The sequence below is a fragment of the Roseivirga seohaensis subsp. aquiponti genome, assembly GCF_001267955.1.
GTDB lineage: Bacteria > Bacteroidota > Bacteroidia > Cytophagales > Cyclobacteriaceae > Roseivirga > Roseivirga seohaensis.
In genome coordinates this window covers 1-57,671 of the sequence record NZ_JSVA01000002.1, presented here as the reverse complement: position 1 = coordinate 57,671, position 57,671 = coordinate 1, and the positions used below count along the sequence as shown (strand labels likewise).

General features: G+C 39.2%; 51 protein-coding genes (1 of these 51 running past the window's edge). 14 read left to right on the top strand and 37 right to left on the bottom strand.

What is annotated here, in order from left to right:
• On the bottom strand, window positions 1-707 hold the 5' portion of the coding sequence (locus OB69_RS01135) for a carbohydrate-binding family 9-like protein (protein ID WP_053221852.1). Its footprint begins 334 nt before the window's first position; only the first 707 of its 1,041 coding nucleotides appear in the window; the start codon lies at window positions 705-707; its stop codon lies off the left edge, out of view.
• Between the two features lie 111 nt (window positions 708-818).
• Window positions 819-2,210, bottom strand: coding sequence for a sodium-dependent transporter (locus tag OB69_RS01130; RefSeq protein ID WP_053221851.1), 1,392 nt, complete (start codon window positions 2,208-2,210; stop codon window positions 819-821).
• A 203-nt stretch (window positions 2,211-2,413) separates the two neighbouring features.
• On the opposite strand from OB69_RS01130, the gene OB69_RS01125 reads away from it, so the two are divergent.
• The gene (locus OB69_RS01125; RefSeq protein WP_053221850.1) at window positions 2,414-3,667 is read left to right on the top strand and encodes a DUF819 family protein; all 1,254 of its coding nucleotides are present in this window, start codon (window positions 2,414-2,416) and stop codon (window positions 3,665-3,667) included.
• A 6-nt stretch (window positions 3,668-3,673) separates the two neighbouring features.
• On the opposite strand, the gene OB69_RS01120 is transcribed toward OB69_RS01125, so the two are convergent.
• From OB69_RS01120 to OB69_RS01110, 3 genes are all read right to left on the bottom strand, one after another.
• Window positions 3,674-6,814, bottom strand: a complete 3,141-nt coding sequence (locus OB69_RS01120; RefSeq protein WP_053221849.1) for a DUF3427 domain-containing protein — start codon at window positions 6,812-6,814, stop codon at window positions 3,674-3,676.
• A gap of 120 nt (window positions 6,815-6,934) precedes the next feature.
• The gene (locus OB69_RS01115) at window positions 6,935-7,192 is read right to left on the bottom strand and encodes a hypothetical protein (protein ID WP_157608460.1); all 258 of its coding nucleotides are present in this window, start codon (window positions 7,190-7,192) and stop codon (window positions 6,935-6,937) included.
• 31 nt (window positions 7,193-7,223) lie between these two features.
• Window positions 7,224-8,174 carry an OmpA/MotB family protein gene (locus OB69_RS01110; protein ID WP_053221847.1) on the bottom strand — a complete coding sequence of 317 codons (951 nt, stop codon included), beginning with the start codon at window positions 8,172-8,174 and terminating at the stop codon, window positions 7,224-7,226.
• Window positions 8,175-8,305: 131 nt separating this feature from the next.
• Here OB69_RS01110 and OB69_RS01105 point away from each other — a divergent pair, with 131 nt between their 5' ends.
• Window positions 8,306-9,175: an SDR family oxidoreductase gene (locus tag OB69_RS01105; RefSeq protein WP_053221846.1), complete on the top strand. Its 870-nt coding sequence runs from the start codon at window positions 8,306-8,308 to the stop codon at window positions 9,173-9,175.
• A 132-nt stretch (window positions 9,176-9,307) separates the two neighbouring features.
• Here the strand turns inward: OB69_RS01105 and OB69_RS01100 are convergent, their stop codons facing one another.
• From OB69_RS01100 to OB69_RS01070, 7 genes are all read right to left on the bottom strand, one after another.
• The gene (locus OB69_RS01100) at window positions 9,308-9,640 is read right to left on the bottom strand and encodes a DMT family transporter (protein ID WP_053221845.1); all 333 of its coding nucleotides are present in this window, start codon (window positions 9,638-9,640) and stop codon (window positions 9,308-9,310) included.
• A 43-nt stretch (window positions 9,641-9,683) separates the two neighbouring features.
• Window positions 9,684-10,283 carry a Crp/Fnr family transcriptional regulator gene (locus tag OB69_RS01095; RefSeq protein ID WP_053221844.1) on the bottom strand — a complete coding sequence of 200 codons (600 nt, stop codon included), beginning with the start codon at window positions 10,281-10,283 and terminating at the stop codon, window positions 9,684-9,686.
• Between the two features lie 80 nt (window positions 10,284-10,363).
• The gene (locus OB69_RS01090; protein ID WP_053221843.1) at window positions 10,364-12,769 is read right to left on the bottom strand and encodes a TonB-dependent receptor; all 2,406 of its coding nucleotides are present in this window, start codon (window positions 12,767-12,769) and stop codon (window positions 10,364-10,366) included.
• A gap of 95 nt (window positions 12,770-12,864) precedes the next feature.
• Window positions 12,865-13,398, bottom strand: coding sequence for a hypothetical protein (locus OB69_RS01085; RefSeq protein WP_053221842.1), 534 nt, complete (start codon window positions 13,396-13,398; stop codon window positions 12,865-12,867).
• Window positions 13,399-13,525: 127 nt separating this feature from the next.
• Window positions 13,526-14,311, bottom strand: a complete 786-nt coding sequence (locus OB69_RS01080) for a tRNA pseudouridine synthase A (protein ID WP_053221841.1) — start codon at window positions 14,309-14,311, stop codon at window positions 13,526-13,528.
• A gap of 213 nt (window positions 14,312-14,524) precedes the next feature.
• The gene (gene tnpA / locus OB69_RS01075) at window positions 14,525-14,992 is read right to left on the bottom strand and encodes an IS200/IS605 family transposase (protein WP_053221840.1); all 468 of its coding nucleotides are present in this window, start codon (window positions 14,990-14,992) and stop codon (window positions 14,525-14,527) included.
• A gap of 49 nt (window positions 14,993-15,041) precedes the next feature.
• A complete protein-coding gene (locus tag OB69_RS01070) occupies window positions 15,042-15,776 on the bottom strand; it encodes a 3-keto-disaccharide hydrolase (RefSeq protein ID WP_053221839.1) in 735 nt (244 codons plus the stop codon).
• A gap of 138 nt (window positions 15,777-15,914) precedes the next feature.
• Here OB69_RS01070 and OB69_RS18185 point away from each other — a divergent pair, with 138 nt between their 5' ends.
• Entirely contained in the window at window positions 15,915-16,487 is a 573-nt protein-coding gene (locus OB69_RS18185) for an RNA recognition motif domain-containing protein (protein ID WP_071426675.1), read from the top strand.
• A gap of 37 nt (window positions 16,488-16,524) precedes the next feature.
• Here OB69_RS18185 and OB69_RS01060 read toward each other — a convergent pair whose 3' ends face one another.
• Window positions 16,525-17,901 (bottom strand): MATE family efflux transporter, encoded by a 1,377-nt coding sequence (locus OB69_RS01060; RefSeq protein ID WP_053221838.1) that lies wholly within the window; start codon window positions 17,899-17,901, stop codon window positions 16,525-16,527.
• Window positions 17,902-18,104: 203 nt separating this feature from the next.
• Here OB69_RS01060 and OB69_RS01055 point away from each other — a divergent pair, with 203 nt between their 5' ends.
• Window positions 18,105-18,635, top strand: a complete 531-nt coding sequence (locus tag OB69_RS01055) for a hypothetical protein (protein ID WP_053221837.1) — start codon at window positions 18,105-18,107, stop codon at window positions 18,633-18,635.
• Window positions 18,636-18,658: 23 nt separating this feature from the next.
• Here OB69_RS01055 and OB69_RS01050 read toward each other — a convergent pair whose 3' ends face one another.
• Complete coding sequence (locus tag OB69_RS01050) at window positions 18,659-19,162, bottom strand: paraquat-inducible protein A (RefSeq protein WP_053221836.1); 504 nt, start codon at window positions 19,160-19,162, stop codon at window positions 18,659-18,661.
• A 111-nt stretch (window positions 19,163-19,273) separates the two neighbouring features.
• Window positions 19,274-21,694: a zinc-dependent metalloprotease gene (locus OB69_RS01045; protein ID WP_053221835.1), complete on the bottom strand. Its 2,421-nt coding sequence runs from the start codon at window positions 21,692-21,694 to the stop codon at window positions 19,274-19,276.
• A gap of 110 nt (window positions 21,695-21,804) precedes the next feature.
• Here OB69_RS01045 and OB69_RS01040 point away from each other — a divergent pair, with 110 nt between their 5' ends.
• On the top strand, window positions 21,805-24,690 hold the full coding sequence (locus tag OB69_RS01040) for a S9 family peptidase (RefSeq protein WP_053221834.1): 2,886 nt from the start codon (window positions 21,805-21,807) through the stop codon (window positions 24,688-24,690).
• 828 nt (window positions 24,691-25,518) lie between these two features.
• Here the strand turns inward: OB69_RS01040 and OB69_RS01035 are convergent.
• From OB69_RS01035 to OB69_RS00985, 11 genes are all read right to left on the bottom strand, one after another.
• Window positions 25,519-25,911 carry an acyl-CoA thioesterase gene (locus OB69_RS01035; protein ID WP_053221833.1) on the bottom strand — a complete coding sequence of 131 codons (393 nt, stop codon included), beginning with the start codon at window positions 25,909-25,911 and terminating at the stop codon, window positions 25,519-25,521.
• A 6-nt stretch (window positions 25,912-25,917) separates the two neighbouring features.
• Window positions 25,918-26,274 carry an iron chaperone gene (locus OB69_RS01030; RefSeq protein WP_053221832.1) on the bottom strand — a complete coding sequence of 119 codons (357 nt, stop codon included), beginning with the start codon at window positions 26,272-26,274 and terminating at the stop codon, window positions 25,918-25,920.
• A gap of 10 nt (window positions 26,275-26,284) precedes the next feature.
• Window positions 26,285-26,659: a VOC family protein gene (locus tag OB69_RS01025; protein WP_053221831.1), complete on the bottom strand. Its 375-nt coding sequence runs from the start codon at window positions 26,657-26,659 to the stop codon at window positions 26,285-26,287.
• Entirely contained in the window at window positions 26,656-27,021 is a 366-nt protein-coding gene (locus tag OB69_RS01020; RefSeq protein WP_053221830.1) for a nuclear transport factor 2 family protein, read from the bottom strand. The genes OB69_RS01025 and OB69_RS01020 overlap by 4 nt, the downstream gene beginning before the upstream one ends.
• A gap of 15 nt (window positions 27,022-27,036) precedes the next feature.
• Window positions 27,037-27,477: a VOC family protein gene (locus tag OB69_RS01015; RefSeq protein ID WP_053221829.1), complete on the bottom strand. Its 441-nt coding sequence runs from the start codon at window positions 27,475-27,477 to the stop codon at window positions 27,037-27,039.
• Window positions 27,478-27,501: 24 nt separating this feature from the next.
• Window positions 27,502-27,798: an RNA polymerase alpha subunit C-terminal domain-containing protein gene (locus OB69_RS01010; protein WP_245620758.1), complete on the bottom strand. Its 297-nt coding sequence runs from the start codon at window positions 27,796-27,798 to the stop codon at window positions 27,502-27,504.
• Between the two features lie 9 nt (window positions 27,799-27,807).
• Complete coding sequence (locus OB69_RS01005) at window positions 27,808-28,020, bottom strand: hypothetical protein (protein ID WP_053221827.1); 213 nt, start codon at window positions 28,018-28,020, stop codon at window positions 27,808-27,810.
• A 21-nt stretch (window positions 28,021-28,041) separates the two neighbouring features.
• Entirely contained in the window at window positions 28,042-28,416 is a 375-nt protein-coding gene (locus tag OB69_RS01000) for a DoxX family protein (RefSeq protein WP_053221903.1), read from the bottom strand.
• Window positions 28,417-28,545: 129 nt separating this feature from the next.
• Complete coding sequence (locus OB69_RS00995; RefSeq protein WP_053221826.1) at window positions 28,546-28,953, bottom strand: VOC family protein; 408 nt, start codon at window positions 28,951-28,953, stop codon at window positions 28,546-28,548.
• A 9-nt stretch (window positions 28,954-28,962) separates the two neighbouring features.
• Window positions 28,963-29,385: a VOC family protein gene (locus OB69_RS00990; protein WP_053221902.1), complete on the bottom strand. Its 423-nt coding sequence runs from the start codon at window positions 29,383-29,385 to the stop codon at window positions 28,963-28,965.
• Between the two features lie 16 nt (window positions 29,386-29,401).
• Window positions 29,402-29,812 carry an SRPBCC family protein gene (locus OB69_RS00985; protein WP_053221825.1) on the bottom strand — a complete coding sequence of 137 codons (411 nt, stop codon included), beginning with the start codon at window positions 29,810-29,812 and terminating at the stop codon, window positions 29,402-29,404.
• A gap of 124 nt (window positions 29,813-29,936) precedes the next feature.
• Between OB69_RS00985 and OB69_RS00980 the strand changes: the two genes are divergently transcribed.
• The gene (locus OB69_RS00980) at window positions 29,937-30,917 is read left to right on the top strand and encodes a GlxA family transcriptional regulator (protein WP_053221824.1); all 981 of its coding nucleotides are present in this window, start codon (window positions 29,937-29,939) and stop codon (window positions 30,915-30,917) included.
• A 26-nt stretch (window positions 30,918-30,943) separates the two neighbouring features.
• Here OB69_RS00980 and OB69_RS00975 read toward each other — a convergent pair whose 3' ends face one another.
• From OB69_RS00975 to OB69_RS00940, 8 genes are all read right to left on the bottom strand, one after another.
• Window positions 30,944-31,918 (bottom strand): NAD(P)-dependent alcohol dehydrogenase, encoded by a 975-nt coding sequence (locus OB69_RS00975; RefSeq protein ID WP_053221823.1) that lies wholly within the window; start codon window positions 31,916-31,918, stop codon window positions 30,944-30,946.
• Between the two features lie 55 nt (window positions 31,919-31,973).
• Window positions 31,974-34,307: a tetratricopeptide repeat protein gene (locus OB69_RS00970; RefSeq protein WP_157608459.1), complete on the bottom strand. Its 2,334-nt coding sequence runs from the start codon at window positions 34,305-34,307 to the stop codon at window positions 31,974-31,976.
• Window positions 34,308-34,645: 338 nt separating this feature from the next.
• Entirely contained in the window at window positions 34,646-35,539 is an 894-nt protein-coding gene (locus OB69_RS00965; protein WP_053221822.1) for a tetratricopeptide repeat protein, read from the bottom strand.
• A 104-nt stretch (window positions 35,540-35,643) separates the two neighbouring features.
• Complete coding sequence (locus OB69_RS00960; protein WP_053221821.1) at window positions 35,644-37,125, bottom strand: S10 family peptidase; 1,482 nt, start codon at window positions 37,123-37,125, stop codon at window positions 35,644-35,646.
• Between the two features lie 108 nt (window positions 37,126-37,233).
• Window positions 37,234-38,271 carry a hypothetical protein gene (locus tag OB69_RS00955; RefSeq protein WP_185096839.1) on the bottom strand — a complete coding sequence of 346 codons (1,038 nt, stop codon included), beginning with the start codon at window positions 38,269-38,271 and terminating at the stop codon, window positions 37,234-37,236.
• A gap of 96 nt (window positions 38,272-38,367) precedes the next feature.
• On the bottom strand, window positions 38,368-39,708 hold the full coding sequence (locus OB69_RS00950; protein WP_053221819.1) for a serine hydrolase domain-containing protein: 1,341 nt from the start codon (window positions 39,706-39,708) through the stop codon (window positions 38,368-38,370).
• A 134-nt stretch (window positions 39,709-39,842) separates the two neighbouring features.
• The gene (gene ggt / locus OB69_RS00945) at window positions 39,843-41,549 is read right to left on the bottom strand and encodes a gamma-glutamyltransferase (RefSeq protein WP_053221818.1); all 1,707 of its coding nucleotides are present in this window, start codon (window positions 41,547-41,549) and stop codon (window positions 39,843-39,845) included.
• Window positions 41,550-41,555: 6 nt separating this feature from the next.
• A complete protein-coding gene (locus OB69_RS00940) occupies window positions 41,556-43,940 on the bottom strand; it encodes a S9 family peptidase (RefSeq protein ID WP_053221900.1) in 2,385 nt (794 codons plus the stop codon).
• 295 nt (window positions 43,941-44,235) lie between these two features.
• On the opposite strand from OB69_RS00940, the gene OB69_RS00935 reads away from it, so the two are divergent.
• Window positions 44,236-44,601 carry a response regulator gene (locus OB69_RS00935; RefSeq protein ID WP_053221817.1) on the top strand — a complete coding sequence of 122 codons (366 nt, stop codon included), beginning with the start codon at window positions 44,236-44,238 and terminating at the stop codon, window positions 44,599-44,601.
• Between the two features lie 7 nt (window positions 44,602-44,608).
• Here the strand turns inward: OB69_RS00935 and OB69_RS00930 are convergent, their stop codons facing one another.
• From OB69_RS00930 to OB69_RS00920, 3 genes are all read right to left on the bottom strand, one after another.
• Window positions 44,609-45,973, bottom strand: a complete 1,365-nt coding sequence (locus OB69_RS00930; protein WP_053221816.1) for a sigma-54-dependent transcriptional regulator — start codon at window positions 45,971-45,973, stop codon at window positions 44,609-44,611.
• A gap of 87 nt (window positions 45,974-46,060) precedes the next feature.
• Window positions 46,061-47,359, bottom strand: a complete 1,299-nt coding sequence (locus OB69_RS00925; protein WP_053221815.1) for a cryptochrome/photolyase family protein — start codon at window positions 47,357-47,359, stop codon at window positions 46,061-46,063.
• Window positions 47,360-47,400: 41 nt separating this feature from the next.
• Window positions 47,401-51,828, bottom strand: coding sequence for a translocation/assembly module TamB domain-containing protein (locus tag OB69_RS00920; RefSeq protein ID WP_053221814.1), 4,428 nt, complete (start codon window positions 51,826-51,828; stop codon window positions 47,401-47,403).
• 134 nt (window positions 51,829-51,962) lie between these two features.
• Here OB69_RS00920 and tsaD point away from each other — a divergent pair, with 134 nt between their 5' ends.
• The 7 genes from tsaD to rpsA all read left to right on the top strand — a co-directional run bounded on the left by tsaD (window position 51,963) and on the right by rpsA (window position 57,631).
• Complete coding sequence (gene tsaD / locus OB69_RS00915; RefSeq protein ID WP_053221813.1) at window positions 51,963-52,976, top strand: tRNA (adenosine(37)-N6)-threonylcarbamoyltransferase complex transferase subunit TsaD; 1,014 nt, start codon at window positions 51,963-51,965, stop codon at window positions 52,974-52,976.
• A gap of 7 nt (window positions 52,977-52,983) precedes the next feature.
• Window positions 52,984-53,304, top strand: a complete 321-nt coding sequence (locus tag OB69_RS00910) for a hypothetical protein (RefSeq protein ID WP_053221812.1) — start codon at window positions 52,984-52,986, stop codon at window positions 53,302-53,304.
• Window positions 53,294-53,689, top strand: a complete 396-nt coding sequence (locus OB69_RS00905) for a thioesterase family protein (protein ID WP_053221811.1) — start codon at window positions 53,294-53,296, stop codon at window positions 53,687-53,689. The genes OB69_RS00910 and OB69_RS00905 overlap by 11 nt, the downstream gene beginning before the upstream one ends.
• Window positions 53,690-54,157, top strand: coding sequence for an SsrA-binding protein SmpB (gene smpB / locus OB69_RS00900; RefSeq protein ID WP_053221810.1), 468 nt, complete (start codon window positions 53,690-53,692; stop codon window positions 54,155-54,157).
• Window positions 54,157-54,951 (top strand): C40 family peptidase, encoded by a 795-nt coding sequence (locus tag OB69_RS00895; RefSeq protein WP_053221809.1) that lies wholly within the window; start codon window positions 54,157-54,159, stop codon window positions 54,949-54,951. The genes smpB and OB69_RS00895 overlap by 1 nt, the downstream gene beginning before the upstream one ends.
• Window position 54,952: 1 nt before the next feature.
• Entirely contained in the window at window positions 54,953-55,450 is a 498-nt protein-coding gene (locus tag OB69_RS00890; RefSeq protein WP_053221808.1) for an HNH endonuclease, read from the top strand.
• 156 nt (window positions 55,451-55,606) lie between these two features.
• Entirely contained in the window at window positions 55,607-57,631 is a 2,025-nt protein-coding gene (gene rpsA, locus OB69_RS00885; protein WP_082338018.1) for a 30S ribosomal protein S1, read from the top strand.
• Window positions 57,632-57,671: the final 40 nt, after the last annotated feature.

Sequence of the window (57,671 nt, the reverse complement as noted above, 5' to 3'; positions counted from 1 at the left end):
GCAATGGCCCTTTGTGGCGACCATACCCAATTATGTTCTGGTAGGTTTTTGCCTGTTTTAGAATCTTTCTGTTTTACATATTTTCCATCCATAACTTCGGTCTTCCATTGCACGCGCGAGAAATTCAAACGCCATTGGTCACCATTGTTGGGCGGGGCTTTCATGCTGGTGGCTTCGCTGAGGGCATCCCACGGAATGGCCACTTCAACTGACCAGCCTTGGTCTTTATCACTAGGGTCGTTTAGGGTTCCGTTGACATGGACTGCGGACTTTAGTCCGTGAATGTCCCAATGGTCTATGGCGTGTCCGCCATTGCGGTAAGGGCGGGTGAGTAGTAAATCCCAAACAGTATTGAAGGCATTTACTTCAAATTCGTAATAGTTATGAGTATCGCCATCTGGGTCAATAAAAATCTCGAAATCATTGTCGTAGAATATCACGGCATCGCGTTGGGTGAGTTTAGCCCAAACCTGTGGTTCTTCCATTTCAGCATAAAAATAGAAGTAGTCGTTATCCCAGAGCATTTTCATTCGGGTATCGAAATAAGGCTTGGGTTTCTTGTTTCCCTCAATGTCTATAAAAGTATCCGTCCATGGCGCTGCCTGCCAAGCATCTTCGTTTGCCAAACCATCAATTTTGAGAGTAGTGCTTGTTTTATGACTTAGGTAAGATCGCCCTTCGATAAACTGAAATTGGGCTTTGACCATAATGCAATGACCAAAAAGAATTACGAAAAATAGGAGATGTTTCAACTTCATAAATAAAAAAACCTCTTCCCGAAACGGAAGAGGTTCAATATCATAAATTCTTAAGAGTAATTAAAAAATGTCTACCCCAAAGTATGTTTTCAAAACAGTAATAATGAAAATGAATCCAAGAACAGCTGGAGCTAAGTAGCCTACAGCAAAATTCAGGTACTTCTGAAGGAAAGAGCCTTTGTAGTTTGGAGCACCGTGAGAGAGTTCTTCATCCAAATTGTGCTTTTTCCAAATATGTGCTGCAAAGAAAACTATCAAACAGCCACCCAAAGGCAGAAGCGTATCATTGGCTACGTTGGCAATAAAACTCAAGAAATCTGTAGCGGTTTCAGAGCCTGGGTAAGTAATAAAGTTGGAGAAGAAATCAGAGTAACCATTTCCTAACAAAGAAGGAATTCCGATCAAGAAAATAGCACCTGCTACCAACCAAACTGCTCTGCTTCTTCTTACATTTTTCTCATCTACTACATAAGCTACTGGTACTTCAAGTAGAGATACAGTTGATGTAAGGGCAGCAAAACAAAGTAGTACGAAGAACAATGTTCCTGCTATTGCGCCAAAAGTTCCACCAATAGTTCCGAAAATTTGAGGAAGCGTAACGAAAATTAGACCAGGGCCACTACCTACACCGTCCATAGTTCCTCCACTCATAAAACCAATTAGAGGGAAGATCATCATACCCGCCAAAACAGCAATACCCACATCGGCTAGCGTAATAAAGGCCGCAGCAGAAACAATATTTTCTTTCTTGTTTACGTATGAACCGTAAGTAATCAAGGCACCCATTCCCAAAGAAAGAGAGAAGAAAGCTTGACCCAAGGCATTGATAATTACCTCTGAACTTAGTTTAGAAAAATCAGGAATTAAATAGAATTTAATACCGTCCATTGCATTTGGAAGGGTTAAAGAATAGCCTACAATCAGCAAAATCATGATTAACAGTGAAGGCATTAGGAACTTAGCCGCCTTTTCGATACCACCTGAAATACCTTTAGACACTACAAAAGCAGTAGTAGCCATAAATACCATTCCGTAGGCACCTACTTTAAATACATCTTGAACAAATTCGCTGAAATGATCTGCGATAGCAAAGTTTCCAATGGCCATTTCATACACATAGCCAAAAGCCCAGCCCGCAATTACGTTGTAGAAAGAAAGAATAAGGAAGCCACTGAAGATTCCCATTTTCCCTACAAAATTCCATTTTTTAAAGCCTAAGGCATTGAATGCGCCAACAGGGTTTTTTTCGGTTTTTCTACCAATAGCGATCTCGGTAACCATTACCGGATAACACAATACAAAGCAAAAAATAAGGTACATCATCACAAATGCTGCACCTCCTCCTTGTCCTACTTCATAAGGGAACCCCCAAATGTTACCTAATCCTACTGCCGATCCGGCTGCCGCCATAATGAAACCCAACCGACTTGAAAAACCTCCTCTTGTAGCCATATTTGAATAGTTTAAAACCCGAATATATGTGTTTAAATTAATCCGTGCCCCCCATTGGTCATAAAATCTTTCAGAAATTCCCTTACTGGTAGCCTTTACATAGATTTCGACCTTAATTTCGACTTATTGGCAGAAGAAGATAGAATAGAAGGTTAGAAATACGATTAAAATCCCTTTTTTTAGGGTTCAAAATTTAAACAAGCATGGAGCCTTTTTTTACTAACGATGCCATAGTTCTCGGTTTACTTCTGATTGTGATTGCCGCAGTATTTCACACTTCGCATTCTCCAAATCCTTTATGGAAGAAGTTTTACACTATTGTACCAAGTATTCTGCTTTGTTACTTTTTGCCTGCTTTACTCAATTGGCCTTTGGGTTTGATTTCGGGGGAAGAGTCGAACCTATACTTTGTAGCATCACGCTATTTATTACCTGCCAGTTTGGTTTTGCTTTGCTTAAGCATTGATTTAAAGGGCATTATTAATCTAGGGCCAAAAGCCCTGATTATGTTTTTTGCCGCCACCATCGGTATTGTGATCGGTGGACCGATTGCCATTTTATTTATTTCGGCCGTTGCCCCAAGTGTTTTAGATGTTGGGGGTGCCGAAGAAGTATGGAGAGGTTTAACCACTGTAGCGGGTAGCTGGATTGGTGGAGGAGCCAACCAAGCATCCATGAAAGAGATTTATGAAGTAAGCGATGAGCTCTTTTCTCAAATGATTGTGATCGATGTAATCTGCGCCAATATATGGACAGGCTTTTTGCTTTATGGAGCCAATCAGGCCAAAAGGGTAGACCGTTGGTTGAAATCGGATACAACGGCCATTGATGACTTAAAGAAAAGGGTAGAGGATTACCAAGCAAGTATTGCAAAAGTGCCTACTCTCACCGAGGTAATGACTATTCTGGCCGTAGCTTTTGGGGCTACTGCTTTGGCGCGTTGGGGAGCAGATTCTATTCAGCCCGTGATGGAAAGAAATATTGACTTTTTGAATAAGTACAATTTGACATCACTTAACTCAGACTTCTTTTGGTTGGTCGTTATTGCTACTACCATTGGGGTTGGTTTGTCATTTACTAAAGCTAGAAAACTAGAAGGTGCGGGCGCTAGCCGTTTAGGCTCAGTATTTATCTTTATTCTGGTGGCTACTATTGGCATGCAAATGAATATTCGCGAAGTGTTTGATAATCCAGGGCTGTTTGCCATTGGTATCAGCTGGATGCTCGTTCATGTGATCATTATGATTGTAGTAGCGAAGATTATTAAAGCGCCTTTCTTCTTTGTGGCGGTTGGTAGCCAAGCCAACGTGGGTGGAGCCGCTTCGGCTCCAGTGGTGGCTTCGGCATTTAGCCCAGCTTTAGCCCCAGTAGGAGTGTTACTTGCCGTTTTAGGCTATGCACTCGGTACTTATGGCGCAATTCTTTGCGCTCAATTAATGGAATGGGTTTCGCCTTGAGGGGGGTTATCCTATAGCAAGTTTAACAACATCTTTCCATAAGTAATTGGGGATAGGTTCTTCTAGTTGCCATCTTATGCTCATAGGCTTAGAACCATAATGATCTAGATAGTTTACTTTGCCTATAAAAATATAACCCATTGTCGTTTTATGTTCGTTTTTAGCTTTTTCACGAACAAACAATAGAATTGTTTTACCTATGGTTCTATGCTTAATGTACGTCACTCCTTTACCCGAGTCAGCCCGAGTTTGATTTTGTGATTGCCAATGAAATAAGGATTCACTGATTGCGTAGTCATCATACATGGTTGTTGGTGAAAAATCTTCTTCTGATTTTATGAGATCAACAAACAGTATTTCGGTATTAAGTTCTTTGTTTTCTGCTACACCTTCACGGTTGGATGACTGCTTATAGAAAGTGTTTAACTCAAAAGCAGTTAAAATTTGATCTCGAGTATATCTAGCGTGAATTTTTAAAGGTTGTTTGAAAGGTAGATCAATTGATGTTTCGTTAAAATCTATTTTATCTAATAATAATTCGAGTACCTCCATTATTTCATTTACTAAAACAGGGCTTTCACCAATCGAGTTAATGCTAGTTTCTAGGTCTGTGAATCCAGCTGCCTTTTGCCAGACGTCATAGTGAAGCATTAGGAGCATTTTCTGCTCAACCTCATTATAATCCGAGATTGAAATTTTGAATTCTGATTTCGCAATTCGGAGAAGAAACCTAAAGTAGGAATGAGAGTTGGTAGAAAGCCATTTGTTTCTAATTGCCGTCAGTATGTTTTTTTCTATTCCAGATGAAAAATCTGGCAGTTTACCTGCTAATTGGCAGAGTCTGCTCCAACAGTCCTTTTTATAAATAACCTCGATTGGTATATGCGTGAATTCTATGAAATTTTTAAGTGTTAAAGGTAGACTACTTTGATGTTCAAAATTAGCAATTCTAAGTATGATTTGATTTCTGTTTAGCGATGTGGCATTTTTGATATTATCAAGGATGTACTCTTTCGCCTTCTTTTCTAGAACTATTGAGCAGCCTAATGGAAGTTGTGGGAAGTTATTCTCAACTTCTTTTTTTACGGATGAATTTGTTTTACCTATTAGAGCTCTGAATTTTCCTTCAAAATCATACTCTGGTCTAGCGTTTGCAACAAAGTCGAGAACGGTTAAGCAGTCTTTGTTATCAGCTAACCTCAAGCCTCTCCCTAACTGTTGTAGGAAAATGGTAAGACTTTCTGTTGGTCTCAAAAATAAAACTGTGTCAATTTCAGGAATGTCGACACCCTCATTGAAAATATCAACTACGAACAAATAATTGATTTCTTTCTGTTGAAACTTATATCTGAGGGTTTCTCTTTCGTTATTATTTTCACTTGTTAAATAAGCAGCCTTGAATCCAGCTAGTGTAAATTTTGCGGCCATGTACCGTGCGTGTTCAATGGTTATACAAAAACCAATGGCTCGCACTTCATTTATGTCTTTAGTGTACTTCTCTAAATTGTGTATTATTTCTCTAACTCGTCTATCGTTGGTAGTATATAAATCACTGAGTTCGCTAATCACGTATTTCCCTTTCGCCCATTTGACGTTTCCTAGGTCAACGCTGTCTGTAATTCCGAAATATTGAAAAGGACACAGGAGTTTCCGATTCAATGCTTCAGGTAATCTTATTTCTGCCGCTATACGGCCGGAGAAATCTGAAAGAATATCTGAACCATCCATTCTTTCAGGTGTAGCGGTAAGCCCAAGTAAAACTTTTGGTTCGAAATGATTTATGATTGGGCGGTAACTGGATGCTGAAATATGATGAACCTCGTCAATAATAATGAAGTCATAATATGAAGAACTTAATGTTAGAGTATTAATCTGTTTATTCAGAGTTTGAACTGAGGCAAAAACATGCTCGTTGTTAATAGGTTCAAGGCCGTCAACCCATAACTCCCCCAAATTATTATTCTTTAAAATCCCTCTAAAAGTGCCTAGTGCCTGTGTCAGAATTTCTTTTCGATGGGCTACATATAAGAGTCTAGCTTTTGGGTTTTTTTCGATAAACTGTTTAAAATCAAAAGCTGAAATAACCGTTTTACCTGTTCCAGTCGCTGCAACTAATAAGTTTTTAAATCTTTTATGAACAAACCTCTCAACTTCTAATTTTTCAAGAATTTCCTTTTGGAAAGGGTAGGGTTTTAAATCGAAAAATGAAACAGAAGTGTTGGGTAGATCAATTGATTTTCCATGATTTAAAGCTTCACTTAATTTAACTCTATTTTTGTTGTTATCGAAAGTTTCGAACTCGGGATTCTCCCAATAGGACTCGAAAGTTTTTTGAAACTTGTCTATGATGTGACCTACTTCTTTAGACGTTACTTTTAGATTCCATTCTAAACCATCAGTTAATGCCGTTCTTGAGAAGTTTGAGGAACCTATATACCCAGTATGAAACCCAGTGTTTCTGAAAAATAGATACGCTTTAGCATGCAGTCGTTCATTTCTAGTATTATACGAGATTTTAACCTCAGTATTATCTAAGCTTGCGAGTAGCTGAATTGCTTTTAGATCTGAGGCTCCCATGTATGTGGTAGTAATGACACGTAACTGACCACCTCTTTTTATAAATTCATCAAATTCCCTTTTGAGAATGATAACACCTTTCCACTTTATAAAAGAAACCAAAAGGTCTACTCTATTGGCAGATAAAATCTCCTTTTTTAATTCGCTTTCTAAGGATAAACCAGTATTTCCTCCAGTGAATAGTTCACTATGAGTTAATCGGGTATAAGGAGTTATCTCTTTAAGGTGCAACTCTAAGTTTGAAAAGTGAGTATCAATTCTTGAAAAGACAGCTTTTAATATTTTTCCTTCTGTATCAATCAGGTTATCATTGAAGTCCTCATTTTTCAATTCATCTTTTAGAAAGAGAATAATTTTGTTTGCAATATTTATTTGTTGCTCTATAGCATGCTCGCCATTAATTAGATTGAGAGCGTGGTGTATTGTAGCGGCAATATGTTTTGACAGGAATGTAGCAGCCTCAGCCTTATCTAGTTTCGAAAGTTTATATATAAAAGTGTCCCTATCGAGCTCGTTTAATTTGGTTGAAATGAGCTGAGTGACTAATTCTTCGTATATGCCTTGGTTCATTACTCTATCTTTTAAGATAGGCTCAATCTACCAAATCCATTTAGTAAAACATGATGAAAAGAATGATAAGTATTGTGATTGGTGAAACGCCTTTGGTATAGGTAAACACTGAAATTAACCCTACCTACTCTCAATCTCCGCTTGTATCTTTTTACGGATAGGTAGAAAAACCAATAAGGGGAATACCACACCTGCAATTACGAGAAAGGGGATCAACTGATAGGCTTGTGGGTTATGTTTTACCAATGCAGTAACAACTAGTATAATCGCAGAGATGGCGGTTAAGACTAACATTAAGATTTGAAGCCTTTTAAAGTGCTTTTTCTTTTTCTCCAGCTCTTCTAATGTGTATTTCGAAAACTCATTTTGTGTAGACATAACAGTAAAATCAAATGCTGATGAAAATGGTTTAGTAATTATCAAGAATCTGAAAAAGCTCGTCCAGTTTTGGGGTTAGAATAATCTCTGTTCTACGGTTTTTTGCCTTGTTTTCAGGACTATCGTTTGCTACTACTGGAGTACTTTCTCCTCGGCCCGAAGCCGTGATTGCCGTAGGGCTTACGCCACCTTCTACCAATATTCTAACAATAGAAGTAGCGCGCAGCACGCTCAAGTCCCAGTTGTCGCTCATGTATTGTGTTTTTCTAGAGAATGGAACATTGTCGGTATGGCCTTCTACCATAATATTAATGTCGGGATTGGTTTTAATGGCATTGGCTAACTGTTGTAAAGCACTTACACCTTTTTGGTCAACGGCTATACTTCCAGTTCCGAATAATAATTGCTCGGCCAAAGAAACATACACCTTACCGTTTCTTACTTCTACTTTTAAATCGTCTTCATTAAAGTTGAGAAGCGCATTGGTTACTTTGTTTTTTAAAGCCTGCACAGCCGCTTCTTTGTCAGAAATTAGCTTTTCTAGTTCGGCTACTCGGGCTTCACGCTTGCTTAAATCTTCAGCCAGTTCTTCGTTTCTCTTTTTTTGAATGTTAAGGTCTTCTTCCATTGCCAACAATCGCTTTTGCTGACGCGCCAAATCTTGGTTCAACTGACCGCTGTTGGTCAATAGGTTTTCATACAATCCTTTAATTCTGCCGTGTTCAGAACGCAGGGCTTTTAGCTCCTTATCAATAATATCAAAGTCGTTTTGTAAAGCATTTTTTTCGGTGGTTAAATCATTGAGCTGAACTTCCAAACGATTGATTTTTTCATTGGCTACGGCAAGCTCCCTTTCCAATTGAGCTTTGTCTGAGGCTAATCCGTTTTTCTCGGCCATTAGGGCATCAAAATCTTTTTTTGCCACACAAGAAGATAAAGAAAGAACTATAACAATTGAGAAGTAAGAAAGAAGCTGTTTCATAGCATAAGGTTTAGGGGGCAAATATGTATAATCTGAATCAGAAAATCACGGACATTAACGATGGACGGCCTTAAAAAGATTGTGCTGCATGCATAATAATTTATATCTTGGTAATCGAAGCAAAAGAGACTATGAGAACAGACGGAATGCTCAAAGAAGGAGCACTAAAAGATCAGACTATAATTGTAACGGGTGGAGGAACTGGCCTTGGCCGTGCCATGGGTACTTATTTCTTAGAATTGGGTGCAAATTTGGTAATCACCAGTCGTAAGATTGACGTACTGGAACAAACAGCCAAAGAAATGGAAGCCCAAACAGGTGGAAAAGTTTTGGCCGTTCAGTGCGATGTTCGTGATTACGAACAAGTAGAGAATGTACTGAAAGTAACCGAAGAGCGTTTTGGTCAAATTCACGCACTTTTGAACAATGCTGCTGGTAACTTTATCAGTCCTACCGAGCGCCTTTCCAACCGCGCTTTCGACACCGTAATAGATATTGTATTAAAAGGTACTACCAATTTCACCTTGGCTTTGGGTAAAAAATGGATCGCCAATAAACAACCAGGAACCGTACTGAACATAGTAACTACTTATGCTTGGACAGGCTCTGGCTATGTTGTGCCATCGGCTTGTGCTAAAGCTGGTGTATTGGCCATGACTCGCTCATTGGCAGTAGAATGGGCCAAATATAAAATTAGAATGAACGCGATTGCACCAGGGCCATTCCCTACGGAAGGTGCATGGAGCCGTTTATTGCCAGGGGATTTGGTGAAGAAATTCGATCCAGCCAAGTTGGTGCCAGTTGGCAGGGTAGGAGAACATCAAGAATTGGCCAACCTAGCGGCTTATTTAATGTCGGATTATTCGGCTTATGTAAACGGAGAAGTGGTGACCATTGATGGCGGTGAGTGGCTACAAGGCGCTGGCGAATTCAGTCATTTAGAGAAAATTCCGCAAGAAATGTGGGACATGCTTGAAGCCCAGCGCGGAAAAAAGCAATAAGCCCCAAGCTACTTTGGGGCTACTGGAAAGCCAAGCGTAAAATTAAAGATATTGAGTTGTAGCGGATGTCTTTATGGCTCATTAAGATATTTCAAGAGTGACCAGCATGTTTTTGGTCACTCTTTATTTTTGCTATGCCGCTTGCGAAACAGCTTTTAAGCCTACTATTGATCCAATAAGTGTGATCATAAAGAAAACACGCCAAAAACTGGCAGGGTCTTTAAAGAATAGAATTCCTACCAAAGCCGTACCCACTGCTCCAATACCTGTCCACACGGCATAAGCAGTACCGATGGGGAGTGTTTGAGTTGCTTTGATCAGTAAGGTCATGCTTATGGTTAAAGCAATGAAAAAACCAGCATACCACCAATACACTTCATTTCCTGTTGCCTCTTTAGCTTTGCCCAAACAAGAAGCGAAGGCCACTTCGAACAAGCCCGCAATAATCAATAGAATCCAATTCATAATTCTGAAATTTTATGAAGGCAAATCTCAGTAAACTGAAACGCTAACGGTTATACAAATGATAAAAAAGAGAAGGGAGTTGCCGAATACTTGACCTGATTCTGCTGAGGCTCACTTGTGTAATACCTAGGTAAGATGCTATGTGTTTTAACTGTACTCGTTGAAGAAGGTCTGGGTTTTGGTTTAAGAGCTCCATATATCTTTCTGAAGCCGTTTTAAACTGCCTAGAGATTAACCTTTCTTCGGTTTTTATTAACTCTTGCTCTGCTAATTTTCTTCCCCAATTGGCAATATAAATATCTTGATCGAATAACTTTTGCAAGTGCTCTGATTGAATTTCATACAATTCAGAATCTTCCAGCAGTTCAATACTTTCATAGGCAGGTAATCCTTTCACATAGCTTTTCATGGAAAGCACAACGTCTCCTTCTTTTCCAAACCAAAAAGTAATCTCACCTTCGGGCTGCACAACAAAGGCCCTTACAATTCCTTTTTTGATAAATAGTAATTTCGGTTCAACCCGATTGGCTTTTAAAACTAGAGATTGCTTGGCTAATCTTACTTCGTTAATAATTGTAAGAAGTTTAGCCCTGGAAATAGGAGGGATTTGGTAAACGTTGTCGATGATTTGTTCAATGGTCATTTATTATTCAAAAGTAGGGAATAACATGAAAAAATAGGCACGCTCCGCTTACACAGAGCGCACCATGAACAAAACAACCACTATAAATCAACCTTTAAAGAAAGGATGATGTTTCTTCCGGCAGCGGTAATACCCGAACTGTACGGGCGGTAACGCTGATCGGTAATGTTTTCTACCCCACCGCTAATGGTCATGCCGTTGGATAGTTTGTAAAGTGCTTTGAAATTAAGTGTGTACCAGCTTGGCGAATAAGGGTTACCATTACTGTCGGCAGCATACATGTAATCTTTACCTTTTTCTTCAGCTGGCATATCATCGAAACTTACTTCGCCACTGTACATGGCATACAAATCCATTTTAAGGTTTTGATGATTGTAAGTGATTTTAGTTACACCAAACGAAGGAGCCGCATGTCTCGATGGGCTTAATGTACTATCGTCAAGTTCTTCTTCTCCATGCTGAAAGTTGTAGCGCGAAGAGAAGCCAAAACCAGAATCAAATTTAAATTCAATGCCAGCCTGAATGCCATATACTTTTGTATAAGCAGCATTCTGAACCGCCTGAACTTGGCTCAGTTCACCATCGTACATAATCTCATCCTGCCCATTTAGGGTGAAATCTCTTCTCACCAAGGCGTTTTCTAATCTGGTATAAAAACCTGTAACATCAACTCTGATAGATGAATTGAAAATCTTAGCAATTCCCAATTCAGCATTATAGGCATATTCAGGGCCTAATTCTGGGTTCGGAACAACTACAGCACCAGGCTCAGAGTCAAACACTTTTCCCGCGTCATCTACATTTGGCGACCTAAAACCAGTAGATAAATTGGTAGAAATTGTCATGTCTGTTTCTGGGTTGAACACCAAGCCTAAACTACCTGTAACAGCACCATTCGAAATTTCAGCGGTTTCAAAAGGAAAAGGATAAAAACGTGTATCGAACTTAGCGTCTAACTTAAAGTAGTTGTAGCGCGTTCCTGCCTGAACCAGTAGTTTCGGTGAAATCCGGTGTTGCAACGAAGCATACAGTGCATATGATGCCCAAGAAGACTGCGGATAGCGGGCAGGACCTTCAAATACATCGCCAGTCGTAATGTCCTCATCTGTTCCAGTTGAGTTAACGTCATCATAAACAGCTTCGAAACCATAAAACAGTTCTGTGCCTGTTTTTAGGGCTTTGTCAAGGTCAAGGTTGAAAGAGTAGGCGTTTACTTTTTCTACCCTCGAAGCTCTTGTCGGCTTGTTAAAATCTCTGTCGATTCTACTTTCTTCAAAGAACTGATGTGCTAAGCGAACAGTCATTTGGTCATATAAGTGACTGTCACCTTGATGGGTGGCTGTTATATTATTCATTAACCAAACCTGCGGTCCGTATTGCCATTCTGCACTTCTTGGTAAACCCCCTCGGGTTCTGATCAATCTGTCGTAACGAGAATAGTTTGACGTGGTAGAATAGTGTAAGCCATACACCAAATCCCAGTTTGCGTTTGGTTTGAACCGTACTTTCTGCATCAAATTGGTTTGTTCATACCCCGTTGGCTTCTGAACTAATGGATCCTCATTTGCCACCATTACGTCTACTCCATTTTGGCGCTCCACATAAAATGGTCTTAAATAATCATCTGGGCCATTGGTACCCATTCTCAAATCTCCAAAATTGGAATTCGAAAAACTGGTTACCGAAGCCCATTTGTTCCAACCAACATTGATGTCGAAGTGAGTTGTTTTCTCACCGTTTGCTGATGAGTATCTTGCTACAGCGGCACCTTTCACTAATGTTTCAGAGGTGTGAGATAATTGTGGGTTGAGTGTTCTAAAACTCATTACTCCACCAATCGCGTCACTACCATACATAACAGAACCTGGACCAAACAGAATTTCAGCGCTTTCTGTAGCAAAAGCATCGAGAGAAATTACGTTTTGTAAATTCCCGCTACGGAAAATGGCGGTGTTCATTCTAACGCCATCTACTGTAATCAATAAGCGATTAGTAGAAAAGCCTCGAATCATAGGACTACCGCCTCCTAGTTGACTTTTCTGAATAAAAACATCTCCAGTGCTACCGAGTAAATCGGCTGCCGTTTGAGAGTTTTGCAATTGTATATCTGAAGGTGTAATGGTTTTAATTTTGTTAGGAACATCTTGCCGGTCTTGATGCCAACGGTTGGCCGAAACCACCACATCGTCCATAGATAACTTAGATGCAACTAATTCTACAGTAAAGTTGGTTTGGGCAAGAATGGCATAACTCACTATTGCTTTTTCGTAGCCCAACATTCTTACTTCGATAATTTCAGCACCTTCAAAGGCTGTAATATCTGCTTGACCTTTAATGTTTGTAACCACAAAGGCCCTGGGTGAATTGCTCGCCAAAGTAGCTAACTCCAGCGGTTCACCAGTATTTTTGTCAATAATGGTAACTGTTTGCGCTATTCCTGAAAGGGTACATAGCACAAAGCACCACATGAATAAATATTTCTTCATTGGTAAAATAGAAAATGATGTATAAATTTTTACTCAGCCATACAGGCTTTTAACACATAGAATAGACTTCCATGATGCTTTAGTTAAAGCAATATTTATACATTATAGCGTGGGGGAGGGCCATCCACACCTTGCGACCTAGGGTCGTAGGTCATTTCTATCTCGAAAAATTGAGTGGAAACAATCGGTTTAATAAAAGTTGTGGATTGCACACTTGGCTGGATGTAGAGTGCTTTAACCAAAGAGACCACCAATTGACTATCGTCTTGCTGATCTGATTTTCCACCAAAGTGAAGTGCAATTAGTTCGTTGAGTTTGTGGTTAACTATTGACTCTAGTTTATCCCAATAGGCATAAAAGTAGGTGGTGTCACCTTTTACTTCTCGGGAAATAATATCGTACATCTGATCCTTATATTCGAACTCGCCATCGTGTTCCCAACGTAAATCAGACTTCATTTGAGCCTCTGTAAAGGCGAGGTGAACCATTTCTACAGGGTTTTCTTCGTTTGCTATTGCTAGGGCAGCATGTTGCTTTGCTTTTGCTCTTTCCATTTCAAGAAATAGGTAAGTGCCTCCGAATGGGAGGGTAAGCAAAGCGAGCAATATGGTGGCAATAGTAGCTTTCAACGGATTAACAGATTCATAAATGTAACCTTATCAAAATCAAATTTCGAATCTTTTGTATGAAATGCGTGCTTGTTATAGGCTTGGTTCAAAATATGGATAACTGGGAAAACTAGTAAAATAGAAGGTGCTATTTTTCTTCGAAGTCAATTTTATAAAGAATTAAACCTGAACCCGGAGCTACCTGAAATATTTCTTTGGTGTGCTTACCTTTTAGTGAAAGACTAATTTCCTCCAAACTGGTTTCCCCTTTGCCAAGAAGAAAAAGTTGGCCTACCATCATTCTTATTTGGTGTCTTAAAAAACCTGCTGCCTTTACTCTGTATATGTAGCTTTTGGTAGGGAAGAAGTTGGCCTTAAACTCTTGGTTCTCTTCAATTCTAGAAAAAAGTATTTCTCGTTGAGTAATGGTGTCTTCTTTAGGTCTTTTACAATAGGCTTTAAATTCATGTATACCTTCAAATAATTTGGCGCCTTCTTTCATCAACTCAAGGTTTAATTCCTCAGGTACGGTTGTTATAAAAGGGGCGCTAAAAGGATGTGGTTTTTCACCAAAAGCGAAAAGGTAAATGTACTCTTTGGTACGAGGTGATTTGATAATATTAAAACCCGAGTCTACTTTTTTGATGCCAATTGCTTTGATGTCTGGCGGCAGATTGAGGTTTGTTCTATGTAAAAAATCACTTTCGTCTTGAATTGGCTCATGAAGAAAAAGCTCAAAGGCATTGTCTAAGGCTGAAACTTTAGAGTCGGTACGGCTACTGCCCATGGTTTTGAAGTCGCGGTGTCCGAGCACAAAAGCCAAGGTGCGGTCGATCATGTAGTGAATGGTTTTTACCTCTGGTTGTTTTGCCCAGCCATGAAACCTAAAGCCTATATATTGAATATGAATGAGGTAAAAGTGTTGCGCCTTCATTCCGCGAAATTAAGATAATTTGGTAGATGGTATTGGTACGACCCCGCTGGGGTCGGGAGATGATCCTATTGCATTGTGGTTTTTCTATAAAGATATGACCCCGCTGGGGTCGGTTATGACGAATAAAGCCGGCTGAGCATCCCATCGGGATGCCACATTTATAGCAATGAGATGTTTGAACAAGCCAGCAACCCTGAAAGGGTTGAACCTATTCTATTCGTCCAGCCAGTCGAATAGGTATTCATCTTTGAATTCAATTTTATATTTATTTAAAAATTCAATGTATTCTTCCTTGAAGGTCTTTTTTCGATGATGGTCTTTTTGGTTCATGATATAAACGATTACCTTATCAAGGGCAGAGTGGCTATAAGAAAATGCGCCAAATCCGCTCTGCCATTCAAACTTCCCTTTTACATGTCCATGTTCGTTGATCCATTTGTTAGAGGCTTTTTTGACTTCTCTCACTAAATCTGACAAACAACAGGTTGGTCTCATTCCTATCAAAAAATGAATGTGGTCGGGCATTCCATTAATGGCAAGCATCTTTTGCTCCTTATTCTGAACAATCCCGGTGATGTATTTATATAAGTTATCCTCCCAGGCCCTCAGAATCAGGCTTTGGCGACCATTAACAGCGAAGACCACCTGAATATAAATTTGGCTGTATGTTCCTGTTGACATTTGAAACCAATTCTAGTTTTACTTCAGGGGCTATCTGAACAGCCCCTTTCTACAACTCCTTAATTCGGATATTTCTAAAATAGACTTCATCTCCGTGGTTTTGAAGACTAATGCGGCCTGTTTTTGACTTGGCGTAAAACTCATATTTCGCCCATTTACCTGCTTCTTTGCGTTCATACCAATCTTCGCTGCCTTCTTCAAATTCTAATATTTTTTCATCATTCAGCCAGTGTTCTACATGTCCATCCTTGTAAACAATTTTGATTTTATTCCATTCCATAAATGGATTTGGCTTTTTAGTTTCGGAAGGAGCATGCATTGCGTAGTTAGCGCCCACCATTTTATTGGCTTCACTTTCAGATCTAGAGAATTCATCGTCAAGTAATTGAAATTCTGGGCCTGTTAAGTAGTCGTGTCCATTACCTTCTAATTGCACCACATGGTAGAAAATACCACTGTTTCCGCCTTTCGAGATTTTGTATTCAAGCTCAAGTTCAAAGTTGCTGTAATCTTCAGTAGTCATGATCGATCTATTGAAACCAGCATTCTTTTCTCCTAAACCTACGTTACAAGCAATTGTACCGTCTACAATTTGCCATTGTTCCATAATGGGTTCTTCTCCATACATTTCCCAGCCACTAAAATCGTTACCGTTAAAAAGCGAAATCCATTCTTCGGTTTGGTTGGTGTTGTTTATAGATTTTTCTTCGTTGCTTTTAGAGTTTCCGCAACTCACAGCTAAAAAGGTGACAAATAGAAAAACTAAGCTGTATTGACGTTTCATAGGTTGATTTTTTTTCGAGCCTCAAGATAAATAAATTATGAAATAAATTTTGAAATGCTTTGTTCTTACCGATATTGAACACAAATCCCGAAATACTAATAACTTAGGGGCGAGAAACAAATAGAATTATTAAGTAACATGAACATTTTTGTAGGCCGGTTGAGCTACGAAACCCAAGAAAGTAACCTGCGCGCGTTGTTTGAACAGATTGGTCAGGTAAAAAGCTTAAAGATCATCACCGATCGTGAAACCGGTAAATCCAAAGGATTCGCTTTTGTAACCATGGCAAACAGAGAGGATGGCCAAAAAGCCATTACTCAGCTGGATGGTACATCTTTAGACGGAAGAAATATTTCTGTTTCTGAAGCTGAAGACAGAAAATCAAATGAACGTAAACCTGCTGGTGGCCAGGGTGGTCAGAGACCAGAGTTTAAGCCCAGACGAGAAGAAAACCGAGAGGAAGACGATTTTGATGGTGGAGGTAGACCAGAGAAAGGCGGGCAAAGTTTGGATTGGTCTGAAGCACCAACAAAAGGAACACCAAGAAAAAATGCGCCCAACAAAAAGAAAAAAGAATCTTTGAAGGGCAGAGGTGGAGATGATGATGGATTCAGAAAAAAGAAGATGCCACCAAAACCTTCTAAATCTAAAAAGAACCGTGGTTGGGGAGAAGATGATGATGACGATATCTTCGGAGACTTTAAGTTCTAAAGTGCTCTAATTTTAATATAACATAACTTGGTGTATTCTAGCTTTCTTGGCTTGCGTGCACCAAGTTTTTATTTTTCCACTTGCCCGTTTTATACCAACCTAAGGTGATTAAAGCAGGAATTACATTAGAAATCGGGAAAGACCACCATAGGCCATTGTAACCCAAAGCTGTGTGTGAGGATAAAAACCAAGCCACAGGGAATTGGATTGCCCAAATGCCTATTATGGTTAATATCATGGAAGAAATAGTGTTTCCCGATCCTCTCAGGGCACCTATGATCGACATTTGCAAACCCATAAAACCAAAGCTGAGAGATGTGATTTTGAGAAAATCAACACCCATTTCAACTACATGGTCATCACCTGTTAAAAATGCCCGCGTGAGTGGTTCAGCAAAAAGGAAAAATATTAACCCCACTATAGAAAGAGAAACGAAACCTATAACAGACGAGTAGTATGTAGTTTTCTCAGCCCTATCAATCCGTTTTGCGCCCATGTTTTGCCCTACTAAAGTAGTACACGCCTTTGAAAGACCTAAGCTGAGGATTACCACAAAGCTAATTAAACGAGAGCCCACTCCGTAAGCGGCCAACACTTCCGTACCGAAACGGGCTACCAAAACAGTCATAAGCGTAAGGCCTAAGGCCCTGGCCGAAATTTCGATTGAAGAAGGAAAACCGAGTTTAAATGCTTTTTTAAGTAATGGCCAATCGAAGGAAAAAGCCTTCATACTTAACTTAATTTCTGTTGTGCCTTTGAATAAAATGTACATACCCACTGCAATAGATAAAAACTGGGTTACCAAAGTAGAGACAGCAGCACCTGTTACTCCATAAGCTTGAATTGGCCCCCAACCATAAATAAATAATGGGTCGAGAAAGAAGTTAAGAAGCAAGGTGGCGCCATTGATATATAGTGGTATTTTCACTTCGCCAACACCTCTTAATAGCGATTGGAACATGATAAAACCAAAGTTGAAAATCAATCCAATAAAAATGGTGCGCTGAAAAAGGTTGGCTTCATCAAAAATAATTTCTTCTACCCCAACAATGTTCAGTATTTGTGGTGAAAAAATATAGGCAACAATAGATACAATCAATGAAATTAAAAAGGCCATCAAAAGGGTCTGCCGTGCTACATGGTTTACCATTTTAATATTCTTAGCGCCAGCGTATTGCGCTACCAAAATGGCACCAGCAAAGGCAAAACCTGAGCTGAGAGAAATCAACAGAAAGTTAATCGGAAAACTGATTGAAACTGCTGCTACAGCATTGGCACCTAATCTACCCACCCAAAATGCATCTACCAATTGATAGCCCGTTTGTAATAGGTTTACACCAATGATGGGCAAAGCCAGCATGGTGAGCGTTTTTAATATTGGGCCTTCGGTAAGTGATTTACGAGGGGATTTCATGTCTGTGCAAATCTAAATGATTAGACAAAAGATGTAAGCTTATTTAATCAAAGAATGCACTTGGAGTATAAAATTTTAAATAGAGAAAATAACTTGCTCACTCCTTTATAATAAGATTAAGGATATTTCTTAATTTCATTCTCCGGTTCGCAGCTTAAGGAGCTATCGGAATGAAAATATTAGTCAATTAAACTGTTTGAATTATGTTTTTGAAAATGATTTTGCCTGCCATACTTGGTGTCTTGTTGATGCCTAGTCAATTATCACCTAATAGTGAATCTGAAAACCATCTTTACTCCATAGGTGATGAACTGGAATACTTGGCGCAGAATGGTAAGTTTGGTATTACAATGCCAGGCGAGTATACGGTTTCGAAGGTTGTAGGTGAATCGACAAACACCATTAAAGTAACCTCAACCATTGGTGAAGAAACCTATTTGTTTAGCTGGACCTTGCACACTGAATTGCTTGGAGACCATAAAGGCTTGGCAGATGTTTCTCTGGAGTCATTTAATGAACAAGTGCAGGGCGATATTCTAAACCAGGATATATATAAATATAAAAGCAACGAAGGCAAAAAGGCTACTATTAGTCTTATGGAAGGTCAAGCAATATGCTTTTATAGGGTTATTCTTATGGGGCAATATCAATTTCAAATGGTTGTGGTAACCGGAGATACAGAGCTTGATGAGGCTGGGAAAAAGTTTTTAGATTCGTTTAAATACTCAGAGTAAGAAAAGGGGCATTGGCCCCTTTTTTATTGCACTAGGTCATCGGTATTCACATCCATTACCTGAATAGCCAGAATGGAGATAATACAATAGGCCAAGAAATAGTTAAAGCCTTCATAAAGTTCGGCCCGAATGCTTTCGTTTTCGCCTGTGGCCAAGAAAGCCAGCAAAATACCCACAACAAATACATCGGCCATTGACCACTTTCCGATTAAGCCTACAAAACGATAAAGGGCCTTTCTCCCCGGTAGTTTTCTAAAGGCCAAAACAGCCAATAGAATTACGGCTTTAGCTATGGGCACTATGATGGAGAAGATAAGAATCAACCAAGCTACTAGGTCATTGTCTGTCTCAAAAAGTGACTGTATGCTTTCTACCACACTTTGTGTTCTTTCAAAAAGTGTGAATTCACCAATTAATGGCAGTTGGGCTCCAATGTTGATTTGAATAATGGGTTTTGTAAGGCCAGGGTAGAGGCAAACCAACGATGCAATAATTAATACGAGTGCTACAGCGTTCCTTTTATTCATAGTAAAATTCAGTTATGGCTAAGACGAACAATCTTTATAAATGTAATCAGAAATGAAAAAGAGCCTTGGTTTTCTGGCTCTTTTTCATTCTTTCAATTTGTATTTATTTAATTAGTACCCTTCAAACGTACACCAGAATTGGGCATCCATTCCAATTGGCGAGCCATCTGGAGGAGTCAATGCATTGGTTGGTGTTACTTCTTTAGGGTTTTCTAAAAAGCGAGTGACTTTAAACGCTAACTCATTTTGAAAAGTGTCATTGCTGCTGGCTAGTTTTTTAGCGAATTTTCTTAGTGCTGCCATGGCTTCGGCTTGGGTAGAAACAGAGGCTTGAGAGCTCATGCTTAACGACATCAATTCGCTGATAAAGCTGTCGGCAACTACTTTCTGTAGTTCAGCACGGTAACCAGTGTAATTTGCATCGAAGGCAAGGTTTGCCACGGCATTAATCACATCCTGAAGTCCAACCTGATTACTGTCCATTGCATTTTGCTGAACCAAACGTGTAGCACGCTGCGAATTAAATAAGAAGCTCATTGTAGTTCCTGCTACGGCTTCTCCTGGAGAAACCGGATCGAAAAGCACTCCTGTTCTTACATTAAAGGTTTCTCTTGATCTTCCGTACCCTGGTGTTCTCGGAGGAATAATTTTAAGAATGTGAGCCGGTACTTCTAAATTCTCAGGTTTCAATACGTTGATTAAAGCTGAAAGCGCTGCTTTTTGCTCTCCAACAGGCACTGTTTGCTGCAAAGGCTGAGAGTCGCCCCTTAGTTTGTAGTTGTAATATGCGCCTCCAATTACCTTAGAGGCTGCCTCTAACTGATAGCGGTGTAGCATGTACATCGGTACAAATACTTCTTCCAAAGTTGTCATAGGAGCCCCCATAGGAATGTTTTGCTCAGAGAAGTTTTTCAAAGCAATTGCTCTTACTTCCATTAATCGGTTCAATTCATCCACAGGGCTTTTTCCGTTATCCCAAAGGTGAGAGAATGGGTGGGCACTACCCGGAGATCTAGAATCTGAATCGGTAATAAAATGTAAACCGTCTTTCAGTCCTTTTTCTATTATATCATTTAACGCTTTGTCTTCATCTGTTCCTTTCGGAAAGTCTTGATAACCGTAAGTTACCGCTACTTTATCCCATTCGCCAATGCCAGTATCGTAAGGAGCGTCTAATGAGATTTTACCGTTTTTCAGACCAATTTGAGGGTGAGGGTAATCCATTACCGAAGCATCCCCATCGGCACTAGAAGCATAACTGTGGGCCAAACCAATAGTATGACCAATTTCATGTGCAGACAGTTGTCTTAAACGAGCAAGGGCCAATTTGAGCATGATGGGGTCAGGCGTAGTGCCGTTTTCATAAGGGTTGATTAAACCTTGAGCAATCAAGAAATCTTGACGAACCCTTAGCGAACCTAAACTTACGTGGCCTTTAATAATCTCTCCGGTACGCGGATCAGTAACAGATGATCCGTAAGACCAGCCGCGAGTAGAACGATGTACCCATTGTACTAGGTTGTATCTAACATCCATTGGATCTGCATCGGCTGGCATTTCGCGCACCTGAAAAGCGTTTTTATAACCAGCAGCTTCAAAAGCTTGGTTCCACCATCGTCCACCTTCAATAAGTGCAGATTTGATGGGCTCTGGGGCACCTCTGTCTACATAATAAATAATTGGTTCAACGGCCTCACTTACTTTTGCGGTAGGGTCTTTCTTGGCTAATCTATGTCTGTTTATAAATCTTTTTGTAATATCTTCTTGAATTGGTGTTGCGTAATCCATGTAAGAAGTACCAAAGTAACCTGATCTTGGATCTAGCTTTCGTGGTTTGTAACCAGCGTCTGGTAATTCAACAAAAGAGTAGTGCATACGCACGGTTACAGCATCGGGGTTTGGCGTTACACTTCTAATGAAACCACCAGTTGCGCTTCCCACTAGTGTAATTGTAGCTTCAAATTCTGAATTTTTCGGAAAGTTCTTCAACATAGGAGGGTAGATGGCCGAGCGGCTAGCATCGAAACGGTAAGAACCCTGACGAGAACGATTAAGTGTATTGGCTACGCCATATGAATCGGTAAGAATCATCGGAGTGATATCTATTAATACTACACCATTCTCTTCAGCTTCTACTTTAAAGCCCTCTAATACCGATTCGGCAAAAGCTTGTTTTACAGCTTCCACTTCGTCTGCATTATTAGAAACAGCTCGATATCTGTAATTTGGTTCAACCAAAAGTACTTTAGAACCAACTCTTCTGAATTCTACCACACTGGTACCGCCTAATTTACCACGGTCAAGACCAATGTCATTAGAACCAATACCGGCTGCTAGAGAGTTGATGTAGAGAAATTCTTTATCGAAATTCTTTATTTCTAGATAAATCTTACCGGCATCTTCGTTCCAGTAATAATTAAAAAAACCTTCTTTTTTAATGGCTCCTTTGGTGATTTCCGCAATGGTTTTTTGCGCAAAAACTTGCAAAGAAAGCACCATCAAAAAAGAGAATAAGAGTGTCTTTTTGAGCATGATGTTTTACGTTTTAATTCAAGTTGATTCCGTCAATATAAGAAGTGTTTATATACTCTGCCTAACTTTTATATTTGTAAGGAATAGATAACAATTAGAAACTAAAACCTATGAAAACGAAAATCAGCTTATTTTCAATTTTCATGCTGTTTATGTTCTTTCAGGCAACCGCCCAAAAGAAACCACTAACACATGATGTTTATGATGACTGGAAAAGCCTGCAATCCACCACTATAAGCAATGATGGTAATTGGACCGCTTATAGAATTAGCCCTCAGGTAGGAGACGGCATACTTGAAATCAAGAGCCTAATCAACAACAAAACCTACACCCTCGATAGAGTAGGTAGGTATTCATTCTCTAAGAATAGCGATTTTGTGGTAGCTACCGTTAATCCCGAATATGAGAAGGAGCATGCGCTGAAACTTAAGAAAACCACTAGCGCAAAAATGCCTAAAGATTCTCTTTTCATAGTAAACCTTAAAAGTGGTGATATCAAGAAAATTGCTAGGGTAAAAAACTATCAGTTACCAAACGAATCTACCGAGTTTGTTGCTTGGATTCATGAAGCTGCTTTGGAAGAAAAAGCCAAAAAAGAGGAGGCCGAAAAATCTGAAGAAGACAAAAAGCCGAAGTCTAAATCTAAAGGAACAGAATTGGTGCTTTACAACATGGTTTCTGGTAGCGAAAAGCGCTTTGAAGGTGTTATGGATTATGAGTTAACCACAAAAGGTAACTATCTGTATTTCGAAAAAGATGAAGCAGATTCATTGAATCCTGCTGGTGTATTTGCCTATAATACAAAAACTGGTAAAGAAGTTACTTTAAACTCAGGCTTAAAGGATTACAAAAAACTTACCACTACTGAGGATGGAGAAGAGTTGGTGTTTTTTGCTACTAATTCTGACAGTAAAGCTGATGACAAATATTTCAGTTTAATGCACTGGAAAGCAGGTAATAATGAGGCAAAAATCATTGCCGATACTACTACGGCTGGTCTTCCTAATAACTGGATGGTAAGTGATAATAGTAATCCACGCTTTTCAGAAAGCGGAAAAAGATTGTACTTCGGAACAGCTCCACGCCCTGTAAAATATGCATACGAAGAGGATACTACTTTATTAGATTCTGAGCGCCCTGCGGTAGATGTATGGTCTTATAACGATCCGTACATTCAGCCAATGCAAAAATTAAGAGCCAATAGAGATAAGAATCAGACTTTCGATGTAGTGATGGATTTGAAATCAATGAAAATGGTTCAATTAGGTACCCCGAACTTAGAGAGCATTTACATTGATACCGAAAATGACCGTGACTTTGTATTGGCTACAGACGACCAAGCTTATAGAATTCAGTCTACTTGGGATACTCAACAGCCACGTGATTACTACAAAGTTGACGTGAATACAGGTAAAGCCAAATTGATTATGGAAGCTGGCAGAGGCTTTATGTCTCTTTCACCAGAGGGTAACTACCTAACTTGGTACGATCCTGAATTGGAAGATTGGTTTGCTATGGATGTAGCTACTGAAACTGTAAGAAACTTGACAGAAGGGATTGATGTGAGTTTTGCCAATGAGTTACATGACTCTCCTTCTTTAGCTGGTTCTTACGGAGCGGCAGGTTGGAGCGAAAAGGATGCTGCTTTTTTTATTAACGATCGTTTCGATATCTGGAAAATTGATCCAAAAGGAAAATTAGCTCCTGAGAACGTAACCAATGGTTTTGGTCGTAAAAACAATATTACTTTCAGATATCAGTCGCTAGATAGAGACGAGAAATTTATCTCAATGAAAGCACCAGTATTGCTTAGCGCCATGCACCAATGGACAATGCAAGATGGTTTTTATACTGCCAACCTTTCAAAAGCTTCTAACCCAACAAAAGTGGTTATGGAAGATGTGAGTTTTGGTAGGTTAATCAAAGCGGAAGATTCTGATCGCGTTATCTTTACTAAATCTACTTATGAAGAATTTGGTGAATTGTATGTAGCTAACAGCTATAAAATGGATGGTTTGAAAAAACTTACCAATGTAGGTGCACAAGAAGATCCTTACAATTGGGGTACTGCCGAACTAATTCAGTTCAATTCTTTACAAGATGGAGAAGAAATGCAGGCCATTCTTTACAAGCCAGAAAACTTCGACCCGAACAAGAAATATCCAATGATTGTTTATTTCTACGAAAGAAGATCAAACAGCTTACATAGCCATCCAAGCCCAGCGCCAAGTGCAAGTACAATCAATATTCCATATTATGTGAGTAACGATTACTTGGTATTAGTTCCAGACATTAAATATGAATTGGGTTATCCTGGACCTAGTGCTTATAACCATGTGGTTCCGGCTACAAATGCTGTTGTAAATATGGGCTTTGTAGATAAGAGCAAAATGGCGATTCAAGGCCAAAGCTGGGGAGGTTACCAAGTAGCTTACCTTGTTACTAAAACAGATATGTATGCTGCGGCAGGTGCAGGAGCGCCAGTTGTAAACATGACCTCTGCTTATGGTGGAGTGAGATGGGGTAGCGGTATGAGCCGTATGTTCCAGTACGAGAAAACACAAAGTCGTTTGGGCGGAACACTATGGGAAACTCCAACACGCTACATCGACAACTCTCCACTCTTTAGAATGGACGAAGTGGAAACACCTTTGTTTATTATGCACAATGATGAAGATGGTGCGGTGCCGTGGTACCAAGGTATTGAATACTACATGGCCTTGAGACGTTTGCAAAAACCATCTTGGTTAGTGGTGTACAATGGCGAAGACCATAACCTTGTTCAGCGTAAAAACAGAAAAGACCTTTCTATCAGAATGGGGCAATTCTTCGATCACTACTTAAAAGGTGCGCCAATGCCAGAGTGGATGGCGAATGGTTTGCCAGCTACACTTAAAGGAAGAACTTTAGGTTACGAATTGGTAGACGAAACCAATAACACTGTAGAAGGAGAAGGTGCTAGCTTAATGAAAGAAAAAACAAAAGGAAATAAATAGTTAAGCAATTAACAGATTAGATTTTTAAACTGGCGAGGCTTCTGCTTCGCCAGTTTTTTTATGTGCTTGTGGCTCTAGTTTTTTGTTGAAGGAAAGGACTAAACTATAGCAATGGGTGTTGGAGTTCAACTTGTATCGAAAGATTATTCGCTTGGTTATTGCGCCTTTGCTATAGGCTACGGCCAGCAGTAAAAGCTAAGGCGTAAGCGTTGCAAACCTGTTACAGTTCCTTGGAGTAACGGTGCTTCGTCACCTCCCTAAATCTCCTCTAGGAGGGAATGCCTTAGTGGTAGTCTAGAATTTTAGACGTTTGAAATTGGCACTACTATTCCCCTCTACTAAGAGGGGTTAGGGGAGTGTTTACATTAAGCAACCTAGAAAATTGTTTAACCGCAAAGGCCTCAAAGGAGCGCAAAGGCTAAATACTTCGTCATTGCGAACCTGCAAATGTACATCGAAGTGAAAGAGCAAGCGTGAAGCAATCTCACCACCAAGTTGACGAATCCTTAAGATTGCTTCGTCATAAGCTTTTGCTAGTGCAATGCTTATTTCTCGCAATGACACTCCGATTTGGCTTTTTGTGGTGATTTACTCTTAAGTGTAATAAGTAGTTTGGTCAATTTATTAAGTGAATATGCCTGTATTGATCGTCATTGCGAACCTGCCATAGTTCTTCGGAGCAGCGCTGCTTGCGTGAAGCAATCTCAATGATGAACAGCAAAGCTAGAGATTGCTTCGTCACAACCCAGTGCTATCGCATGGTTTGTTTCATACCTGCGGCATGCAGGCTCGCAATAACCGCCTGGAATGGAGATTCAAAGTAACTAGTCACACAAAAGCCTCTGTAACTTCTTTTGGGATTCGGGTGGGTTTTAGGTTGTTGGCGTCAATCATACACCACCAAGAGCTAGATTGCATGAGTAGGTCGCCTGTGGTGGCATTGAATACACGTACCAGTCGATTACTTTTTACTCCAGTGTGTTCGTTTACGTGTGTTTTGATCTGGATTTGATCACCTAAAAATGCGGGTTTCTTGTATTCTATAAAGTGATTAATGGCCACCCATTTGTATTGTTCTAGCCATTCTGGTTTCGCGGTTTGTGTCCAAGCAGCTTCAGAAACATCTTGCACCCACTGTAAATAGCGTACGTTGTTCACATGCTGCATGGCGTCCAAGTCGGCAGCAGTTACTTCAAAAGTAGATTCAAAAATAGCAGGCATTTGTCTTTAATTTGTCTTAAGTACTTCTTTCATCCTAAATTCTACAATTCGCTTAATTAGGTTAAGGGGCATGGGTTGGCTTAACGGAAATTGAACAGACCCTTTGCCTTGCTTGTATTGCGACAACTCTTTTGCAAATTCAGTATGACCAGTAGGTGTAGCATAAAACCCTATGTGTTTTTTGTAGGCCGCAAAATGCACCAAGCTTTTTCCATTTAACTTAAAAGTAGGAATACCATAGCTTATGCATTCTTCCGAATTAGAGGCCGCTTGCTGAATAAGGGTTCTGATTTCTGAAAGAACAGACGCTACTTCATCTGAAAAGCCTGAGATGTATTGGTCAACTTCTATGGATTGCTTCATAAGAACTTAACTAATATACAGATGTAATCCACCAAGTATTGCCAAAGGGATCTAAGATCCCGCAGGTTCTTCCGTAATCTTGATCAGATAAGCCCATTACTGAAGTGGCGCCATTGTTCAATGCTTTTTGATAGGTTTCGTCCGCGTTATCTGCATAAACAAATAGATGTGCTGTTTGGGTAGTGAATTGTTCTGTAGCCCCAGCAAACATGATTGTACTGTTTCCGATCATTAATTCAGAGTGCATTATGGTTTTTTCATCTTCGCGCAGCCTTGTTAAACTTACTTTCGCATTAAAAACTTGCTTTGCGAATTCGCTAAAACCTTCCGCCTCAGGTAATATGAGGTAAGGCATTACAGATTGGTGTCCTTGAGGTATTTTCATAGTGTTTCTGGTTTGTTCGTCTTTATGCAGTAAGAAGTGATTTCTCGAAGTTTATTCTCTTCAAAGGAATACACATCGCAAGAAGAAATATAAGTGGATTTGTTTGATTTACCGATGAATTCAGCCGTTCCGTTAATCATTACATGATTGCCTTCTGCAACGATGCTTTTTAATCGGAAGTCAGTACTGACTTCCGAAAAATACTGAGCTGTTTTCTGACAATAGGCAATCACCTCTTCTTTTCCTTTTAATAGCCTTTCACCCACAATATTCCATTCAATGTTATCCGCCAGTATATCATATACCGAGCTGAATTCACCTTTAGAAAAGGCTGTTGCAATCTTTTTGTTGTGATCAGTCATTATGGGAAATTTGACTTACGCCTTTTCACCACAATTGAACATCCACTGTACACCAAACTTGTCCGTGCAACTTCCGTAATAATCCCCCCAAAACATCTCTTCGAGCTCTTGAGTTACTTTTCCGCCATTTGAAAGCGCATCGAAGAGCTTTTTGGTTTCCTTTCTGGTGTCGGGCTGAAGGTTGATGTAGCTGTTGTTTCCAAAATTCATTTTGAAACCCATGCTTTCAGGTGCGTCTGTACCCATTAAGGTGTGACAATCTAAAATTCGTAATTCCACATGCATTACAAGATTTTTGTCTTCTTCGGCCATTGGAGGCATTCCTTCTTGGGCTGGAATATCACCAAAACGCATAATGCCTTCTCCGAAAAACTCTCCACCAAAAACGGATTTGTAAAAATTGAATGCTTCTTCGGTATTGCGGGAAAAATTAAGATAAGTGCTTACTGATGCCATAATTTTAAGTTTTAGATGTTGGTTTTAATTTGTTTTAAAATGTAAGTTATTTTCTTTTAATACCCCTTTTAAGATAGACATGACCTTTGGGCCAATGCCGTGAAGCGATGATATTTCTTTTTCACTGTATTCAGATAATTGCTTTAAATTAGAAATCCCTTGTGCTTCCAAAGCCCTTCTTGCAGGAGCGCTAACTAGTGATAGAAACCCAGTTGTTGGTTTTCTTTCTGCCTCACATATTGGGCAGGTGGGGCAGTCGCTGCTTTTGTAGTATTGATGTCCTTTTAGGCAAGTTTTTAAATGCTGTTTTTGCTCCATCATTATTCGCGTTTATAAAAGTGAAGCTTGACCATTCATTTCGTTTACAAGACGAATTATAGATTTCGTGTCGATGATGGTTTTATGGGTTTCGATACGAAGAATTTTATCACAATCTTCTAAATCGAAGTTGGCTATATAGTCTGGAAAGGCTTCTTCAATTTGAGTTAGAACCTTTTTGGCTTTTCCTTCCGTGGTAATATTTGTAGCAAAAACTTCGATCATAAACAGTTTGCTGTTAATGCTTTAACTTTTTATTTCTGGATTCAATTTATGATAATGAATATAAGAAAGCACTAACACAACCATAAATATTAAAGGTAAAAGTAAGGCCAGTCCGAATCCATCCACTACAGCAAGGCTGACAAATGCGGCAATAAAATCGATGGCAAAACCTGCATAAACCCATTCTTTTACACGCTTTGGCACGGCTGGAATAATCAGTGCCAATGAGCCAAGTACTTTAAAAATAGTAAGCATTACACCAAAGTAATCGGGGTAGCCCAAATGGCGGATCCCTTCTTTGGCCAGTTCGGTTTGCGAAGTAAGGGCGGGCATAACTCCTTCAAATAGAAAAATAAGAATGGTGGTGCTCCAGAAAATGATTTTGCTCTTTTTCATGATACGGTTGATTGAAGTTAATTTTTGTTGATTCATTACAAATTTGCTCACATAAAGTGAGTTTAAGGTGGTATATATCCGCCATTGTAAAGGGCTGATTGCGACAGAGATGTATGATGTTTTTAGCGTTTATGTTTTCCAATGAAATAGCCAATGCTTTCCGAATTTATCGGTAAGCGCGCCCAATAATGCACCCGAATAGGTTTGTTCAATGGGCTGGCTAGCTTCACCTTTTTCTGCAAGTTTCTGATAGTAATTGTGCAGCTCACTTTTGCTCATGCATTCTACCCAAATAGAAACCGCATTACCTTGCACTAAACCTTGTTCTTCAACCATGTCCGTTCCCATTAAGGTGAAATGCTTTGTTGAAATGGAAGAATGTAGAATGTATTCCTGCATTTCTGAACTCAATTTTTTACCCAACGGTGAGTCGCCAATGGTTTGAAATTGAATTTCGCCACCAAAACAATTATGATAAAAAGTCATAGCCTCGCGGCAATTGCCATTGAAGGTTAAAAAGGGGCTAATCCTAGTCATTTTATGGGGTTAGGCATCAATTAGTTTTTGTATTTCGAATTTTGACATTTTCAAAAATGCCTCAACCACTTTCTCGGATCTTTCAGGATTGCTCATGAGTTCCTTAAGGATTTTCGGGACAATTTGCCAAGACACTCCAAATTGATCATCAAGCCATCCACATTGATTGTATTTGCCTCCTGTACCTAATTTCTCCCAATAGAAATCAATTTCCTCTTGAGTTTCGCACTCTATTACAAATGAAGTTGCTGGTGAAAATTTATATTTGGGTCCGCCATTTAAACCCATGAATTTTTTTCCGTTGATTTCAAAGTTTACCACCATAGGGGAGTCAGTTGTTATTTTTGAATCTTTGAAAATCGTGCAGTAAAAATCTGCTGCTTCTTTGGCTTGTCCATCAAACCAAAGGCATGGATAAATTTGATTCTGCATAGTCATTAATAGAATTTCAATTTGTCTCCGTGTAAGCCTTAAAGTTATTTAAGATGGCCTGCCATCCATCGCGCTGCATGTCTATTGGGTTTTCGCTTTCTGGGTCAAAGGTTTCAACAACCTCTGTTGTTCCGTCTTTTTCTTCAAAAGTAATTTTCACGGTTCTGCCATCTTCCATTGTATAAGCGATTAACTTATGCTTGATTACTTCATCATAAATTCCACCAAAATCGAAACCGAAACTTCCGTCTTTGGCTTCCATTCTAGTGGTGAATTTGCCGCCTGTTCTTAGATCGTTTTCAGCGCTGGGTGCATGCCAATCGTCAGATGCTTGGCACCATTTCGTAATGTGTTCTGGTGCTCCCCAGAAATTCCATACTTTAGCAATAGGCGCATTTACGTTTGCTTTAATTGTGATCTTCTCCATGTCTTTATGTTAAGGTTTTCAATAGGTTACTCTACAAATGTCTGAATTTGCTTTTATATATAAGCGGGGAAATACCGACACTTTACGGGGTTGATTCCGCCAAACTTTTGATTTACATTTAGGTATGAAAACCGTTTCCATATTTGTTCCGGAGTCTTCTGTAATGGAGGCTGTGGCAGACCCTCGCTACATGTTCACTGCTGCCAACCAGTTTTTGCAAGCGGCAGGTAAAGCACCACTATTCAATGTGCAATTGGTGGCATTAACCAAAGAGGTGAGGTTACATGGAGGCGTTTTTTCCGTTCATGCCGATAAACTAATCAGTGAGGTGAAACAAACTGACTTGATCATTATTCCTGCGCTTTTTGGTGATATGAAAAATGCCGTAGCGGTAAATCAGGCTGCAATTCCCTGGATTATTGAACAACATAATAATGGGGCAGAAGTGGCTTCGCTTTGTGTTGGTGCGTTTCTATTGGCTTCCACAGGTTTATTGAAAGATAAGAAGTGCTCAACTCATTGGGCTTATTATAATGAGTTCAGAGAGACTTTTCCCAATGTGGAAATCATGGACGGCAGTATTATTACCGAGGAGAAAGGAATCTATTCTAGCGGTGGTGCCAATTCCTATTGGAATTTGTTGCTCTATATTCTAGAAAAATATACCGACCGCGATACGGCCATTTTAGCCTCCAAGTATTTTGCGATAGACATCGACAGAAGTAGCCAATCTTCCTTTGCTATTTTTAATGGGCAGAAGGATCATAATGATGAAGCGGTGAAGCTGGCTCAACAATATTTAGAAGAGAATTTTCAAGAGAAAATATCGGTAGATGATGTAGCCAATCATGTAGCGGTAAGCAGAAGAAGTTTTGAGCGCAGGTTTAAAATTGCCACTGGAAACACGGTGTTGGAATACCTTCAACGAATTAAAATTGAAGCGGCTAAACGCAGTTTTGAATCCAGCCGAAAAAACATCAATGAAGTAATGTTTGATGTAGGTTATACCGATACCAAAGCTTTCCGCAATGTGTTTAAGAAAATCACGGGGCTAACACCGATTGAGTATCGGAACAAATACGCCAAGGTGGAGGTGGCTGTTTAGTGATTAATAGAACGGTTATTGGCTCACTAAACCATCCTTATCACCACATTTCCTTTTTTGTGTCCTAGGTCTACATAACGATGCGCCTCGGCTATGTTGCTAAAAGTATAGGTCTTATCGATCACAGGTTTGATGCGGCCCTCTTCTAAAAGAGATTTGAGCAGATGAAGGTCTTTCGTTCTTTCTGCTGGCGGACGTAAACCTGTGGTTGCAATTAAGGCTTTCTTTTTACCAAATAGCGCAGTAATGAGTACGTGACCAAGAACATTGAAGCCAATACCTGCTTCCAAAAATCGTCCTTCTTTCGTGAGAGCCTTTTTAGCCTTTGAGTATTTGATTTTGCCAACGGCATCAAAGATGATGTCATATTGTTGACCATTTTTCGTGAAGTCCTCGTTTTTGTAATCAATCACATGGTCGGCACCTAATGAACTTACCAGCTCAAGGTTGGTGGTGCTGCAAACCCCTGTTACTTCCGCACCATAATATTTTGCTACCTGAATGGCCGAACTTCCTACACTGCCCGAAGCACCATAAATCAGAACTTTCTCACCTTTTTTGATTTTCCCTGTATCACGCAGAAAGGGCAGGGCGGTTAAGAAACCATCGCATGTCGAGGCTGACTCTTCATAATTCAAATTAGAGGGCAAGGGCACAATTACTGCATCTTCTGGTAGGGTAATGTATTCGGCATTGGCTCCGAAAGTAGGGCCAGCAGTTCCGAAAATACGATCGCCTTTTTTAAAGAGCGTTACTGCTTTTCCTGTTTCTATTATTTCTCCCGCGAGTTCTTCGCCCAAGGTTTTAATTTTCGGTTTTCTTAAACCCGTAAAAAGCCTTGAGAAATAGGGTTTTCCTTGGCGAAAAGTGGTTTCCGTGGCTGTAACCGTAGTGGCGAATATCTTCACCAATATCTCATTGTCTTTTGGTGTAGGTATTTCTCTTTCTACGATCTGTAGAACTTCAGGTGATCCGTAATTGTGATATTCAATCGCTTTCATGAATCAAAGTTGGGTATTATTTAAAACCTGATCGTTCGGGATTTTAAATCAGAACTTATTTCATGGTTGCTTCCTTCCAATATTCCTTTGGGGTCTGCCCAGTTACTTTCTTAAAGAAGGTATTGAAAACCGTTTTGGAATTGAAGCCACTATCGTAAGCCAAGGCCAAAAGGGTGAGGTGCCGCTGACTTGTATCGGCTACTTTTTCTTTGAAGTGTTGCACCCGATAGCCATTTATAAATTCGCTGAAATTCTTATTCAAACTTTCATTGAGCAACCAAGAAAGCTGGTTCGGATTGATTTTTATTTGCTCTGCCAGAGTCCTTAAACTTAGATTTGGATCCAGAAATGGCTTTTCTTCTTCAATGTATTTCAGTAGTCGGTTTGTGTAATTAAGAGCCGTCTCTTTATCTAGAAGTTCCTTCTTCTTTTTTGCTTTTTTAACTTCTGGTATTTCCTGAAAAATCACTTTCTGAAACTCAGTGTATCGAGGGTCAGTTTTTATTGAGTTCACCAAAGGATCTACAAAATGTAGATGGAGCAAAGGTGAATTATTTTCCATTGCTTCTTTAATCCACTCAAAAGCTTTGTCATTTTCGCCAGTGGCTGCATAGAGCATAAAGAGATAAGACTGCGCATGGTAGTTCTCAATGTTTTGCGCAAATTCCAATAAACGGTTTCTCAGCTTTTCGCTATTAAAAGCATCATTTTTAAGTGCGTAGGCGATGGCTTGTACGCCAATTTTATCGGCTTCAATTACAATGTCGGATGGAATGGTGTCGAAATAATTGATAGCCTCGTCCAGTCGATTTTGTTTGATGAGGCAGTAGCTTTTGACGGTGCTTGCAGGTATGTTTTTTGGATTATGCTCAAGGCATCGATCTAGCAATTCAATGGTCTGCTCATAATTCTCGGTCTTATAATTATAATAGGCCTTGTAAAAGAGTGTCTCCTGCGAAAGTGGGTCTATTTCAAGCGCTTTATTTAGATGAAGAACCCCCCGGTCTCTCTTTCCTGCTATTAAATACAGAAAGGACATGAACTGCTGCGCTTCCACATAGTTGGGTTGAATTTCTAAAGCTTTGATGGTTAGCCTCAACGCCTCTTTGTAATTTACAGCAGTGAAAAAGGCGAGATTGGCCAATTGGTAATACACCCCTGCATGTCGATCGTTGAGCTGATGCGCTTTATGGGTAAGCTGGGCTGCCTTCTGCCAAGCTTCGGCATGATCCATAAAACTTGTGGTGGCCAAAAAACCGTAGCAGTCGGCCAAGCCTAAATAAGATTCAACATGTTTGTCGTCCAATTCAAGGGCCTTATCGTAAAGTGAAATGGCCGTATGCATGTCCTCTGGATTCCATTTATTAAAATGGAATTTGGCTTTGAGGGAGTATTCGTAAGCGTCAAGGCTCTCGGTTTGCTTGGCTACTAAGTGCTCTTGAATTTCAAAATGGCCAAACTGCTCTCTTAACTTTTCCGCAATCAAAAGACTTATTTCATCCTGAATTTCAAATACATTTTCGAGCTGACGGTCCCAGGTTTCCGACCAAAAGTGATAGTCCTCGGCTACATCAATAAGCTGTGCGGTAATTCGAATGGCCTTGCCCGATAGTCGAATACTGCCTTCTAGAATAATACCTACATTCAGTTCTTTCCCAATTTGCGAAATGGGAATGTTCTTGTTTTTGAAATAGAAAGAAGAAGTTCTTGAAGTGACTTTTAGGGCTTTGATTTTCGCCAAGGCATTGATGATCTCTTCTGTCATGCCATCGGTAAAATATTCGTTTTCTGGGTCGCTGCTGAAGTTGGCAAAGGGTAAAACAGCAATTGTTTTCAAGTGCTTCTTCTGTTTTCCTTTAAGTTCAGAAGGAGAAGGTGTTTTAATACCGTCATTGTTTATCGCAAAAACCTCAACGGGCTCGATGATGTTTTTTAGCTCGAAACTGCCTAACGAAACGGTTGAAATGTGGCGATGATTTTTAAGTTCCTCGTTGAGTTGTTCTGAAATCAGAATGGCTCCAGCAACACCCATACTTTCTATTCTGGAAGCAAAATTTACCCCATCACCATATATTTCGATACCATCAAAAACAATATCGCCAATATGGAGCCCAATCCGAAGGGGAATGCCATCTTCTGTTCCTAACATTCGTTGTATGGCAATGGCGCATTCAACAGCTTCTACTCCACTTTGAAAAGCACTTAAGGTTCCATCTCCAAAATACTGGATGATTTCGCCATGATGTTCTTGGTGTTTAGTTTGAAAAACCTCACGGTGACGCGTCCTCACTGCAGCAGCCGATTTTTCATCCTTCTGCATAAGGGCAGTATAACCCACTATGTCGGTAAACATAATGGCCGCCAACCTGCGGTTTTGTTGACTTATCACGTTTTAGCGGTTTTATTCATTTTAATTTTACAGAGCGCAACGTCATAGGAATGAAAAAATACTGCGTCTATAAAACTGATAATTCGGCCTTTTATAGATGGTGCTCTAGTCATTGATGCTTTGGCTTAAAGCTAAAAATAGCAAGAATTATTTAAAGGTGGGAGGTGGTATTAGAGCTTAAGGTTATTCATACAGTTTCAGATGATCATATCCAATAGGTCGCACCTACGGAGCTTGGAATTATTAGCTGTATATGTGCATTACAAACAGGCCATCCCTACGGGATTTATTTTGGGGCTTCCATTGCTTTTTTACGTGTATTGTCCTGATTATCTGATTTACTTTTTAACTTTCAGATACTCAGCGTAGGGCAGCTTAGCTTCAAAACGCTCTAAAATATAGCCTTCAATATTAGTTTCTCCTAAGTTTCTTGCTTTATCAAGAGCTTCCCAAGCTTTTATGTATTCGCCAAGCTGAAACTTTACCAGTGATCTTTGGTAATGCCCATAACTATAGTCAGGTGATAATTTTTCAGCTATACTGAAGAGTGAGTCAGCTTTTTGTAATAAGGGTCTATTGTCAGGATAGCCCTTGTCATAATAATGATAACCGTACATCGCATAGTTTCTTCCATCTTTTGGGTCGAGTTCTATGAGTTTTTTAACGATGTTATTTGCATTGACATCATCTTTAACATCATAGCTTTTTATGGCTTCTTCCCATAATCCATCATAAAAATTACCACTAAAGGAATTGATTGTAAATAGGAACCTGTTTTCCTTTTCATCGTCTGTTGAACCAAAAGCCCTTATGAAAATAAGCGCCTGCTTATTGAGTTTCATTTCCTTCTCCCAAAACCCGTATAATTGCTTTTGAATAGGTAACCAATATTTACCATCATCGGTATTGATCAATACCTCATGTTCAAAGAGGTCGCTTGCTTTTTGAGTAATGTTAACGGATTTGAAAATCATATTTAACCAGCTCAATTTTTCATCTGCTATTTTTCTGGTCTTTTCTCCACTTTCAATTAACACTAAATAACCGTTGGTTGATGCGTAGATATTTACCCCCGAATCCGAACCATCTTGATTATTTACTCTCTCGTAATAATCTGTTATTACTTTAAAGTCAAGTAATGTATTTGATCTTTTATTATGGAAAATACTTTCTTGGTAAAAGGATAGGTTAGAGACTATTAATAGTAAGAGTAATGATATATAGATTTTCACAGCTTTTTCTTAATTAAAATGAACGTTCTATAATGAAACAAAAAAGTGCTGGTATATTCAAACTACAGGTCTTAAATGTTTCATTATTCAGTTAGCTCATCTCCTTACTTCTCAATAATAAACTCCCTGATGTCTTTGGCTAATTTTTCAAAATCGGGTTGATGGTTGTACATCATATGACCGCCTTCATAGTAAGTCAATTTCACGCGATCCATTGGGATGGCATTACGGGAAAAGGTGAATTCAGCATCGAAAAATGGGGTAATCATATCGTAATAGCCACAGGCCACCAATACTTTCATTCCTTCATTTCTGCGCATGGCATTGGCCAATCTGCGAGAGGTTTTTACATACATGGGCTCGCCACCAGCGCCCCAATCCCAGCTGCTCAATCGTCCGCTTGTGAGGTAAGGTCTGTCCATTGTGATTTGCAAATCATTGGTAAAATAATGGTTCAGCGCTGCGGTATAGGCTGCAGAAACTTTATAGCTAGAGGCATCACCCAGTTCGGGAGAATCGGCCGTGTCATCGGGGTCATCGCCATAATAACGGGCGTCAAGCGTACCCAGTGCTACACCTTGGTCTCTTAAAAGTTCTTTTTTGAATCGACTTGTCAAAACTCTGTTGTTGGCTCTTTTTATAAAATTAATGTCAATTCCATAGAAATAAGCCAGCTTTTGAGCAATGGCATACTTTTCTTGACTTGAGATTAAATTGCCTTTATAGAGAGCAGATACATATTGGTTATACGCGAAGTCGCGGGCTTCTTCAACAAAAGCTTCTAGTGTTTTGCCTTGTCCTGCTTTTTTATGGTACCAAGCCGTAGCCGCCATGGTAGGCATGTAGGTAACATAAGAAGTAATGTTGTCATCAATCGAAGTTGAACCCTCATAATCTAAGGCCTGAGAAATTAGAATCAAGCCATTTAAAGCCAAAGCCTGTCCGTTGCCTTCCAGTGCTTGCGAAACTGCTGCTGCTCTGGTAGTCCCGAAACTTTCGCCAGCAATATATTTTGGCGACATCCATCGGTTATTTTCAGTTACCCATTGGCGAATGAATGTAGCTACGGACTGTGCATCTTGGTTCAAGCCCCAATACTCTTCTCCCTTACCATTACCAATCAATTGACTATAGCCTGTTCCAATTGGGTCGATGAATACCAAATCAGTGATGTCTAAAAGGCCGAATTTATTCTCTTCAATAGGGTAGGGCGCACCACCGTCATCTTCAATGGCATCGCTGTCTACACGTACCACTTTTGGGCCAAAGAAGCCGACATGAAGCCACATAGAAGCAGAGCCTGGGCCTCCGTTAAAAACGAAAGTAACGGGGCGGGTACTTTGCTCAATACTGCCCGATTTGGTATAGGCCACTGACCACATGGCTCCTGTAGGTTCGTTCTTTGAATTGGTCAAATACATTTCGCTACCCGTGGCAGTGTAGCTTATCTTTTTGCCGCCAAAAATGCCCTCGTGTTGGGTGATGAATTCTTTAGGGGCAGGGATTTCGGGACTTTTTTGTTCTTGGGCGTAAAAGTTAGAAGTTGAACAAAGCAGAAAGGTGAAGATTAAACAGAAGTGTTTCATAATTACAAAAAGTAAGAATTGATTGGCTGAATTTAATGAATTCTAATGAGGAAGGATAATTCCTTTCAGGGGGATTTTAAAGTTTAAGTATTCGCTCTGTTAATATGATTAATACCTAAACAAACGATTTTCCACCTTGATCAATTTGTTGTTTTCGTATGTCATTCGTTTGATCCAATTACCATGAGAATCATACTCATAAAAAGTTTTGAAACGGTTTACAAAAACGCCATTGATGGTTCTACTCTCATATTCTAATAAATCTTCACCCACGTACAGTTCCTTAAAACTAGACCGGTATTCAGTGGTATCGATGCTCGAAAAATAGCCTGTAATTTCCACCCTTAATGAATCTTGTAGAACAGTCAGGTTTTGAGATTTCGGCCTTTTATTAAAGCCATATTCGGTAGAAATTTGAACGGACGAATCAGGGAAGTATTGATATTCAACTCTACTTTCAAGCTTTTCATTATTGAATTTCTTACGCATTAATTTGTTGCCCTCGCTACTATACTGGTATTCATATACATAAGTGCTTTGATTCTGATTACCCAAAGAAACTTCTGTTTCAACATCTCCATAGTCATTGTAAACAAACCTTTGTTCACTTTTTAGATCAGATTCACCAAAAAATTCCTTTCTAGAAATGAGTAAATCGTTTTCGTTAAAGGTTAGAACGGTTTTAGTGTACACAGTTGAGTCTCGTCTTAATCGTAGCTCTGTTTTTGTATTTTCAATGTCGTTGTATTGGTAGAAAATCCAAGGTGTTGGGGCATCGTCTGTAAAGTATCTGATCGCTTTGATTCTAAATAGTGAATCGAAGGTATAGCTGGCCAAAGTTGTTTTTCTGGCATTCAGATTCACCTGATAAATGCGGTTGTTCTCTAGCAGGTACTCTTGAATTATTTCTGATAAGGAGATATGTGTTGCCTTATCTGCATATTCCTGAGTTTGAATAGTGTACGAGCGAGGGTTACCTTCAGTAGGCTGAGTAATTAATGCTTTAGATAATTCTGACGGAAAAAAGTCAATGTTTTGCTCTTGTGCCTTAGCATAGCAGAAAACACATAGGAACAGTAGTGAAGCAATACAAAATCGAATTCTTGACAGAGAAATCATTGCGTATAAAACATTGATTAACAGCATAGGAGCTGAAATACCATTATTAACAACCAACCACTAATATAGTAGGCTTTAGGTAAATTCTACGAATAATGATTTCGTCTGAGTGTTTTCTTTTACCTACTGTTTCTTGAAAACAAATTGCTGACCGCCTTGCTTGAGTGTAAAAGTGGAGTAATTCACCTCATTTTCGGTTCCTCCAAATAGAATAACTATTGCGGCTTGATCAAACCGGAACTCTCTATTGCTAAAAGGGGTAAGAGGAAAAGCAGCTTGCCCTGTGGCCTGTGCAGTTATTTTTCCACCTTCGGCATTAATTACGATTTGAATAGGTAGGGCTTCGGATGAAAACAGACCCGAGTATTTTTCTAAGCTTTCAGCTTTCAGTTCGATGGACTTTTGATCAAAATTAGGTAGGGTAAACTCCTTGTTGTAGTAAATGCTTAGCACACCAACTAGTATATCATTAAAGCTGATTGTTAGCCCATTGGTTAAAACGGAAATACTCAAATCGTCTACCTCAAAATGGTAAGCACTGGCCTCAAAATTGTCAATTTTACCATTGTGGCCAAAAGCCTTTTTGTCATAAAAAGGAACCGAGAACAAGCCATGCCCCAAACCATTTTTGATCTCTTTCATTTTCACTAATGATTTAGCTGAAACTAACTTGTTATGAAATAGGGCATAGGTAAACTCATTCAAGTCATTTGGAGTAGAAACGATTGCACCTGCTGAAAATGGAACGCTCATATTCGATTCTAAGGGAAAGTTAGTCCATTTCCCGTTTTGGAAATTCATTGAATTGGCTTCGTTTTTCTCTAGTTCAATTTTGTCGCCATAGGCCGTGTTTTTCAATCCTAACTTATCAATGATCCTTGTGTTTAAATGACTTTCATAGCTTTCGCCTGTGAGTTTTTCAATGATTAAACCTAAGAGTACATAGCCGCTATTGGAGTAGGAAGTTTGAGTGCCCGGTTCAAAATCAGAAGGTTGACTTTTAATGATTTCTAATAGTTCTTCCTTAGATTTTTCTTGAGTCATTATGCTCATGAATGAAGGCGCATCAGTAAAATTGTACATACCACTTTGGTGACTTAAAAGGTGCGCTATGGTGATTTTATCAGCGTTTTTTATCTCTGGAAAAAACTGACTCACTTTTGTGTCTAAAGTGATTTTGCCTTCCTCGATCAGTTGAAAAATAATTACTGCGGTAAAGGTTTTAGTAATAGAACCAATCCTGAATTTTGTGTTGGAATTAATTTTTCGTTCGTGCTTACCTGAAAGAAATCCAGCATAGTTTTCGTAAACGGGGTTATTGGATTTGGAGATGGCAACGGCCAAGCTTGCTTTGTTGTTTGCTTGTAGTGAATTGATGTAAGTGTCTAACTTTTGTTTGTCAAATTCTTGGGCAGAAAGAATAACACTACTGAATAGGAGGGAGATGAAAAGCAGCTTCTTCATGGATTTTATTTTAAAGTTATAAAATAAAAATAGCCTGTAATTGGTCTCTAAAAATTATCGATTGATAAATGGAGTCAATTACAGGCTAAATGGATTTAAGAAAGGTTAAATCCTTGTATCTCTTCTTTTTACTCTTAAAAACCCGAAGCGGCATCGTCACCACGTGGGTCTGCTCCAGCTTCTAATTTACCGTTTGGCATTACCAAAATAGCGTCTACACGACCAATTCCTCCCGTAGTTCTGAATTTATGACCTTTGGCTTCTAAGGCTTGAATTACTTCAGCACTTAGTCCATCACGCTCATAAGTGATTTGATCTGGCAACCACTGATGGTGGAAACGAGGAGCGGCAACTGCTTCTTGCATTCCCATTCCAAAATCAACAACATTAATAATGGTTTGAAAAACTGAAGTGATAATGGTTGAACCACCTGGTGTTCCTACCACCATAAAGAGCTTTCCATCTTTAGAAACGATGGTGGGGGTCATAGAACTTAGCATTCTTTTACCAGGAGCAATAGCATTAGCCTCGCCACCTACTAAACCATACATATTGGGAACGCCTGGTTTTACACTAAAATCATCCATTTCATTGTTTAACAGAAAGCCTGCGCCACCCACAAATACTTTAGAACCCATACCACCATTGAGTGTGGTAGTAATCGATACGGCATTACCTTGTGGATCTACAATTGAAAAATGAGTAGTTTCCATACTCTCATTAGGAGCAGGCTGACCTGCACTCACTTCGCTACTTGGTGTTGCTTTGTTAGGGTCAAAACTCTTCATTCTGTCCTTAATATAATCTTGGTCTTGAAGACCTTTTAAGGGTACATCATAGAAGTCAGGGTCACCCAAATGTGCGGCACGATCGGCATAAGCTCTTCTTTCGGCCTCAACGATTAAATGAACCGCTTCGGTGCTATGGAAATCCATATCGCTCAGTTTGTAGTTTTCCATGGTTCCGAAAAGTTGGGCTAATGCAATTCCTCCACTTGATGGAGGTGGCATGGAAATAAACTCGTATTCGCCATAATTACCTTGAATAGGAGTGCGCCAAACGGCCTGGTATTGTTCTAAATCTTCATGCGAAATAATACCGTTGCCTCTTTTCATTTCGGCTACAATTAAATCGGCAGTTTCGCCTTTATAGAACCCGTCACGACCCTTGTCGCGAATTCTTTCTAGGGTTTTTGCCAGTTCTGGAATTTTCACTAAGTCGCCTTCTTTCCATTCTTTGCCTTCTTCAGCCAAAAAGAAATCGGGCATAACCGTATTGAACTCCATAAAAGACTTACGGTTGATGTTCAGGCCAGAAGCTTCCCTAGCGGTAAGTACCCACCCTTTTGAAGCAATATCGATGGCAGGTTGAACCAGATCGGCCCAATCTAATTTTCCATATTTTTTATGGGCTTCTACCATTCCAGCTACAGAACCGGGAACGCCTGCTGCCAAATGTCCGCGTGTACTCAAACTAGAAATAACATCTCCGTTGTCGTCAAGGTACATGTCACGTCCGCCTGCATTTGGTGCTTTTTCACGAAAATCGAGTGTATTGGCTGTACCATCGGCCATACGAGTGACCATAAAGCCACCGCCTCCAATATTTCCAGCGCCTGGGTAAACTACAGCCAAAGCAAACTGAACGGCTACTGCTGCATCTACTGCGTTTCCGCCTTTTTGCATAATTTCCTTCCCAACATTTGAAGCAATTGGATGTGCAGAAACCACCATAGCTTTAGCGGCAATAAGGCCTCTGGCAATGTTTGGATCATCAACGGGTTCTTGATTTTGGCAGGCCACAAGGGCCAGAGCCAAAATCGCTGTTATAAGTTTTTTCATTTGAGGTTATTTCTTTCCTATGGTTGTTTCAAACAACTTGAAAATCCTTTTGTATTCGTCTGTCCAGCTACTAGGGGTAGTGAAACCATGATTTTCAACAGGATAAAGTGCCATTTCCCAGTTGTCTTTACCTAGTTCAATAAGCCTTTGTGCCAGTCTCACTACATCTTGGAAATGAACATTGGTGTCTACCATTCCATGAGCAATTAGTAGATTTCCTTGTAAACCTTCAGCAAAGTAAATAGGTGAACTTCTTTTGTAGGCAATTGGGTCTTCAATCGGAGTGTTCAAAATGTTAGAAGTATATCCGTGGTTATAATGAGCCCAGTCGGTAACTGACCTTAGTGCAGCGCCTGAGGTAATAACATCTGGGTGATTGAACATAGCAAATAACGTAATGAAACCACCGTAAGAGCCACCATACATTCCTATTTTACCCGGATCAACACCATATTCACTTACCAATAGCTTGGCTCCATCAATATTGTCTGAAAGGTCTTTTCCGCCCATATGTCGGTAAATTCCAGTTCTCCAATCTCTTCCGTAACCAGCACTACCGCGATAATCAATATCTAATACAGTATAACCTTTTGCCATTAGCATGTTGTTGAACATGTATTCTCTTAAATAACTACTCCATCCGTAATGTGCGTTTTGTAAATAACCAGCACCGTGAACAAAAATCACACCCGCTCCATTTGGATTTTCAGGCTTGTAAACTCTTGCGTGTACCATTTCGCCATCTTGGGCTTTGAAGGTAATTACTTCTGGTTGATACCAATTGTATTGTTTAAAACCTGCTTGTAGGCTTTCAGTTACTTTCTTTTTAGCTGCGCCTGGCTTGTTTGGCTGAATAAATAATTCGGTAGGGCGGTTAGTATAAGAGTAAAGAATGGCCAAGTATTTCTCATCAGGAGAAAGCGTTACATCATTATGTCCGTCTTCTGAAGTGATCTGAGTTGGCTTTCCGCCTTTAAGTGGCATTGAATAGAAATGACGAATGCCTGGGTGCTTCATGTTTGCAGTGAAATACCATGTCTTTCCGTCATTAGAAAGCTGAGGATCATACACTTCGTAGTTGCCAGAAGTAAGCTGTTTTACTACACCAGTCGACAGATCGTGTGTATAGAGGTGAGAATAACCAGACTTTTCTGACTGATAATATATAGTTTTATTATCTGGCAAGAAGTTCATTCCTCTTCCAATTCCAGGGCCTGCAATCCATGCTTCATCGCGTTGACGGTCTACAGGAATTAAATCACCTGAAGACGGAAGCAATCTCATGATCCAAAGGTCTTTATTGTCTAATGATGAGAATTGTACAACAGTATATTTACCATCATTTGACCATACAATATTGCTAGCCGATACTTTTCTAGGTTCTTTAGAAAAGCTTTTATCAGGATAATCTTCCACATAATCTGGCAGATCTGAAATGCCTGGTAATTGCTTGGTATCTAAAATGTAAAAACTGTCAGCTTCTATATTATAAATACCAATTTCTCTGTAAGATTGGTCTCCGCCAACTTTAGGTCTTGCATTAATATCAGTAGTGTAACCACTGCTGGTTACATAGTTAGGTACAATTGTGTTTTTTGCTGGGTTTTCAGCTGCAACCCAAACGCTGAAACTCACATATTTCCCATCAGGCGAAAGTTGTAGTCCACTTACGTTGTCTAGTTCAATTTGTGACATTCTTCCTTCGCCTTGGCTTTGCTGGAAGAACCTTTGCCCCGCAGCGGAAAAACGTCTTGGTCTATTTCTTTGCTCTCTTAAAATTTCAGAAGTAGTCTGTTGGTCATCAGAAATCCATTTGTCTTGGTCTCTGTTGCCATTTCTAGGGGTTGAAGGACGGTTAGGTCTATCTTCATCATCTTCTGTTATTTTAATATTCGTCAATTGTTTGATTAAACCTGACTTAGTGTCAATCGAAAATAAATTGTTGTCTGAAATAAAGGTGATTACAGATTCATCACTATGGAAAGAAGGGTTTGACTCTCTGGCTACTGTAGAAATGATTTTCGTTTCAGTCATGGTTTTTACATCCATTGTGTAGATGTCGCCAGAGCGTTCGAAAACTATTTTTGAACGGTCTTTATTGTACTGGTAGTTTGAAGGGAAGCCTTCGCTGACATCTTCCACTTCTTGTGGGTTGTTGCCGTCTAAGCCTACTTTATGATAACTAGGAAATCCCTCTCCACTTGGGTTCCACATAAAAAAGAGGGTTTTGCTGTCTTTAGACCACTGAGGCCTTGAGGGCAAAATACCCACAAACTGGTCGGGCTCTTGCATTAACTCTTCAACAGTAAGTTGAGAAAGTGGCTTTTGTTGGGCAAAACCTAAGAAGCCTGATACGATTAAAAAGCTAATCGTGAGTAAAAATTTCTTCATGGTAATTGATATTTGATTGTCGACTTTCATTTTTTCAAAGGCAATGTAAGCTAAGCATAGTGTTTTACTTTGCTTAGTTTGAACATGGAAAAATAACTAAAAAAGAAACACTTGAGGTTTGGCTTTTTATAAGAGGTAATTATTGAAGTTTAGCCAGTAATTGGGAATTAGAATCCCGAATTGGGAACGCTAAGCACTTAACAAAATTTGATATACGATTCAAATCTATTCATTTAACTATTTTAAGCACTTTGGGCTTTTTAGGCACGAATTCAGCACGAAAGTTACTAGTGCTATGAAGAAAAGTATATTAATTCTAGAAGATGACTCAGCTACAAGGTTTCTCTTGACGCATTATCTTTCTACAGAATACGATTTGTCGATTTATGAAAATGGGCTAGAAGGCTTAGCTTGGTTGGAAAAAGGTAATAATGCGGATTTGATTATAACGGATTTAGAAATGCCTAAAATGGATGGTTTTCAATTTATTGCGAGAGCTCGAAATGATGATAGGTTTCGTGATATACCAATTTTGGTTACTTCAAGTTTAGATGAAGCACAAGTACGGAAAAAAATCAAATGCGACTGCCCTTACTTCCAAAAATCAGTTGAGCTTTCTTCGTTAAAAAGTTTTGTGTCGAGAATGCTGAATGAGGTGTAAAGGCAAACTAAATACCTTCTTCTTCCATTTCTTTTAGGTACCTATAAATACTAGACTTACCTATATCGAGTTTGCTGGCTACTAAAAGTACATTATTATCGTGCTTGTCTAAAAAGTGTCTAATAATTTTAAAGGTATATTCTTTCAAGGTCATTTCATCCATTAAGAACTGGCCTTCTTTCGCTAATGAGTTAAAGGTAATGTCTTCTTCCTCAATTTGATTGCTTTCGCACATTACGGCAGCCAATTCAATTATAGATTTTAGCTCCCTTACATTGCCAGGATAACCGTATTTTAAAAGCTTGGTTTGAGCTCCTCGGCTTAGACTAATTTTACCTAAACTGTTTTCTTTGGCAAAGTTATTTAATAAGTGTTTGGCAATGAGTATGATGTCTTTATCTCTGTCTCTTAGCGGAGGAAGTTCGATTGGAATACCTAATAACCTATAATACAAATCTTCTCTGAAAGTGCCGTTTTTAACTTCTTCTGCTAGGTTTTTATGGGTGGCAACTAAAATTCTAACGTCAAATTTTACAGACTCATTTCCGCCAATACGGTTCAGTTCTCTTTCTTGAATAACCCTCAGTAGTTTGGCCTGAAGGTTAATGTCCATTTCACCAATTTCATCTAAGAAAATAGTGCCACCATCTGCCTCTTCAAATTTCCCTTTTCTTCGTGCCATAGCACCTGTAAATGCACCTTTTTCGTGGCCAAATAATTCGCTTTCAATAAGGTTGTCTGGAATAGCGGCAATGTTCACGGCTACAAAAGGTTTTCCTTTTCGGGCAGAATTGTAATGAATGGCTTTTGCAATTACTTCTTTTCCTGTTCCTGTTTCACCAGTAATAGAAACGGTAATGTTGGTTTTTATGGCTTTGGCTAAAAGCTTGAATACGTTTTGAATGGCCTTACTTTCACCAATAATACTTTTTTCAAATTCGTATTTTTCACCAATTTCTTCGCGAAGCTGAATGATTTCTTCCTTTAATGATGCGTTTTTCTTAGCATTATTAATTGCATTCAGTAGCCTATCCTTGGTTTCCTCGTCTTTAGTAATGTAATCATAGGCGCCTACTTTTAACAAACCAACAGCCGTATTAATGTCTTCTTGAGAAGATACTACAATTACGTTTGTTTCGGGATTATTCCTTTTAATGGCTTTTAAAACTTCGCTTCCTGTTATGTCGGGTAGCGAGTAGTCAAGGGTCACTACTGAAGGATTCTCATTCAAGTGAGCAATACAATCTTTTCCATTAGAAAACACTTTAACCACATGGTCTGGATTTAACTCAGCGATGTACCTAAGCATCTTCTGATAGACTGGGTCATCTTCTACAATAAAAATCTTAACTGGTTCTGGTATATATTCCATTAAAAAGCTTGGCTGACGAGCATCGCGAAGATATTAATTAAATAGGCCTAAAAAAAGCACCTAGAATAGGTTTAGTAAATACTGATTTTAAGCAAGTGCCGCTTTGTAAGTGTTAAGTGCTCTTTGTCGGGCAAACTTATGGTCAATCATTGGTTTTGGATACTTTGAAGTGCCAAATTCGGGCACCCATTTTTTAATGTACTTTAATTCTGGGTCGAATTTTTTGGTTTGCGATTCTGGGTTGAAAATACGGAAATAGGGTTGAGCATCGGTACCTGTTCCTGCCGCCCATTGCCAGCCGCCATTGTTTGAGGCCAGATCAAAATCGAGCAATTTTTCAGCAAAGTAGGCTTCGCCCCAGCGCCAATCTATCAGTAGGTGTTTAGTTAGAAAACTCGCTACAATCATTCTTACTCTGTTGTGCATAAATCCCGTTTGGTTCAGTTGCCTCATGCCAGCGTCAACAATGGGGTAACCTGTGATTCCGGCACACCATTTTTCAAAACCTTCTTCATCTTGCAACCAAGGAATATGGTCGTATTGGGGCTTAAATGCATTATTCACCACGTGGGGATTATTGGCTAAGATCATTGCATAAAAATCTCTCCAGATCAGTTCGTTAAGAAAGGTTTTGTTAATGCTTTCGGCTTTTTGTGCCAATTGCCGAATACTTATAGTGCCAAATCTTAAATGAATACCTAAACGCGAAGTGGCATCTTGGGCTGGAAAGTCTCTTAACTCATCATATTTTTTTATCAGTTCTTCTTTCAGGCTGTTTGAGGGTATATTAATTTCAGTTTTCTGAAAACCCATTTCTTTTAACGAATGGATTTCTGATTGCTCAGTAGAGAACCATTTATCGGAGTTCAGGCCATTGGGTAATATGGTTGGTTTGTTCGTTGTGTATTTTTCTAACCAGGCCTTACTGTAAGGGGTGAAAACTTTGTAGAATGTACCGCTTCCAGATACAATTTCTTCTTTCTCGAAAATTACATGGTCTTTAAATGTGAAAAAACCGATTCCTCTTTCTTTTAAGAAGGATTCTATCTCTTTATCTCTTTCCTTGGCATAAGGCTCATAATCTCTATTCGTGTAAACCGACTCAATTTCATACTGATCTGTAAGTGCCTTGTACGCGTCAATAGGGGTAGAGTAGAAGGTTTTTAGTCTTGCTCCTTTTGCCCCTAATTTGCTATTCATTTCAGTAATGGTATTCTGAATGAATTCTACTCTTGCATCTTGTTTGTTTTCTAAGTCATCAAGTATGTTTTTGTCAAAAATAAAGATGGGGAGTAGAGGAAGATTTTCTTTAAGGGCGTAATAAAGTGCTGTATTGTCTTCAAAACGTAGATCTCTTCTGAACCAGAATACATTGATTTTCGACATGAGTAACTTAGAATTTGGAAAAATAACCGATCAGAAGGTGATTAGTTCGAGCCGTTGCCAGAATTATTTTCTTCTTCCTTTTTGGCGGTATTTTCTTCTCGTCTCTTTTTACGCTTTCTATCCACCCCAGTGAAAAATTCTCTTAAACTATTAAAACTGCTTGATTGAGTAATACTGGCACCACTGGTTTGGGTAGTTCCGCCCGAGACAGCGGTTACCAAGTTGTAATTACTTCGAGAATAAACTTTTACTTTATAACGGCCATCAGAAGTAAGTAAATACTCTGCCGTCCAGTCGCCAGCAATGCTATTAATGTCTGTAGCATAGCTGTCTGCGTCAACTTGGTTTGTGAGTCCGCCTTCGCGTGTTACTCTCAAGCGGCCATTCAGAAAAGTATATGATAATCGCAATTGGAAAGTGTTATAAGCATTTTGGTCTAACGAGGCCAAATCGAAATCTATTTCTAGGTTTTCATCTAACTGAGCTACTAACTGACTCAATTGATTGGAAAGAAGTTGACTCACGTTTTGCGAGGCAGTTTGCCCACCAATATTTAGGGTATTACTGTCAGAAAAATTGTTGAGCACAATTACATTTACTACTTGTCGGGTTAGCTCTTGCTCATCACTGGCCAGTCGGTTTTTAAAAGCGTTTAGGGCAGTTTGTAGTTCAAAATCTTGTGCATTCACTTCCGAGAAATCAATATCAAAATCAATTTCAGGAGAGAGTAAAGGGCCGTTCAGTCGCAAAAGTACCTTGGTGGGGTACCTTCTGTTGGCTACGTTAGAATTTTCATCGTCAAAGCCGGTTTGCTTTAAAATAGGGGCTAAAGAGGTGTTTTGCGAATAAGAGGCATTAATGTCCATTATGCCCGTATAAGGATCGCCAGACCATGTAATTCTGCTTGGCTGTTCAATATCAAACTCTTTGGTAATAATGTTGTACAAAGAGAAATTGTAAGCCCCTTCGGTAATATTTAGCCCTCCCGTCATTTGAAAATCTCCTTGGGTATCTATTTGCAACCTAAGTTGACCATTACCTCGACCTCTAATAATATCTCCCGTTTTGGGGTCAATGATGATTTCCGTGTAAGCGTCTGGTGTAACATTAATATTCAAATCGAGCTTTAGGCCTTCGATTTTCATTTTATCTACCTCGTCACCGCTCGAGTTATAGGTTTGAGTGGTGTCAGTCAAGTTGATAAAGTTGATGTAATCAACAGAGGTGTCATCAACCCCTTCACTTATTGGGATATAAATTTGGGTGTTTGGGCTTGTGGTAACATCGGCATTAATGGTAAGGTTGCTGGCTGCCCCTCTAAGGTTTACTGTTCCTGAGGCGTAGGCGTTACCGTAATACAAGTCGCCATTGTCGATGGTTGTATTTAGTACTTGAAACTTGTCGAGGTTTCCGTAGAGGTCAAGGGTGAAATCGCGGAAAGAGTTATGTTTTACTTCGCCACCAAATTGAGCTGGGTTTCCATTAATATCTAAGAAATCTAATTCGGAGAGTGAAATAAGGTTCTTGTCGAACTTCACTCCACCACCAAACATATATTGGGTGTTTAAATAATTGATTTTTATACCACCGTTTTTAATGGTGCCGTTGCCTCTAATCAAGGGGTCTGAAACGGTTCCGCCAACGGTTAGTTTACCACTAATTGTTCCACCTATTTTAGTGAAGTAATCTTCAATATAAGGTTCTCCAATATTGAGGTTGGCTTCGTTGAGTATTAGATCCAAATCCAGTTGATTTGTGGTTCTTGTCGGATAAAAATCACCTTCAAGTTGAATGATTTTTTTACCCAATCGGTCAACAATCATATTGATGTCAAACTTTCTATTGAAGTCATTCCAAAGCAAAGCACCGCTTATATCGCCCACTAAAAACTCGTCAATTTTAAACTCATTAATACTGATATCACCAAATATTAATGGGTTGTACAATAAGTTTTGAATATTAATAGCACCATTCACTTTTCCTGAATATGACTTAAGCGTAAGTGTATTTAAGTTTTCTACTTCAACATTCTCAAAGGCTATTTTCATACTCTCTGTACTGTCTTTAGATACAGAAATATTACCGTCTAAAGTGATCGACTGAGTGTCGTTATAGATGTCTAAGTTCTCAATACTAATATTGTTTTTACCAAAAACAACTACGTTGTCTTCGGTGATATTCCAGGTTTGGTCTAGTGCAATAATGTTTGATTCTTGAAACCTGAGTTCGGTTCTGTTTTCAAAAAAATCAATTCCAGCTCCTATTTCTGCATAATTGCCGCTAGAGGTCTGTTCAATGTTTTGTCGTAATTCAATTCTTTTCCCATCCCAAACTGTCTCCAAAGTAAGAGCGTCTGTTTCTGAAGTGTTGGCGTAGATTTGCTTCTGAGAATATAAATAACCCAAAGCCATAACTTTATCGGGGTCGCGTAAACTGCTGGCATTCACATCAATCTCATTATTTAAAAACGATATGTTTGAATAAATAAGCGAGTCGATTTTTGCATTCAACTGAAAATCTTCGGTGTTCGAATTGTTGAACCGGCCATTCAACGAAGCATTTTTACCCACATAAATAGCAGTATCGAAAAGCTGAATAATTGGATTGATATTGGGTAATTGTGCAGAATAAGTAATATCAAAGGCTTGTGGACTTCGGCCATTTGTTTTCAAGTATTCAGGAATTTCATTGCTTCGGCTAGAGAAAACGAGTTTGTATTGGCCGTTGATGTTCTTTAGCTCCGTAATTAAAGTTGAAAACTCAAATTGGCCATCCATATTAATGTTGAAATAATCAGAGTTAAACCTTACACTTCTATTTCTGGCGCTACGCTGTGATGAAAAGAAAACAGAGTCAACCAAAATATCTTCACTTCTATATTTGAGGTAGGTATCGGTAAGATGAAAATTACCCAACAGACTGTCGAGTTTAACTCCTTCGAAATCGAGGTTAAAATCGGAGGCAACAAAGAGTTCGTCTTCAGTTAGGTTGATCGCGGTCAAATCGGCACGAGACAACCGCCCATTAATTTTGAAAAGTCTTTTGTTATTTCTTAAATCTACAGAACCTGTTGCTTTGAAAATTAAGTTCGGGTCGTCAACAGCGATTTCCCCAGAGAAAAAGGACTGTGCAAAGGTTCCGTTAGTTGTAATATCAACATACTCATAACCTAAAATGCCTATTTTACTCACTTTTGCATCGAGTTTGAAATTGGCTTGCTCAAGCGTAAATCCTTCACCTTCAACACTTCCATTTAAATTTACTTTTTGAAAAACACTGTCTTCAGTGAGTATACCTACATTAAAGTCTTGTAACTCTAGTCGGCCGCTGTATGAGGCAAGTTTGCTTTCTGGTAAGGTGATTTGAACGTTTGGTTTAACGTAACCTAGTGCCGTTCTAAACTCTCCGTCTGCCACAAAATCGTTGATTAAGCCATCATACTGACCATTTAGTTTGACCAACCCAAGCTTGTTGGATATTTTAAAAGTACGGTCGTTGATAAACTGCCTTAAGTCGGTGGCTTTCAAGAACGAATCGTCCAAATCGATGTCGAAAATGGTTTCGTTAATATTAGGTAAGCCTTCAATGTCTAGTCGGCCATTCAGTTTAGAATACTCCCCAAAAGAAATAACAAAGTCATCAGAGTAGAAGGAATTCACTTTCCCCTGAAAACGACCACTAATTTCTATCTCTTGATCATATTGCTTGAATTCGGGTACAACAAAACTGAGTTCATCAGAATGCAAAACTGAATTTTCGAAATTGGCATTAATATCTACCTCAGTCACAAATTCACTCATGGCCGAAGGGTCTTCAAAATTGAAAACAATGGAGTCTTTGATGTGACTTTTCCCCATCAGAAGATCAAGATTAATAAAAGCCATTTTCTTTTGAGAGGTCTGAAAAATGGTTTCTAGCTTATCTATTTTTAAGCCCGAAGCTTGGTCTTCGGCAGTTAAAAACTGGACGTTAATTTCAAAATCGCCACCAACGGATTCTAAGTTGCGAATATCGGTTCTTAAGTTTTTTAGGGTGAAATGGTTGTAGTCAAAGCCATCAGCGATAGAATCCTTTCTAGAGTCAGAAAGGCTAAATTCCGAATTGAGAAGAGTAACCTTATCAATTGAAAACACACTAAGGTTTGTCGTGTCGGGGTTAGATGATGAAGTCAGGTCGGTGATTTTAGCCACCCAGTTGTCAATATTTAATCCGCTCTCGCCTTCATTTCTTAGGTTTACCGAAGCTTTGTTCAACCATGCTTCATTGATTAAAATATCTTTTCCGCCAATCAGTTCTTTCAGCTTAAAAGAGATTACGACCTCACGTACATCTATCATTTTTTCGTTATGCTGATCGTAAACCGTTAAGTCATCAATTGTAACAGAATTGAACCATCGAATATTTGTATAACCAATTTCGGAACGATAACCTGTATTTTCGGTTAAGTAGTCTGCGGCTTTGTCTGCCAAGTAATTCTGAACGGGTGGAAGGTGGATTAACCCAATAACAATAAATAATAGAATGATTGGCGAAAGGCACAACCATATTATTGATTTGACTATCCGTTTTTTAATAACTTGCGATCTTTTAATTTTCTCTGTCAATGCCCACCTCCGATATCAAAATACTGGCCCTTGAATCTTCTTGCGATGAAACTTCTGCAGCTATTGTAGATAACGGCAAAGTACTTAATAATATAATCGCTACACAATCTGTCCATGGAAATTATGGTGGAGTTGTGCCCGAATTAGCATCACGCGCTCATCAGCAGAATATTGTGCCTGTAGTAGACCAAGCACTCAAAAATGCAGCCATAGATAAAACGAGTTTATCGGCAATTGCTTTTACCCGTGGGCCAGGACTTTTAGGAGCGCTATTGGTAGGTACTTCGTTTGCCAAATCAATGGCCTTGGCTTTGAATATTCCTTTGATTGAAGTCAACCACATGCAAGCTCACATTTTGGCACACTTTATTGACGACCCTAAGCCAGAATTTCCTTTTCTATGCTTAACCGTAAGTGGAGGCCATACTCAAATTGTATTGGTGAAAAGCCATTTAGATATGGAAATTGTGGGAGAAACTCGCGATGACGCAGTAGGAGAGGCTTTTGATAAATCGGCTAAACTTTTAGGCTTAAGTTACCCTGGTGGGCCACTAATTGATAAATATGCACAATTGGGCAATCCGCATCGTTTTCCCCTTCCACAAACTGAAATGCCTGGTTTAGAATATTCTTTTAGCGGAATTAAAACAGGAATTCTTTATTTCTTGAGAGATGAACTTAAAAAGAATGAGAATTTTATTGATGAAAACCTTAACGATATCTGTGCGAGCATTCAGCATACACTAGTTGAAATGCTTTTACAGAAACTGAGAAAAGCGGCTCGTCAGTTTAATATTAAAAACATTGCGTTGGCTGGTGGCGTATCGGCCAATAGTGGTTTAAGAAATGGGTTGAACAACATGGCGGAAAAAGAAGGTTGGAAAGTTTTTGTGCCTGCTTTTGAGTACTGTACCGATAATGCAGCTATGATTGGAATGGCTGCCCATTATAAATATTTAGCAGGAGAATTCACCACCCAAGAGGTAAGTGCTTTGCCACGAATGAAATTTTAGAAGAAATATGAAATCAGATTTCGAACAACTGATTGTTGCTAAGAATTATATAGCGGTGCTTCAAAAAGAAAATGAGGCGCTAAAAGCAGAAGTGGAAAACCAGTTTAAAATGCGAAAAAAACTGGAAGCAGCACTAAAAACAGAAAAGGAGCTAAAGGAAAAGATGACTCCTAAAGAGAAAATTCAGATTAAAGCGGATCTTTATGTAAGGCAGCAAAAGGAAAGTTTGGAATCATACGCCAATAAATTGCGCGACTGCAGAAAGCTGACTGAACAACTTCAGACTGAATTGATTAAAACTAAATTGGGTTTGGCCAATGGTAAATAAGGTTGAAATTGGTGCTGTTAAAACCCACCGGTATGTAGTTAAAAATACCGATGCCGCAACTTTTGATGCTGGCGAAGTACATCAGGTAATGAGTACTTTTGCCATAGCTAGAGAAATGGAATGGTCTTCGCGTTTGTTTGCTTTAGAAATGAAAGAGGCAGACGAAGAAGGAATTGGTACTATGTTGGAGATAAAGCATGTTTCTCCTGCACTTTTTAACACAGAGCTGAATTTTGAAGCCAAACTGGTAGCAGTTGATAAAAACGAATTGATTTGTGAAATCAGGGTTTTAGATGGACAGAGGTTGGTTGCTACTGGTCGTACCGGACAGAAAATTTTAAAGAAGGATAAGTTGAACCAAATTTTTACTAGTTTAGAAAGATAGATGGCGAAGGATAAAAATAGGTTTTCGAACAACATTAATATAAAGAATAGAAGGGCAAGCTATGAGTTTGAATTCATAGACAAATATGTGGCGGGTATGCAATTGCAAGGCACAGAAATTAAGTCTATTCGCGAAGGTAAAGTGCAGCTGCAAGATGCTTACTGCTATTTTAAAAATGGCGAACTGTATATTAAACAAATGCATATTGCCCAGTTTTCTGAAGGAAGTTATAATAACCATGTAACCGACAGAGAGCGAAAGCTTCTTTTAAACAAAAGGGAATTGTCTAAACTAGAGTCGAAGCTTGAAGAAAAAGGGTTGTCTATTGTACCGCTAAGGTTATTTATAACCGATAGGGGCTTTGCCAAAACAGAAATAGCTTTGGGCAAGGGTAAAAAGCTTTACGATAAACGCGACTCAATAAAAGACAAAGATATTAAGAGGGATTTAGAACGTGTAAAATACTAATGGAGCCTATTGATTACGGAATCTCACGTTTGAGCATTGTGCCAATTAGGGCAAAGGGGTCAGATGCTTCTGAAATGATCTCTCAATTGCTGTTTGGTGAACATTATACTGTGTTGGAGGCATCTAAGAATAAGCAGTGGCTGCTTATTAAGAATGCTTTTGATGGCTATGAAGGCTGGATAGATGCCAAGCAGCATTATCGTATTTCTCAAGAATATTTCGAACAAATTGATAATTCGGAATATAAAATATGTACTGACCTTACTTCGCAAATTCTTTATGGTAAAAGCGTGATTCATATTACTTTAGGTGCGGTTTTACCTATTTTGAATAATTCACTATTTATGGATCAGGAACGCTTTGCTTTTAATGGAGAAGCAAAGAGTATTCACCAAAAATGGAGTGTTGATTTGACACTAGAATTGGCTAAAAAATATTTAAACGCGCCCTATTTATGGGGTGGAACAACACCATTTGGAATTGATTGCTCGGGCTTCACCCAAATGGTGCTAAGGGTTGCAGGCTACAGAATGCCACGCGATTCTAAAGATCAAATTACCAAAGGAAAAGAAGTGAAATTTACCGATGTGATGCCAGGCGATTTAGCCTTTTTCACCAACAAGGAAGGTAAAATGAATCATGTAGGATTGGTGTTAAGCCCAACCGAAATCATTCACGCTTCGGGAAAAGTTAGGATTGATAAGTTAGATGATCAGGGCATTTTCTCTGTAGAACAAAATAATTACTCTCACCACTTATTTAAAATCAAGAGAATATTGAGAGATTATACATGAAATGAAACGCGTCTTAGTTTTAAATCAGGATTATAGCCCCTTAACAGTTTGCTCTGTTGAAAGGGCTTTTCTGCTCTTATTTCTAAGCAAAGCAGATATGGTTCATGATGCACCAGGCAAAGTAATGAGAACCGTTAGCGCTCAATATCCAATGCCTTCTGTAATTCGACTTCAGAAATATATTTACTCTCCGTTTAAAAGTGTAGTGCTTTCTCGCCAGAATATCTTCAAAAGAGATGGTCAAGAATGTCAGTACTGCGGAAGCACTAAAAGTTTAACTTTAGATCACGTACTGCCAAAATCAAGAGGGGGCAAGTCGTCTTGGCAAAACTTAGTGGCTGCCTGCCACAAATGTAATTCAATGAAAGGCGATAAAACTCCAGAAGAAGCAGGTATGCTGCTTAAAAACCGTCCTTTTAAACCGTCTTATATCATGTTTGTAAGAAACTTCAGTGGCTTAACTTCTGAACAATGGCTCAAATACTTGAGTCTTAATTAATTCTCTATTTCTATTCTTGATTTTTAATGGATTTTCATACCTTTGCAGTCCGTTTTGAGTAAGGCGGGCTTTTCGTAATTTACGAAAGGTTAATCTAAATAAAATCCACCGGTTTTTGCTCTGGTTTCCGGATGGAGTATTACACAGAGTTTTTTTATGTCAGAAGAAAATAAGACAAACGAAGTAGAAGAAGTGAAAACTGCTGCTGCTGAAGTAGAAGCCCCTTCTACTGAGAAAGCTCCCAAAAAAGAAAAGTCGATCAAAGAAGCCCCTGCTGCAAAAGTAGCTGAAGGTGACGATGCTTTCGATTGGGAAGAATTCGAGAAAAAAGGTTTTGGAGAAGGTTACTCTCGCAAGAAAAGAGAAGAACTAGCTTCAATTTACGAAGACACCCTTACTACTGTAGAAGAGAAGAAGGTTGTATCGGCTACCATCGTTTCTATCAACGATAGAGATTTGGTTTTGAACATTGGTTTCAAATCTGATGGTTTAGTTGGTGCTTCTGAATTCAGAGACACTCCAGGATTAAAAGTAGGTGACCAAGTAGAGGTTTACATCGAAGAGCAAGAAAACGCTTTAGGTCAATTAGTACTTTCTAGAAGAAAAGCTAAGATCGTAAAGGCTTGGGAATTGATCCAAGATGGTTACGAGAACGACAAAGTGATCGAGGGTATGGTGAAGAGAAGAACCAAAGGTGGTTTGATCGTAGACGTATTCGGAATCGAGTCTTTCTTACCAGGTTCTCAAATCGATGTGAAGCCAATCAGAGACTTTGATGTTTTTGTAGGTAAGAAAATGGAAGTGAAAGTTGTGAAAATCAACTACACTAACGATAACGTAGTAGTATCTCACAAAATACTTATCGAGAAAGATCTTGAGAAGCAAAAAGCTAAGATTCTTGAAAACCTTGAGAAAGGTCAAGTACTCGAAGGTGTGATCAAGAACATGACTAACTTCGGTGTATTTATCGATCTAGGTGGTGTTGATGGTCTATTGCATATCACAGATATTTCTTGGGGCCGTATCAACGACCCGGCTGAGGTGTTGAGCCTTGACGAAAAAGTAAACGTGGTTGTTCTTGATTTTGACGATGACAAGAAGAGAATCTCTCTTGGTATGAAGCAATTGACTGAGCACCCTTGGGATAAATTGGATGCTGGAATCGAAATCGGTTCTAAAGTATCTGGCTCAATCGTAAATGTTGCCGATTACGGTGCATTCCTTGAGCTATACCCTGGCGTTGAAGGTTTGATTCACGTTTCAGAAATGTCTTGGTCGCAGCACTTAAGAAACCCACAAGACTTCATCAATATTGGTGATAAACTTGATGCGGTTGTGTTGACACTAGATAGAGAAGAAAGAAAAATGTCATTGGGTATCAAGCAATTGACTGAAGATCCATGGACTAAGAGTGATGTGTTAACGAAATACGGTGTGGGTACAAACCACAAAGGTATTGTTCGTAACCTAACTAACTTCGGCTTGTTTATCGAGCTAGAAGAAGGTATCGATGGTTTAGTACACGTTTCTGATCTTTCTTGGACTAAGAAAATCAAGCATCCATCTGAATTTGTTAAAGTAGGAGAAGAGCTTGAAGTACAAGTATTAGAACTTGATATCGAAAACAGAAGATTGGCCCTAGGCCATAAGCAATTGGAAGAAAACCCTTGGGATACTTTCCAATCTGTATTCCAGCAAGGATCTACACACAAGTGTACTGTAATTTCTAAAAATGATAAAGGAGCAACCCTTGAATTACCTTACGGTTTAGAAGGTCTTGCTACTCACAAGCATTTGAAGAAAGAAGATGGTTCTGAAGTTGAAGTAGGTGAAACTATTGATTTTGTTGTGGTTGAATTCTCTAAAGATGATAAGAGAATTGTATTGTCACATACAAACACTCATACTAAACCAGCTCCTTCTGAAAAACCAGCTAAAGCAAGCAAACCAGCTAAAGCTAAAGCAGCGAACAAGTCTAACAACGAGGATGTTTCTACTTTAGGCGATCTTGATGCACTTTCTGCATTGAAAGCCGAAATGGAAGACAACACGAAAAAGGCTAACGCAGCTAAAAAAGCAGCAGAGGTAAAGAAAGAAAAAGCAGCCCCAAAAGCTAAGAAAGAAGCAAGTGCCGAAGAAGCACCTGCAACTGACGAAGCTTCTTCTGAAGAGGAGAAATAAGGCAAAGGCTTATTCAATGTCCCGTCCTAAATAAGCGATA

Bases quoted from the DNA above. Each gene is read 5' to 3' on its own strand.
- OB69_RS01050 (WP_053221836.1), bottom strand. From the start codon at position 19,162: ATGAATAAAAGGAACGCTGTAGCACTCGTATTAATTATTGCATCGTTG.
- OB69_RS00980 (WP_053221824.1), top strand. From the start codon at position 29,937: ATGAAAACCGTTTCCATATTTGTTCCGGAGTCTTCTGTAATGGAGGCT.
- OB69_RS01120 (WP_053221849.1), bottom strand. From the start codon at position 6,814: ATGAACCAAGGCATATACGAAGAATTAGTCACTCAGCTCATTTCAACC.
- OB69_RS00950 (WP_053221819.1), bottom strand. From the start codon at position 39,708: ATGAAGAAGCTGCTTTTCATCTCCCTCCTATTCAGTAGTGTTATTCTT.
- OB69_RS01080 (WP_053221841.1), bottom strand. From the start codon at position 14,311: ATGAAGGCGCAACACTTTTACCTCATTCATATTCAATATATAGGCTTT.
- smpB (WP_053221810.1), top strand. From the start codon at position 53,690: ATGGCGAAGGATAAAAATAGGTTTTCGAACAACATTAATATAAAGAAT.
- OB69_RS01105 (WP_053221846.1), top strand. From the start codon at position 8,306: ATGAGAACAGACGGAATGCTCAAAGAAGGAGCACTAAAAGATCAGACT.
- OB69_RS00910 (WP_053221812.1), top strand. From the start codon at position 52,984: ATGAAATCAGATTTCGAACAACTGATTGTTGCTAAGAATTATATAGCG.
- OB69_RS00890 (WP_053221808.1), top strand. From the start codon at position 54,953: ATGAAACGCGTCTTAGTTTTAAATCAGGATTATAGCCCCTTAACAGTT.
- OB69_RS01020 (WP_053221830.1), bottom strand. From the start codon at position 27,021: ATGACTGATCACAACAAAAAGATTGCAACAGCCTTTTCTAAAGGTGAA.
- OB69_RS00930 (WP_053221816.1), bottom strand. From the start codon at position 45,973: ATGGAATATATACCAGAACCAGTTAAGATTTTTATTGTAGAAGATGAC.
- OB69_RS01070 (WP_053221839.1), bottom strand. From the start codon at position 15,776: ATGAAACGTCAATACAGCTTAGTTTTTCTATTTGTCACCTTTTTAGCT.
- OB69_RS18185 (WP_071426675.1), top strand. From the start codon at position 15,915: ATGAACATTTTTGTAGGCCGGTTGAGCTACGAAACCCAAGAAAGTAAC.
- OB69_RS01030 (WP_053221832.1), bottom strand. From the start codon at position 26,274: ATGAAGCAATCCATAGAAGTTGACCAATACATCTCAGGCTTTTCAGAT.
- OB69_RS00995 (WP_053221826.1), bottom strand. From the start codon at position 28,953: ATGACTAGGATTAGCCCCTTTTTAACCTTCAATGGCAATTGCCGCGAG.
- OB69_RS00985 (WP_053221825.1), bottom strand. From the start codon at position 29,812: ATGGAGAAGATCACAATTAAAGCAAACGTAAATGCGCCTATTGCTAAA.
- OB69_RS01040 (WP_053221834.1), top strand. From the start codon at position 21,805: ATGAAAACGAAAATCAGCTTATTTTCAATTTTCATGCTGTTTATGTTC.
- OB69_RS00940 (WP_053221900.1), bottom strand. From the start codon at position 43,940: ATGAAGAAATTTTTACTCACGATTAGCTTTTTAATCGTATCAGGCTTC.
- OB69_RS01060 (WP_053221838.1), bottom strand. From the start codon at position 17,901: ATGAAATCCCCTCGTAAATCACTTACCGAAGGCCCAATATTAAAAACG.
- OB69_RS01005 (WP_053221827.1), bottom strand. From the start codon at position 28,020: ATGATCGAAGTTTTTGCTACAAATATTACCACGGAAGGAAAAGCCAAA.
- OB69_RS00975 (WP_053221823.1), bottom strand. From the start codon at position 31,918: ATGAAAGCGATTGAATATCACAATTACGGATCACCTGAAGTTCTACAG.
- OB69_RS00990 (WP_053221902.1), bottom strand. From the start codon at position 29,385: ATGCAGAATCAAATTTATCCATGCCTTTGGTTTGATGGACAAGCCAAA.
- OB69_RS00935 (WP_053221817.1), top strand. From the start codon at position 44,236: ATGAAGAAAAGTATATTAATTCTAGAAGATGACTCAGCTACAAGGTTT.
- OB69_RS01025 (WP_053221831.1), bottom strand. From the start codon at position 26,659: ATGAAAATACCTCAAGGACACCAATCTGTAATGCCTTACCTCATATTA.
- OB69_RS01110 (WP_053221847.1), bottom strand. From the start codon at position 8,174: ATGAAACAGCTTCTTTCTTACTTCTCAATTGTTATAGTTCTTTCTTTA.
- tsaD (WP_053221813.1), top strand. From the start codon at position 51,963: ATGCCCACCTCCGATATCAAAATACTGGCCCTTGAATCTTCTTGCGAT.
- OB69_RS01035 (WP_053221833.1), bottom strand. From the start codon at position 25,911: ATGCCTGCTATTTTTGAATCTACTTTTGAAGTAACTGCTGCCGACTTG.
- OB69_RS01015 (WP_053221829.1), bottom strand. From the start codon at position 27,477: ATGGCATCAGTAAGCACTTATCTTAATTTTTCCCGCAATACCGAAGAA.
- OB69_RS01055 (WP_053221837.1), top strand. From the start codon at position 18,105: ATGTTTTTGAAAATGATTTTGCCTGCCATACTTGGTGTCTTGTTGATG.
- OB69_RS01130 (WP_053221851.1), bottom strand. From the start codon at position 2,210: ATGGCTACAAGAGGAGGTTTTTCAAGTCGGTTGGGTTTCATTATGGCG.
- OB69_RS01100 (WP_053221845.1), bottom strand. From the start codon at position 9,640: ATGAATTGGATTCTATTGATTATTGCGGGCTTGTTCGAAGTGGCCTTC.
- OB69_RS00955 (WP_185096839.1), bottom strand. From the start codon at position 38,271: ATGCTGTTAATCAATGTTTTATACGCAATGATTTCTCTGTCAAGAATT.
- OB69_RS01125 (WP_053221850.1), top strand. From the start codon at position 2,414: ATGGAGCCTTTTTTTACTAACGATGCCATAGTTCTCGGTTTACTTCTG.
- OB69_RS00960 (WP_053221821.1), bottom strand. From the start codon at position 37,125: ATGAAACACTTCTGTTTAATCTTCACCTTTCTGCTTTGTTCAACTTCT.
- rpsA (WP_082338018.1), top strand. From the start codon at position 55,607: ATGTCAGAAGAAAATAAGACAAACGAAGTAGAAGAAGTGAAAACTGCT.
- OB69_RS00905 (WP_053221811.1), top strand. From the start codon at position 53,294: ATGGTAAATAAGGTTGAAATTGGTGCTGTTAAAACCCACCGGTATGTA.
- tnpA (WP_053221840.1), bottom strand. From the start codon at position 14,992: ATGTCAACAGGAACATACAGCCAAATTTATATTCAGGTGGTCTTCGCT.
- OB69_RS01010 (WP_245620758.1), bottom strand. From the start codon at position 27,798: ATGATGGAGCAAAAACAGCATTTAAAAACTTGCCTAAAAGGACATCAA.
- OB69_RS01000 (WP_053221903.1), bottom strand. From the start codon at position 28,416: ATGAAAAAGAGCAAAATCATTTTCTGGAGCACCACCATTCTTATTTTT.
- ggt (WP_053221818.1), bottom strand. From the start codon at position 41,549: ATGAAAAAACTTATAACAGCGATTTTGGCTCTGGCCCTTGTGGCCTGC.
- OB69_RS00925 (WP_053221815.1), bottom strand. From the start codon at position 47,359: ATGTCGAAAATCAATGTATTCTGGTTCAGAAGAGATCTACGTTTTGAA.
- OB69_RS01115 (WP_157608460.1), bottom strand. From the start codon at position 7,192: ATGTCTACACAAAATGAGTTTTCGAAATACACATTAGAAGAGCTGGAG.
- OB69_RS01090 (WP_053221843.1), bottom strand. From the start codon at position 12,769: ATGAAGAAATATTTATTCATGTGGTGCTTTGTGCTATGTACCCTTTCA.
- OB69_RS01045 (WP_053221835.1), bottom strand. From the start codon at position 21,694: ATGCTCAAAAAGACACTCTTATTCTCTTTTTTGATGGTGCTTTCTTTG.
- OB69_RS00895 (WP_053221809.1), top strand. From the start codon at position 54,157: ATGGAGCCTATTGATTACGGAATCTCACGTTTGAGCATTGTGCCAATT.
- OB69_RS01095 (WP_053221844.1), bottom strand. From the start codon at position 10,283: ATGACCATTGAACAAATCATCGACAACGTTTACCAAATCCCTCCTATT.